We start from the raw sequence: 57671 nt of genomic DNA on the forward strand, positions 1-57671 counted from the left end.
GGACCGCTCGCCTCGAACCCCCTGCGGCCGAGGCAAGCGAACCCGCCCGCCTTCGGCCCCACGGGTACCGGTCTCACCTACGCCCTCCCGGGGTACCAGTGGGCGGGACCACTCACCTACGCTCTCTGGGTCCCGGCGAACCGGCTGCTCGCCCTCAACCCCACGGGTATCGGTGGGCGCGAACGCTCACGTCTCATGCCCGAGGGGCACACCAGGTGGCCGCCGACCTTCAACCCCTCGGGTGTACCGGCGGGTTCGCTGGCCTTCCACCTCACGGGTACCGGTGGGCGGGTTCGCTCCTCCTCAGTCCCCGGGTCACGGCGAATCGGGCTGCTCGCCTTCAACGCCTCGCTGGCCTTCGGGGGGTCGGCCGCGTGGTCGGGGTGTCAGAAGAGGACGGACATGACCTCGCCGACCTGGCGGAAGCCGACCCGGTGGTAGGCGGCGCGCGCGGGGGTGTTGAAGTCGTTGACGTAGAGCGTCACGCGGGGGGCGATCTCGGCGAGCGCGTACTCGACCACCGCCGCCATCCCGGCCGTGGAGTGGCCGCGGCCGCGCAGGTCGGGGTGCACCCACACGCCCTGCACCTGGCAGGCGTGCGGTGTGACGGCGCCGATCTCGGCCTTGAACACGACCCGCCCGTCCTCGATGCGCGCGAACGCGCGTCCGGTGCGGACCAGTTCCTCGACCCGCGCCCGGTAGAGCGCGCCGCCGTCACCGGAGTCGGGCGGCACACCGACCTCCTCGGTGAACATCGCGACGCACGCGGGGACGAGGATGTTGAGCTCGGAGGGGCGTACTCGGCGTACCAGCGGGTCCGCGGCGACGAGCGGCGGGCCGTCGATCTCCAGGACGGGCTGGCTGGCGCGGATCACCCTGGCGGGCCCCCACGCCGGGGTGATGCGCCGCCAGAACTCGGCGACGGCGTCGACCGGGCCGACGATCGAGGAGCAGCGGCGACCGCGCCAGCGGGCGTGGTCGGCGAACCCGCGGATCGCTTCCGGGCCGGCGTTGACCGGGACGAGGTTGGCACCGGAGTAGCACAGGGCGGTCAGGCGTCCCCGGTCGACGTGGCCCCACACCTCGGTGCCGGTGGGACCGGCCGAGATCCCGGTCGCCATCAGCCGTGACGTGACGAAGACGTTTCCCACGGGATCGGTGTCCAGGAGCGCGTGGACGGCTTCGCGGTCCCGCTCTCCCAGGACCCGTACCGGCGAGGTCCGCAGCATCGCATCTCCCCCATCGTTCCGCCGACGTCGCGGCGGCCGCCGGTCACGGCCGCACGCGCCTGTTCGCGCCGATTCCAGCCTATTCGACCATGTCGGCCGAGTCCGAGGCGCGGTCGAGTCCGAAGGGCCCGACCCGCTGCAGGCCGGGCGCGGGGTCGCTCTGGGCCTCGCGGGGCCGCGGCTCGGGCCCGGCTTCGCAGACCAGGTCGGCGCCCGGCCCCGCCGCGGGCAGCTCGCCCCGGAGCAGGTAGGCGGAGACCGCCTCGTCCACACAGGGGTTGCCGGTCAGCGCGACGCCGTGCGTGCGGCCGCCGTCCTCGATGACCAGGGCGGATCCGGGCAGGCGCCGGTGCAGGGAGTGGGCGCCCTCGACCGGGGTCGCGCCGTCGCCGGTGGCGTGCACGACCAGCGCGTCGCCGGTGTAGGCGGGGTGCTCGTCGGGGCCGTCGCCGATCCCGAACCAGTCGTCGGCGGGCGCCGACCACGTGGCGCAGGGAGCGTTGTACCAGGTGTTGTGCCAGGCCATGAAGGGCGCGTCCTCGTGGACGTCCTCGGTGTCCGAGCGCCAGGTGTCCCAGTCCTTCGGCCAGTGGGAGTCGGTGCACTGGACGGCGAGGTAGCCGGCGTAGCCGTTGTCGCTGTCGGCGTCGTCGCCGTAGGTCTCGTGCAGGCCGGTCAGCGCAGTGGGATCGTCGTCGTTGACCTGCGCCGACAGGGCCGAGGCGACGGTCGGCCACGTGCGCCCGCTGTAGGCGACGACGATCACCACCCCCTCCAGCTCGGTGGGCCCCACCGTGCCCCCGGCCGGTTCGGTGCCCAGACGCTCCCGCAGACGGTAGTAGGCGTCGGCGACCTCCTCCGGTGTGCCGCCGAGGCCGTAGGCGTCCTCGTGGCGGGCGACCCAGGAGAAGAAGGTGCCGGCGGCGCGGTCCAGGGCACGGCTCTGCACGTGGTTGCTCTCGTACCAGGGGTTGTCGGGGTCGACCACGCTGTCCAGGACCAGGGCGCGCACGCGTTCTGGGTAGAGCGCGGAGTACACCGTGCCCAGGTAGGTGCCGTAGGAGTAGCCGAGGTAGTCGATGCGCTCCTCGCCCAGGGCGGCGCGGATGGCGTCCATGTCGTGGGCGGTGTCCTCGGTGCGCATGTGCCGCAGGACGGGGCCGCCGTGGTCGGCGCACGCCTGGGCGTGCGCCTCGGCCCGGTCCAGCAGGGCGGCCTCCTCCTCGGCACCGGCGGGGACGGTGTCGGGGCGCACCGGGGTGAAGTAGTCGGGGTCGCAGGCGGCCGCGGGGGTGGAGGCGCCGACGCCGCGGGGGTCGAAGGAGACGACGTCGTAGACCTCGCGCAGTTCCTCGGACATCCGCCGGTGGGTGTGGGCGGCCCACATGCGTCCGGCACTGCCGGGGCCGCCGGGGTTGACCAGCAGGGTGTGTTCGGCGGTTCCGGTGGCGGGGACGCGGGACAGCGCGAGGTCGACGGTCGCGTCCCGCCCGCTTCCGGCGTCGTCCCCTCGGGCCATCGGGACGGTGAGGGTCGCGCACTCCAGCGTCTCGTCGCCCACGGGTGCGATGTCCTGGCACGGGCTCCACTCCAGGGCCCTGAGGTCGACCCTGGTCGCCGGTGCCGTCTCGGCGGCCTGGACGGGCAGCGCCGCCACCAGGGAGGCCAGGACCGCTCCGGTGGAGGCGGTGGCCCAGGTTCGTGCTCGCACTCGTCGACTCCCTCACACCCGACCTGTTTCCCTCTGCATAGTTATCACTACGAAGTGTGACGATCAGCGGCGACACGAGGGCCTTCCTCCCACTGCCCGGTAGCATGTGCCCTGGTCAGATCGGAATGGGACGGAAGGTCGGTATGCGTCTGGATCGCGTCGATGAGCGGATCATCGCGATACTCGGCGCCGACGCGCGCATGAGCTTCGCCGAGATCGGCGGCTCGGTCGGCCTGAGCCCGTCCGCGGTCAAACGGCGTGTCGACCGGTTGGTGGAGTCCGGCGCGGTGCGCGGCTTCACCGTGGTGGTGGAGCCGCAGGCGATCGGGTGGACCACGGAGGCGTTCATCGAGCTGTACTGCCGGGCGCGCACCTCGCCCGGCGAGATCCGCACCGGGCTGGCCTCCTACGCGGAGATCACCTCGGCGTGCACGGTCACCGGTGAGGCCGACGCCATCGTCCAGGTGCGGGCCCGCGACACGCACCACCTGGAGGAGGTCATCGAGCGCATCGGCGCCGAGCCCTTCGTGGTGCGCACCAAGAGCACGCTGGTCCTGTCCCGGCTGGTCGACCAGCCGATCCTCGCCGGAACCGCCGACCTGCCCTGAGCCCGGCTCGGTGCCGCGTCCGCCTCAGCGGCGGCGCGGCGCGGAGCCGAGCGCCCGCGAGATCCCCCGCGCGGCGGCCTGGACGACCGGCGCCAGCGCGGCGGGTCTGGCCTCGTCCAGCCGCACCACCAGCGACACCGCGGCCACCACGGCGCCGCTCCCGTCGCGGACCGGCGCCGCGACCGACAGCGCGTCGGTGGTCACCTGGCCCTCGCTCACCGCGTACCCGAGTCGGCGGATCTCGGCCAGGCGGGCCCGCAGCCGGACGGGGTCGGTCACGGTCAGCGGGGTGTGGGCGCGCAGCGGCCCGCGCAGTACCGCGTCCTGCGCGTCGGCGGGCGCGTGCGCGAGCAGCACCAGCCCCACACCGGTGGAGTGCAGGTCGAAGCGACCGCCGACCCTGGTCAGGACGGGGATGGCGTGACGCCCGGCGATGCGCTCCACGAACACCAGCTCCCCGCCCTCGCGGACCGCGAGCTGCACGTTCTCCCGCGTGACCTCGTACAGGTCCTCCAGGAACGGCATGGCCGCCTCGCGCAGGCCCAGGCCGCGCGGGGCCAGGGACGCCACCTCCCAGAGCCGCAGACCGATCCGGTAGCGTCCGTCGGCGCCGCGCTCCAGGGCGCCCCACTCCACGAGTTCGGCGGCCCGCCGGTGGGCCGTGGGCAGGGACAGCCCGGACCGGCGGGCCAGCTCGGTGAGGGTCAGCTCGGGGTTCGTAGGGGTGAAGGCGCCCAGCAGCGCGAGCACCTTGGCGGTGACCGTCCGGTGGTCGGGGCGCGCCCCGTCCGCGGTGTCCGCCACGCGCACCTCCCCTCCGCCTCCCGTGGCCCGCGCGCCCGGGCCTCCGCGGCTCAGAGTTCGAGGACGAGCCGGGGCGTGCGCGCGCGGGACACGCAGATCATCATCATCTCCCCCGACGCCCGCTCCTCGTCGGTGAGCAGCGAGTCCCGGTGGTCGGGCACCCCGTCGAGCACGGGCGTCTCGCAGGTCCCGCAGGTGCCCTCGCGGCACGAGGAGAGCACCTGGACACCGGAGTCCTCGACGGCCTCCAGCACGGACCGGTCCTCGGGGACGTGGACGGTCACGCCCGTCTCGGCGAGCTCCACGTCGAACGCGCCGCCGCCTGAGGCGGCCTCCCGCGGAGCGAACCGCTCGACCCGGAGCGTACCCCGCGGCCATCCGGCGGCCCGCTCCTCCACCGCCGCGATCAGGGGTTCGGGTCCGCAACAGTAGACCAGGGCGTCATCGCCGGGGTCGGCGGGCAGGGCGTCCAGGTCCAGCAGTCCGACCTCGTCCTGGGGCGCGAGCGCCACCCGGTCCCCGTGGTCGCGGGCCAGGTCCGCGCCGAAGGCCATGGCGGTCCGGGTGCGCCCGCCGTAGAGCAGCCGCCAGTCGGCTCCGGCGGCGTGCGCCGCGCGGACCATGGGGAGCAGCGGGGTGATGCCGATGCCGCCGGCCACGAACACGTAGCGCCGTGCCGGGAGGAACGGGAAGGTGTTGCGCGGTCCGCGCAGTCGGACGGTGCTCCCCTCGTCCAGCCGTTCGTGCACGAACCGCGAGCCGCCGCGGCCGTCGGGGACGTCCAGCACGGCCACGCGCAGGACGTCGCGCTCGGCCGGGTCGCCGCACAGCGAGTACTGGCGGACCAGGTCGGGGCCCAGCACGAGGTCGACGTGCGCCCCCGGCTCCCAGGGGTCGAACGCGCCCCCGCCGACCCGGGTGAAGGTCAGCCGCAGCACGCCGTCGGCGACGGTTTCCCTGCGCTCCAGCCGCGCGTCGAACTCCAGCTCGACGCGCGGCCCGGTGGTCACGGTCATCTTCTGCCCCTCCTCGTCCACGGCGGTCCCGTGACTGTTCAGTGGCCGGCCGGAACCGGTGTGCGCGGGTGTCGCGCGTGTTCGGCGGGACCCGTCCCCGCCCCGCCGGCGGGACCGGGCCTGTGCCCCTCGGGGTGGTCCAGCACCCACTCCCAGAGCACGACCGGGTCCTCGAAGAGCCGCTCCGCGCCGCAGTGGCACACCGCCCGCAGCTGGTCGGTGCCCAGCACCCAGTGGATGCGGACGATGCCGTCCCCCTGGAGCATCGGCCGGTTGCCCGCGGGGGTCACGACCGCCCCCGTCCGGCCGCCGCGGTCGGCGTCGCGGACTCCTGCCCGCGCCCCTCGGCCGCCATGGCCTTGAGCATGCGGCGCGCGGCCAGACCGCCGGTGTCGATGTTGACCGACAGCTCCTGGTAGCCGTCGGCCTCCTGCTCGACCACCTTCTCCAGGAGGTCGAGGGCGACCACGTCCTGGAGGACGACGGTGCGGTTGTTCTCCCTCAGGAAGGCCGACACCTGGTCGTCCCCGAGGGCGAAGTCGCGGGCGACCGCCCAGAAGTCGTGGGTGCTGTGCTCGGTCTCGGGCGTGATGGCGTACACGACCTCGACGTGGAAGGCGTCGGGGTCGGTGCCGTCCTCGTTCGGGAGCACCCCCACCGGGGCGATGCGGCTGTGCAGGAGGTACAGGCACGGCGGCCGGTACTCGATGTCCTGCCAGCGGGTGATGCGCCCGCGGATCCCGGTGGACTCGGCGTAGAAGGGCGGGCAGGCGGCGTCGGCCATGTGGCGGCTGACGTAGACCACGCGCTCGGCCTCGTCGACCTCGGTGGTGATGGGGGTCTCGGCCACCTCGGGGGTGCCGATGTAGCCGCCGTGCAGGTAGGTCTCGTGGGAGAGGTCGAGGAGGTTGTCGACCAGCAGGTCGTAGCGCGCGGCGAGCGGCTCCATGCCGCACACGACGGTGTAGGCCTCGTCGTCGAGCCAGGGGGCGCGTGGGATCGGGGTCGCCTCGGCCCGGTCCGGGTCGCCGATCCACACCCACACGAAGGAGTCCTGCTCGACGACCTTGTAGGCGGGGACACGGGCGGTGCGCGGGATCCGCTTCTGGCCCGGTACGGACACGCACGTGCCGAGGGTGTCGTAGGTGAAGCCGTGGTAGCCGCAGATGACGCGGTCACCCTCCAACCGGCTCTCGGAGAGCGGGTAGCGGCGGTGGACGCAGCGGTCGGCGAGGGCGACGACCTCACCGGCCTCCGTGCGGTAGAACACGATCGGCTCACCGAGGATCGTGCGCGCGAACAGCGCGCGACCGATCTCGGTCCCGTACGCGGCGACGTACCACTGGTTGCGAACGAACTCCGTCATGTGCGCGGCCTCCTGCGTCGGTGGGCGGCCACCCGGAGCGCGGGGACGGCGCACCGCCGCGAACGGCGGTGTCGGGTCGCCGGAACCACATGTTCCGCACTCCGTGGCCTCGGTCACCATGCTGTGTGACGCGCGACCGGCCGCGCAGTACGGCTTTCACTCAGTGAAAGTGTTCCGGAACGGCGTCGGCCCCGGCCGCGCGTGGCGCGGCCGGGGCCGAGGAGGTGCAGGTCCGGGTTCCGGCCTCCGGCGGGGCTCAGTCCTCGGGCAGGGCGAGCGGGGCGATCTCGTCGAAGACGTCGCCCGGCCCCGGGTTGGCCGGGTCGGTCCCGCCGCCGAAGTGGTCGACCACGCCCCACACCGCGTTGAGGGCCGTCTGCACGGCGCCCTCGGCCCACCCGGCGGTCCAGGACACGTCGTCCCCGGCCAGGAACAGGCCGCGGTGGCGCTCGTCCAGGGCGTCCTGCTTGAAGTGCGTGAACAGGCGGCGCTGGTACCGGTAGTGACCGGGCAGGTTGGCCTTGAACGCGCCCATGAAGTAGGGCTCGTCCTCCCACGACACCGTCACCGGGTCACCGGTGATGTGCGACCGGATGTCCACGTTCGGGTAGATCTTGCCGAGGGAGGAGAGCATGACCTCCAGGCGCTCGTTGGCCGACAGCGGCAGCCACTTCAGCGAGTCGTCGCACCAGGTGTAGGACATGCAGATGGCGGCCGGGCCGTCGGGGTCCTCGCCCTCCAGCAGGTAGGTGCCCCGGGTCATGCGGTCGGTGAGCGTCATGCTCATGGCGTCGCGGCCGGTCTCGGGGTCCTGGTCCCGCCAGAACGCGCGGTCCACCGGCACGAACAGCTTCGAGGACTCCATGTAGTGGGTGCGCTCGATCGCGGTCCAGTGGTCGATGGGCAGCAGGTCCTCGTCGCAGTCGATCTTGGACAGCAGCATCCAGCTCTGCGCGGTGAACACCGCCGCCGCGTAGGTGCGGGTCGAGCCCGAGGCGTCCGTGACGGTGATGTTGCCCGACGGGGAGCCCTTGGCCGCGGTCCGGCGCAGGGCCGTCACGGCCGGACGCGGGCCGCCCTCGTGCAGCGAGGCCAGGGTCGTGCCCTGCGCCCAGTGCACGAGCTTGTCGGGGGCGTCCTCCCACAGGCGCAGCGGCAGCTGCTGGACCCCGCCGACGATGCTCATGTGGTCGTCGTCGGCGCCGGTGTAGGTGACGCGCAGGATCTCCAGGATGGAGTTGGGGAAGTCGGTGTCCCAGCCGCCGGTACCGAAGCCGACCTGGCCGAAGATCTCCCGGTGCCGGAAGGAGGCGAAGGCCGGGGAGTCGCACAGGAAGCCGTAGAAGGTCTGGTTGTCGAGCTCGGCGACCAGCTCGTTCCAGATCTCCTTCTGCGTGGCGACGTCGCGCTCGCGGATGGCCCGCTGCATCCGGGTGTGCTGGGCGCCCTCCTCCAGGGTGCGCTCCCAGGCGCGGGCCACCTCGCGGTAGACCTCGGGCAGGTCGTCCAGGGTGGTGGCGTAGTGGGCACGGCCCTTGAGGTCGACGACGGTGCTCGGGGTGACCGGGGAGAGCGGGTTGGGGAAGGCCACCGTGTCCAGCCCGACCCGGTCGACGTAGTGCCAGAAGGAGGTGGACGACGGCGGGAAGCGCATGGCGCCCATCTCGGCGACGACGTCGTCGGGGCAGTGGTCGAGCTTCTCGGTCCGCAGCCGGCCGCCGATCCGGTCGGCCTCGTACACGACCGGCTTCAGGCCCATCTTCATCAGCTCGTAGGCCGTGATGATGCCCGACAGCCCGCCGCCGATGACCGCGACCTCGGTCCCGTGGCTCGCGGCGGGGACCTGGCCGAGCCCCGCGGGGTGGCGCAGGTAGTCGTCGTAGGCGAACGGGAAGTCCGGTCCGCACATGTTCAGCGGTGTGTCCTGCGCGGGCGTGGAACCGGCGGCCGTGGGCACGGCAGACGTCATCAGGCCCCTCCTTCACGTGGGTGTCGGCGAGCGGTTGGCTCGGTTGGCCGGCCGGGGGCCGGGCGGATCAGGGTTGGTGCGGGTGGTGCGGGTGGGGTGGTCGGTCCGGGCGGCGGCTCGGCAGGTGCCGCGGTGCGGATGCGACGGGCACGGCGGGCGCGGTGAGCGCGCGGCTCAGCCGGTGGTGTAGAGCTCGGGACGCCGGTCGGCCAGATAGGACTGGTCGCGCCGGGCCCTGGTGAGCGCGGCCGGATCGACGTCGCCGACCAGCAGCTCCTCGTCGGGTCCCGCCCGCAGCGTGTCGGTGCCGTCCGGCGCGATCAGGGCGCTCAGCCCCGCGTACCGCAGGTCGCCCTCGGTGTCGCAGCGGTTCACGTAGGCCAGGTGGATCTGGTTCTCCAGGGCGCGGACGGGCACGACGCGCGTGGGCACGTCGGTGAAGGGGCGCATGAGGGCCGTGGGCACGACCAGCAGCTCGGTTCCGGCCAGGGCATGGGCCCGCACGGGCTCGGGGAACTCGACGTCGTAGCAGACCAGCAGGCCCACGCGCAGTCCGCCGAGCTCCACCTGGACGACTGGCTCGGACCCGGCGGTGAACGCGGCGCGGTCCAGGTCGCCGAACAGGTGGGCCTTGCGGTAGGCGGCGCGGGGCGTGCCGTCGGCTCCGACGAGCTGGACGGTGTTGTAGACGGTGCCGTCGGCGCGCTCGGGGAAGCCGTGGACGATGGCGACCCCGACGTCGGCGGCGATGGCGGCGACCGCGGAGCACAGGGGCCCGTCGACGGGTTCGGCCAGGCGCGCGGTGTCCGCGCCGATGTTGTAGCCGGTCATCGACATCTCCGGGCCGACGAGCAGGTCGGCTCCGGCGGCGGCCGCGGTCGCGGCCCGCTCGGCCAGACGGGCGAGGGCGGCGGCGGTGTCACCGCTGGGTGCGGTCCCCTGGTCCAGGGCCACGCGCAGGGTCCGGTCGCTCACCGTGTCACCTCCGGTCGTCGGTCGCTGCTCGGCCGCATCCACTCTAGGGGCGGATGTCCGCTTTTTCAGTGCACCGAATCATGGATTCGTTGCGTATTCTCTGCGGATCGCCCATTTTTCTTGCGCCGATACCTGCTTTCGCGCGGGATATGTGTCCCAGGCCACGACGGGTGGCGCGAGGGAGGGGCCGAGAGCACGGCCCCGACCCCTCCGCGTCGTTCACCGCGGGTGCGGTGCGGACCTCAGGAGCGGACCTCGACGGTGTCCTCGCGTTCCAGGGCCGAGCGGCGCATGCCGTAGGAGAAGTAGATGACCAGGCCGACCGCGAGCCAGGCGACGAAGGCGACCCACACGCTCAGCGCCATGCTGGACATCAGGTAGGCGCAGGACAGCACGCCCAGGACCGGCGTGACCGGGGCACCCGGCATGCGGAAGGCGCGCTTGAGGTCGGGCCGCGACCGGCGCAGCACGAGCACGGCGACGTTCACCAGGGCGAACGCGAACAGGGTGCCGATCGCGGTGGCGTCGGCGAGCGGGCCCAGCGGAATGAGCGCCGCCAGGAGCGCGATGAGCACCGACGTGATGATCGTGTTGGCCCGCGGGGTGCCCTTGGCGTCCAGGGTGGAGAACGCCTTGGGGATGAGCCCGTCGCGCGACATCGCGTAGAGGATGCGCGTCTGGCTGTAGAGGACCACCAGGACGACGCTGGCCAGGGCGAGCACGGCGCCTGCCGCGAAGATGACCGCCCAGACCGTGGTGCCGGTGACCGCGGTGAGGATCCCGGCGAGCGAGGTCTCACCGTCGGCGAAGTCGGCCCAGTTGAGCGCGCCGACGGCGGTGAACGCCACCAGGCAGTACAGCGCGGTGACCAGGATCATCGAGAACATGATCGCGCGCGGCAGGTCGCGCTGGGGGTTCTTGGCCTCCTCGCTCGCCGTGGAGGCCGAGTCGAAGCCGATGTAGGAGAAGAACAGGGTGGCGCCGGCGGCACTGACACCCGCCATGCCCATCGGCATGAACGGCGCGAAGTTGCCGTCCTGGACGGCGGTGACCGCGATGGCCACGAACATGACCAGGATGGCGATCTTGATCGCGACCATGACCGCGTTCACGCGGCTGCTCTCGCGCACTCCGACGAGCAGGGCGAACATCGACAGCAGGACCACGACGGCGGCGGGGACGTTGACCAGCCCGCCTTCGAGGGGCCCGGCGAGCATCGCCGCGGGCATCGACAGACCGGTGGTGAGGTGCAGGAGCTCGTTGATGTACTGGCCCCAGCCCACGCCGACGGCGGCGACGGAGACGCCGTAGGTGAGCATCAGGCACCAGCCGCACACCCAGGCCATGAACTCGCCCATGGTGGCGTAGGAGTAGGAGTAGGCCGATCCGGAGGCGGGGATCATCCCGGCCATCTCGGCGTAGGCCAGGGCGGAGAAGAGCGCGGTCACTCCGGCGAGCACGAAGGCCAGCACGACGGCGGGGCCCGCGACCGGCACCGCCTCGCCCAGGACGACGAAGATGCCGGTGCCGAGGGTGGCGCCGATCCCGATCATGGCGAGCTGCCAGAAGCCCATGTGGCGCCGCAGTCCGGCGCCCTCGGCGCCCTCGGTCTCCGCCACCAGCTTCTCGACCGGCTTGCGTCTGGTCAGTCGTTCCCTCAGCGCGGGCGCACCGCCCGGGCGCGTGGGCGCGTTCGCGCCCACTGGGGTCTGCTGGTCGACCACGTGTCACTCCTCGACGTTCCTGCGTGCGGGCACACCGAAGACCAGGCAGGACACAGTGGTCCCCTGGCCGGGTGTAAAGGGGGTGGGCGTCCGTTCCGTGCCTGTTCCGGCTGGAAAGTGCCCCAGGCAACATTAGCCGTGTAACCCGCGTAACATGACCCACATTCATTGCGTTTGTCCGGCCGAACATCCCGATTCCGTGCGGCACGGCGCAACAAAACGCACGATGGCGTGATGCATGTCACCGAAAATCACGCAGGGTGTCCAGACCCGCGTGACCTGCGGTTTCACCAACGTTCGCGTAACGTCCCACCGCTCATGGACAGTCCCGCCCAACGAGCGGGGTGAGCGGCCCCACAGGAGGCCGGGCGCCGAGGCCGCCGAGCGGGCACGAGTCGGCCGGGCGATCGCCGGTGCGCGAGGCAGCGGCTTCCGGCGGCGTCATCACGGCCGACGCGGCGCCGTGGGCACGAGAAGACCCGCCCCGCCTCACGGTGGAGGGGGACGGGTCGGGGACGGGCGGCCGGAGCGGCGCCCGACGCGCGCGGAGTGTCAGCCCGCGACGGCCACGGTGGGCTCACCGGGCTCGACGCCGGCCTCGCCCATCTGCTCGGCGATGCGCATGGCCTCCTCGATGAGGGTCTCCACGATCTTGGACTCGGGGACGGTCTTGATGACCTCGCCCTTGACGAAGATCTGGCCCTTGCCGTTGCCGGAGGCCACTCCGAGGTCGGCCTCGCGGGCCTCGCCCGGACCGTTCACCACGCAGCCCATGACGGCCACGCGCAGCGGGACCTCCATGCCCTCCAGACCCGCGGTGACCTCCTCGGCGAGCGTGTAGACGTCCACCTGCGCCCGGCCGCAGCTGGGGCAGGAGACGATCTCCAGACCGCGCTCGCGCAGGCCCAGGGACTCCAGGATCTGGGCGCCCACCTTGACCTCCTCCGCCGGCGGGGCCGACAGGGAGACGCGGATGGTGTCGCCGATGCCCTCGGACAGCAGCGCGCCGAAGGCCACGGCCGACTTGATCGTGCCCTGGAAGGCCGGGCCCGCCTCGGTGACGCCCAGGTGCAGCGGGTAGTCGCAGGCCTCGGCGAGCTGCCGGTAGGCGTTGACCATCACGACGGGGTCGTTGTGCTTGACCGAGATCTTGATGTCGCGGAAGTCGTGCTCCTCGAACAGCGAGCACTCCCACAGCGCCGACTCCACCATCGCCTCGGGCGTGGCCCTGCCGTACTTGGCGAGCAGGCGCTTGTCGAGCGAGCCGGCGTTGACGCCGATCCGGATCGGGGTCCCGGAGTCCTTGGCGGCCCGGGCGATCTCGGCGACCTTGTCGTCGAACTTCTTGATGTTGCCCGGGTTCACGCGCACCGCCGCGCACCCGGCGTCGATCGCCGCGAACACGTACTTGGGCTGGAAGTGGATGTCGGCGATCACCGGGATCTGCGACTTCTTGGCGATGATCGGCAGCGCGTCGGCGTCGTCGTTGGTGGGCACGGCCACCCGGACGATCTGGCAGCCGGAAGCGGTCAGCTCGGCGATCTGCTGGAGCGTCGCGTTGATGTCGGAGGTCCGGGTGGTGGTCATCGACTGCACCGAGACCGGGGCGTCCCCGCCGACGGGGACGTTTCCCACCATGATCTGCCGGGAGCGCCGACGGGTCGCCAAGGGGCGCGGCGGAGTGGTGGGAATGCCGAGATCGATGGACACGCTTGATTCACCTCGTCTACCGCCCGGAGGGAGGGGCGGCACTTGAAATCTTCCGATAGAGGGCGCCTGGCGCAGCGCGCGGTGTCGCGTCCGGATGTGCGCACGACCGACCGGTGCAACCGGCGGCCCGGGCCGCACCGCCGTTCCCGGATCGCGACCTCAAGGTTACCTGCACCGACGGGGCCGACCGGCAGGTCCTCCGAAGTCGCCCCGCCGGTTTCACCGCCGTTAACCGAACAGTCTGACCGGGTTGACCACGTCGGCGATCAACAGCACCACGCTGAAGACGAGGAAGCAGGCGACCACGACGTAGGCGACCGGTGTCAGCATCGCCACGTCGACCGGCTCCGGGTCGGGCCGCTTGGTCAGTCTCGCCCAGCCGCGCTTGATCCACTCCCAGATCGCGCCCGCCATGTGTCCGCCGTCCAGCGGCAGGATCGGCAGCATGTTGAAGGCGAAGAGGAAGAGGTTGACCCCGGCCAGGATCTGGATCATCAGCGCCGCGGTGTCGGCGACCGGCAGGCCCTGCGACATGATCTCGCCGCCGATGCGGGAGATGCCGACGATGCCCACCGGGGAGTCCTGGGTGCGCTGCTCGCCCAGGAAGGCGGCGGCGAACACCTCCGGGACCCGGCTGGGCAGGTCGATGAGGGCCTCGCCGACGGCGACGAGCATGCCGCCCATCTCCGCCGCGGACTCGCCCAGGGTGAGCGGCGCGCGCTCGTTGAGGAAGATGATGCCGAGGAAGCCCACCGTCTCGGTGCGGTAGACGGCGAAGCCCTCGTCGTCGTAGACGGGGTCGCCGTCGGCGTCGATCTCGTAGAGGATCTCGCCCTCGGCGTCGCGGGCGGGCAGCTCGTTCTCGATGATGTCGACGTCCAGGGCACGCCGCTCGCCGTCGCGCTCGACGACGACCTCGGTGCTGCCCAGCGACTGCCGGATCTGCTGGTTGGCGGAGTTCCAGTCGGGCGTGGGCTCCCCGTCCACCGACACGATGACGTCGCCCGGCTCCAGGCCGGCCTCGGCCGCCGGGGTGGGCGGCAGGCCCTCGCAGTCGGTGGCCGAGCTGCCCACGGGCGCCACGCACTCGTTGACCGCGCCGATGGTGGTGGTGCTCTGCGGGACGCCGATGCCCATGAACAGCACGCCGAGCAGGATCGCGGCCAGCACGACGTTCATCGCCGGGCCGGCGAACATGACGATCAGCCGCTTCCACGGCGCCCGCTGGTAGAACTGGCGGTCCTGGTCCTCGGGCCCCAGTTCGATGTAGGAGGCCTCACGGGCGTCCTCGGCCATCGCCCGCCAGCGGGAGAGCTTGCGGTCCCCGTCCTCGGCGGTCCGGCGGGCCGGGGGCAGCATGCCGACCATGCGCACGAAGCCGCCCAGGGGGACGAGCTTGATGCCGTACTCGGTCTCCCCGCGCCGTACGGACCACAGGGTCTTGCCGAAACCGACCATGTACTCGGTGCACTTGATGCCGAACATCTTGGCCGTGGAGAGGTGGCCGAGTTCGTGCCAGGCGATCGAGAACAGCAGACCCAGTACGAACAGGATGATCCCGATCACGGTCATCGACAGGACCATGCATCTCTCCTCAAGCCGGTGTGGGTCCTAACCCCCGAGCAGCTCGTGCGCGCGGGCCCGGGCCCAGCTGTCAGCGGCGTAGACGTCGTCCAGGGTCAGCTCCGAGGGCGACGGCCCCCGTTGCCCCGCCCGCTGGTGGTCCGAGACTACCCGTGCCACGGTGTCCATGATGGCCGGGAACGCGAGGTTTCCCTTCAGGAAGGCGTCGACCGCCTCCTCGTTGGCGGCGTTGTAGACCGCGGGGGCGGTCCCGCCCTCGGCGCCGACCTCGCACGCCAGCCGGACCGCGGGGAAGGCCTCGTGGTCCAGCGGCTCGAAGGTCCAGCTCTGGGCCGCGGTGAAGTCCAGGCCGGGAGCGGCCCCGGGGACCCGGTCGGGAGCGCCCAGGCCGTAGGCGATGGGGATCATCATGCTGGGCGGGCTGGCCTTGGCGATGGTGGACCCGTCCACGTACTCCACCATCGAGTGCACGATGGACTGCGGGTGCACGACGACGTCGATGCGGTCCAGGGGCATGTCGAACAGCAGGTGGGCCTCGATGACCTCCAGCCCCTTGTTGACCAGGGTCGCGGAGTTGACGGTGATGACCGGGCCCATGCTCCACGTGGGGTGCCGCAGAGCGTCCTCGGGAGTGACGTCGGCCAGGTCCCGGCGGGTGCGGCCGCGGAAGGGCCCGCCGCTGGCGGTGACGACCAGGCGGCGCACCTCGTCGCGGCGGGCATGCACGTGGCCCTGGGCGAGGCTGCCCAGCTCGCCCTCGGGCAGGTAGGGGAAGCACTGGGCCAGGGCGAAGTGCTCGGAGTCGACCGGGACGATCTGGCCGGGAGCGGCCAGCTCGCGCACCAGCGGACCGCCGATGATGAGGGACTCCTTGTTGGCCAGCGCGAGCCGGCGGCCGGCCCGCAGGGCGGCGAGGGTGGACTCCAGGCCCAGCGCGCCGGTGATGCCGTTGAGGACGACGTCGCACGCGGATCCGGCGAGTTCGGCGACACCGTCCGCCCCGGCGAGGACGGTGGCGTCGCTGCCGTGCACCGACAGCGCGGCGGCGAGTTCGCCCGCGCGGTCGGGGTCGGCGACCGCGACGGTGGCCGCGCCGAGTTCGGCCGCCTGCTTGGCGAGCAGGTCCACCCTGCCGCCGCCCGCGGCGAGCCCGACGACCCGGAAGCGCCCGGGGTTGCTCTGGACGATGTCGACGGCCTGGGTCCCGATGGATCCGGTGGAGCCGAGGATCACTACTGTTCGCTGCTGTTCTTCTCGCACGTCCTCATTGTTCCGCACCCGGGCGGTTCCCGCCGACGGCCTGTGGACGAGCGCGGTCGGCCCCGGGGCGGCGGCCGGAAGCGGCTCCGGACCGTCGCGGAAGGGGTCTTTACAAGACGGCGGTGGTCACCTAACTTGACCCGTGAGTAGGTTACTGACGAGTTAAGCAACCGACCTCCCGACGGCGGGGCGCGACGCCCTCGGGACTCCCCCTCCCCCGTCCCCCACCCCCGAGGTCACGCCCCATGCCCTCCGCGCCCGCCCCCATCCCCGTGCCCGATCCCCGCCCGCCCGCCGCCGACGGGCCCGCGCGCACCCTCGCGCGCCTGCTCTCCGCCGTCCTGGCCGCCCTGCTGGCGGCCGTGCTCCTGCCCGCCGCACCCGCCGCCGCGTCGGTCGGCGCGACGGTCACCCACGAGACGATCCCCGGCCACGGCGGCATCGAGCTCCAGGCCAAGGTGTTCACCCCCACCGGTGTGGAGGGCCCGCACCCGCTGCTGGTCATGCCCTCCGCCTGGGGCACCCCCAACCTGATCTACGTCGGCGCCGCCCACCGCCTCGCCCACGAGTCGGGCTACCAGGTGATCGCCTACACCTCCCGGGGCTTCTACGACTCCGGCGGCGAGATCGAGGTGGCCGGCCCCGAGGACCGCGCCGACGCCAGCGCCGTCATCGACTGGGCGCTGGAGAACACCGACGCCGATCCCGAGCGGATCGGCATGGGCGGCATCTCCTACGGCGGCGGCATCAGCCTGCTGACCGCCGCCGAGGACGACCGCGTGCGCGCGGTGGCCGCGCTCAGCGGGTGGACCGACCTGGCCGCCTCCCTGTACCCGGACGCCACCGTCAACGAGCAGGCGGCCGAACTGCTGCTGCTGGCCGGCCACCTCACCGGCCGCCCTGGCGAGAGCCTGCGGGAGATGGAGCGGGAGTACCGCGACGGGAACATCCAGCCGGCGCTGGACATGGCCCCCGACCGCTCCGTGGCCACCAAGGTCGACGACATCAACGCCAACGGCACCGCCGTCATGCTCGCCAACGCGTGGAACGACGGCATCTTCCCGCCCGGCCAGATCACCGACTTCTACGAGGCGCTGGAGGGCCCGAAACGGCTGATGCTGGCCCCCGGCGACCACGCCACCCAGGAGGCGTTCGGCGCGGTCGGCCTGCCCAACGAGATCTGGGCCTCCCTGGGCGACTGGTTCGACCACCACCTCAAGGGCGAGGCCAACGCGGTCGCCACCGAGCACCCGGTCCACGTGCGGCCCAACAACGGGCGCGGCGAGTGGACCACCCACCCCGACTGGCCGTCGGTGACCGGCTCCACCGAGACCTACTACCTGGACCGGCCCAGCACCCACTGGTTCCGCTGGCAGAGCAGCGGGGACATGGAACCCGAGCCCGCGACCGACTGGGACTACCGCTTCCGCACCGGCATCGCCACGACCGCGCAGAGCGGCACGGTGCTGCTCTCCGGTGCCCTCCAGCAGTTCTTCGACGTGCCCACCGGGGTGTCACTGCCCCTGGTCGACCGCTACCGGTCGGCCGTGTGGACCAGCCCGCGCCTCCCGGACGGCGCGCGCGTGGCGGGCACGCCCGAGGCCGTGTTCACGCTGACGCCGACCGCGCCGGACCAGTCGGTGTTCGTGTACCTGTACGCCATCGACGGCCACGGCAACGGGTCGCTGGTGTCGCACACGCCCCACACGCTGCGCGACGCCGTGCCCGGCGAGCCCGTGACGGTGCGCGCCGACCTCCAGCCGGTGGTGTGGGACGTGCCCGCGGGGCACCGCCTGGCGGTCGTGGTGGACTCCAAGGACTACCGCTACGACAGTGAGAGCAGGATCGGCGACCGCGTCACGGTGACGTCTCCGGAGCAGGCCCCGTCGCAGGTCACGATCCCGCTCGCCTGACGCGGCCCGACCCGCCCCCGACCGGTGCCGGCCCCCGGACGGCGGTCGGGCGGCGCGACTCCCGCCGCGCCGTCCGGCCGCCTCGTTCCCAGGATCGACGGACACAAACCCAAAGTAGCCTTTGGGTCACTCAAAGTATGCAAGTATCGGGCGCATGAATGTGCCCACCACTCCCAAGATCCTGGCCTGCCTCGCCGCCGCCGCGGTCCTCGTCGGCGGAACGGCCGCCGCCGAGCGGCTTCCCTCACCCGCCTCCGCCCTCACCCGGACGGTGTCCTCCACCGCGGAGGCCCCCGACCGGGAGGCGCTCTCCCACGCGGACGGGGTGTCGCACCAGGCGGCCGCCGTCACCGAGGCCGAGCGCCGCGCGGTACTCGACTACTGGACCATCGACCGCATGGCGGCGGCGCAGCCGATCAGCATGGCCGCCGTCGACCTCGTGGAGGACGCCCTCCAGCTCTCGCAGCGGGCGGAGCGGGCCGAGGCCGAGCCGCAGGCGGCGCCGCATCCCGAGAGCACCGGTGAGCGCTGGACCGCCGGCGGCCTGGTGACCCGCACGACCGGCAAGGTCTTCCTCACCATGGACGGGCGCGACTTCACGTGCTCGGCGTCGGTCGTGGACTCCGACAACCGGAGCACCCTGGTCACCGCCGGTCACTGCGCCAAGGACGGCCGGGGCTCCTGGGCGAAGAACTGGGCGTTCGTGCCCGGGTACGCCGACGGCGCCTCGCCGCACGGCCGCTACACCGCCCGCGACCTGCTGGTCGCGCCGCAGTGGGAGCGCGAGGCCGACGACAGCTACGACTTCGCCATGGCGGTCCTCAACACCCGGGACGGCCGGTCCGTGCAGGGGGCCGTGGGCGCCCAGCGGATCGCGTTCGACACCTGGACCGAGGAGCGCGTCCGCGACGGCGTGCAGGTGTACACGTTCGGGTACCCGGCCGCCTCCCCGTTCGACGGCCGTGACCTGCACTACTGCTCGGGCCGGACCGTGCCCGACACGGGCGGGACGACCGCCAACGGCGTCGGCTGCACGATGACCCAGGGATCCAGCGGAGGCCCGTGGTTCTCCGGCTTCGACACGGGGACGGGCCGCGGCACGATCTCCTCGGTCGTGAGCTTCAAGTACGCGAACGACAGGAGCGTCCAGTACGGGCCGCGGCTCGGGTCCGCGGCCCGCCAGGTGTTCGAGCACGCCGAGCGCCTGTAAGCCCAACCCGCCGGCCCCGGTGGCCCCGCTCACCGGGGCCACCGGGGGTGAGGGGTGGGCGTCCAGCTCGCCCTGAGCCCCAGGGTGCCGGTTCGGGGCGCGCCGGTGTTCTCCAGGAGACCCCCGGGGAACGGCGGCCCCGGAGGACACCGGCCCGCGAACGCCCTACAGGTCGATGCCGGTGAGCACCAGGACCCGCTCGTAGGTCAGGTCGGTCATCGCCGAGCGCACGCCCTCCTTGCCCACGCCCGACTTGCGGACACCGCCGTAGGGCATCTGGTCCGCGCGGAAGGTCGGCACGTCGCCGATGATCACACCGCCGACCTCCAGCTCGCGGTGGGCGCGGAAGGCGGTCCGCAGGTCCCGGGTGAACACGCCCGCCTGGAGGCCGAAATCGCTGTCGTTGACGGTGGCGAAGGCCTCGTCGGTGTCGGCCGCCCGCTGGACGACCAGCACCGGCCCGAACACCTCCTCGCGCACGACCCTGGCGTCGGCGGGCACGTCGGTGAGGACGGTGGGCGCCACGGTGACACCGTCGCGCGTGCCGCCGGTGCGCAGCTTGGCTCCCGCGGCGACGGCCTCGTCGATCCACGCGGACACGCGGACGGCCGCGGCCTCGTCGACCAGGGGGCCCACGTCCGTGGCGGGGTCGGCGGGGTCGCCCACGCCCAGCGCCTCGACCGCGTCGACCAGGCGGGCGACGAACTCGTCGTGGACGGCGTCGGTGACCACGACCCGCTGGACGCCGATGCACACCTGGCCCGCCTGGTTGTTGCCGAACAGCGCCACGCGTCCGGCCGCCCAGTCCAGGTCGGCGTCGTCGAGCACGACGGCGGCGGCGTTGCCGCCCAGCTCCAGGGTGACGTGCTTGTGCGGGGCGAGCTTCTGCAGCTCCCACCCGAACTGGCCGCCGGTGAAGGAGATCACCGGGAGGCGCTCGTCGGTGAGCAGGGTGGCGGCGCGGTCGTTGGGCATCGGCAGGACCGACACCATGCCGGCGGGCAGCGCGGTCTCCGCGATGATCTCGCCGAGGAGCAGGGCGGTCATCGGCGTCGCCGGGGCGGGCTTGAGGATGATGGGCGCGCCGACGGCGATGGCCGGGGCGATCTTGTGCGCCACCAGGTTGAGCGGGAAGTTGAACGGTGAGATGCCCAGGACCGGGCCCTGCGGCACCCGGCGCACCAGGGCCATCCGCCCGGTACCGCCGGGGTCGGTGTCCAGGCGCTGGAGTTCGCCGCTGTCGCGGCGGGCCTCCTCGGCCGCCCAGCGGAACACCGAGACGGCGCGGCCGGCCTCGGCCCGCGCCCACTTGATCGGCTTGCCGCTCTCGGCGGTGATGGTCTGGGCGATCTCCTCGGCGCGCTCGGCCAGGCGCCGGGAGACGTGGTCGAGGGCGTCGGCCCGCACGTGCGCGGGCAGGGCCGCGGCCTCGGCGGAGACCGCGTGCGCGGCGGCGACGGCCTCCTCGATCTGGGCGACGGAGGGTACGGCGACCGTACCCGCGGTCCGACCCGTGTAGGGGTTGACGACGGTCATCTCGGTGTCGCCGGTCGCGGCGGTGCCGGCCAGCCAGAACGGGCGCGTAGACATGGCAGTGACGCTAGCCCCCGCCGACGGGGTCCGCCTTGTCCACGATTGCCAACACCGTGACGGGAATTGGCCACACTGGCGCAGGACCGCGGTGCGCGGGGGCGACCGGCCCCGGTCGGCACCGGTAGCGTGCCCGTGGTCGCCGCCGTGTGGCGACGGCGCCGAAGACGCGCACAGGTTGTTCGGGTCAACCGACTGGCGTGAGCGCTGTCCTTCATCCAGAGTGGTGGATGAGGGTTCGGCCAGCACAAACGAGCCGTGCCCCGGTTCGCCGACAACGCCCTGGAGTGCTCATTGCCGCTCGTGTACCGCACGCTCGCCTCGGTCCCGGAGGACGACGGTGACCTCGTCGCCGCGGCGTCTGCGGTCTTCTCGCGCTGGTTGAGCAAGCGCGGCAACTCGGGCGCACGCGTGGACTTCACCTGTTCGGGCCACTACGAACTGAGCAATCGCTCCCGCGCCCTCGTCGTCCGGCACGACAACCCCGAGGAGGGGCTGGCCTTCCTCCGGCTCACCACCGAGTCCGACAAGCCGGACGGGGTCTGGCGGACCACCGCCTCGGTGGTCGTCGACCCGGAGCTCTCCCCCGGCCAGCACCTGTGGATCGACATGGCGGTCGACCCCGCGCCCCGCGAGGAGTCCCCCGCGGACCAGCCGCGCCTGGACGTGATGCCGCCCGAGGCCGCGCGGATGCTCCTGCAGGAGGTCGCCGCGCGCGACGGCGCCCAACCGCTCCCGGCCGGCCCCCGGATCGTGCGCGGCCGCGACGACGCGCTGGTGGACACGCTGGTGTCGGCGATCCGCGCCCCCGACCGCCGCCTGGCCGTGGTGGCCACGGGCACGCCCCGCGACGTCACCGTCGCCGGTTGGCGCGAGGCCATGGCGGGCGCGCTGGCCAGGTCCACGGGCATGTGCGCCGGCTACGTGCTCGACGCCGCCGCCATCGAGCGCGTGGGCGCCCTGCTGCCCCGGGGCCTGGACATCCCCACGGGCGGAGTCCGCACGTTCTTACCCGCCGTGGACGTGGCGGACGAGAGCGACCACGCGCGCCATCCCCGGATGAGCCCCGCGACGCTCGACACGGCGCGGGAGGGCGACCGCATCCGCAACTGGGTGGGCGCGGCCCTCTCACGACGGGTCCGCGAGACCGCCCTGGCGGCGGGCCTGCCCGCTCCGCTGGCCGCGGTGGACGCGCTGCTGGCCGAGGAGACGACCGACCTGCGGCTCCGTGCGCTGAGCCGGAGGGACCGCGGGCCGGCCGCCGACCCGGGCCGGAACGGCGGCGGGGCCGGCCACGGCCGACCGGACGACCAGGGCCGCGTGCCCTCGGCCCGCCGCCCCTCCGGGGACACGGCCGGCGGCGGCCTCGCCGCGGTCCACGAGCGCGACGCGCAGGAGCAGCTGACCCAGCGGCTGCGCGAGGAGGTCAGGCGCCAGAACGCGCGGATCGCGGAGCTGTCCGAGGAGCGCCAGGCGCTGCTCGCCGAGACCGCCGACCTCGCCGAGGAGGTCGAGACGGCGCGCGAGCAGCTGCGCGCCGCCCGCTTCGAGGCGCGCTGGCTGCGCGAGCGCATCCGCGAGGAGGGCCTGTTCCGGCTGGCCGCCACCCCCGCGCCCCGCGACCCGCAGCAGCGCCCCCCGGTGACCGTGCGGCAGCTGCTGGACCGCATCACCGACGGCAGCGCCCTGCCGCACCTGTTCTTCACCATCGAGGACCACGACACGGTGCACGAGCTGGAGGACAGCCGCAAGGAGACCCTGTGGGTCACCCGCGCGTGGGAGGCGCTGCTGGCCCTGAACGACTACGCCCGCTACCAGTTCGACAACCCCGGCAGCGGGCTGGGCTTCCACTCCTACCTGCGCGAGACCCCGGACGGCTACCAGGTCATCCCGGTCAAGCGGCTGGCCTCCCAGGAGTCGGACTACGTGCGCAACCGGGGCAAGCTCAACGAGAAGCGGCTGTTCCGCGTCCCCACCGAGGTGGAGCCGAGCGGGCGCGTCCCCATGTACGCGCACATCAAGCTGGACATCGAGTACGGGATCTGCCCCCGGCTGTACTTCTACCCCCACCTGGGACCCGGCACGACCAACCGGGTCTACATCGGCTACCTGGGACGCCACCTGCCCGTCCAGCAGTCGAACTGACGCCCGCCCCGAGCCCGCCTCGGCGCCCCACCACCGCCCCGCGCCGCGTCGTGTCCGCTCCCGCACGGGCGGGTCTCCCGTCGACAACGCGCGCGAGCGCTTCGGTGGCGTCGATGGAGCTTCTCGCCACGGAGGTCCGTCCTCCGTCTGGTGCAGGCACACGATGAGGTCTCGCTCCGAACGTTCGGCGGGCGCTACGCCGAGCTGTACGGGATCCGGGCCCGCGCCTACCGCGCCGGGACGTGACCGCCCCTCCCGCCCCCTGCCTCCGGCTCCCGCGGGGCTCCGGGCGGCTCCGGGCGGCCCGGCACACGTCCGGGTCCGGCCGGGGCCGCACGCCGCCTACCCTGGGGGCCGTGACGATCACCAGGAACGCGCTCGCCGAGGCCGAGTGGCGCGAGCGCGCCCACCGGCACGAGGCACGCGTGGACGCGCTGGTCGCCGACCATCTGCGGCGGCGCCGGGAGGGCGTGCGCCACCCGGTGGAGGACTTCCTCTTCACCTACTACAACCTCAAGCCGTCCCAGCTGCGCAGGTGGCACCCCGGTGCGGGGACGGCGCTGCTGGGCCAGGGCGCCCGCGTCCGGCTGGACGAGAGGTTCTACACCGAGGCCGACGGCGCGGTGGTGCTGGACGCCGGGGCCTTCGTCGACGCGCGGCCGGTGCTGGGGTTCGTCGAGCGGCTGCTGGAGTCGGTGGCCTCGCGTCCGGCGCACCTGGGCTGCTTCGGGCTGCACGAATGGGCGATGGTGTACCGGACCACGGAGGTCCGCCACGGCCAGGTCCCGCTGCGGCTGGGGCACGCGGGCACGGACCGGGTGGTGGAGTCGCACCGCGTCCAGTGCTCGCACTTCGACGCGTACCGCTTCTTCACCGAGCCCGCCAGGCCGCTCAACACCCTGCGGCCCACCCGCGAGACCCAGTCCGACCTGGACCAGCCCGGGTGCCTGCACGCCAACATGGACCTGTACAAGTGGGCCTACAAACTCGCCCCGGCCGTACCGTCCGAGCTGGTGGTGGACTGCTTCGAGCTGTCGAAGGACATCCGGGTACTGGACATGCGGGCCTCGCCCTACGACCTGGCCGACTGGGGGTATCCGCCGGTCCGCATCGAGACGGCGGAGGGCAAGGCCGAGTACATGGCGGCCCAGAGCGCGTTCGCCGAGCGCGGCGCCGACCTGCGCGAGCGCCTGCTGCGGGTGTGCCGGGAACTGCGGGACGCGTGAGGGGGCGGCGCCGTCGGCGCCGCCCCCTCGGTACGGGTTCCGGGGATCAGCCCTCGGTGGGCTCACCCGGCTCCGCCGGGCTGTTCCGGCGCTTGCGCGTGAAGTAGACGGCCGCGCCACCGCCGGCGACCGCCACGGCTCCCGCGGCCACCAGGCCGGCCAGGGCCGTGCCCGTGACGGGGAGGCCGCCCGGACCATCGGGGGTTCCGCTCTCGTCGGCCGGCGTCGTGGGCTCGTCGCTTTCGGCCGGGTCCGTGGCGCCGTCCGTGGGCTCGGTGGGCTCCGTCGGCTCGTCGGTGGGCTCGGTTCCCGGGTCCGACGGCTCGGTGGTGGGCTCCTCGGTCGGCTCCTCGGAGGGCTGCTCCGTGGGCTCCTCGGTCGGCTCCCCGGTGGGCTGGGGCTCCTCGGTGGGCTCCGGCTCCTCGTCCTCGCACCGGACCTTGAAGACCTTCTGCTTGGCCTTGCCGTGCTGGCCCTCGAAGGTCCAGTTCAGGTGGTAGTGGCCGTTCTCCAGGTCCAGGAGTTCGGTGCTGCCCTCGCCCTCGCCGTCCAGGACGAGGGTGCCGTCGAGCACCGGCTCGGCGTCGTGCGGGTTGCCGCCGCCCTGGACGACGATCTCCCAGTCCACCTCCTGGGCGGCGTCGAATCCGAAGGCCACGATCTGGAAGTCGCAGACCTTGGGCACGTTCCGGTTGTCCTCCTCCGGCGTGCTCGGCGAGTGGATCTTCACCGTGCCGTTGTCGCCGGGAGGGGAGGCGGGCAGGGTGCCGGCGGACGCGAGGGCGGGCCCGGCCAGGACGGCCGTGGCGGTCAGGGCGGCGCCGGCCAGGAGCCGGGCGCCCAGGGCACGCGGAACGAAGATGGGGGTCACAGGGGACTCCTGCTGGTCGTGATGCCGGAGTGGGCGGGGGCACCCGGTCACCTGTGTACGGGACGAAGCAAAAACTACCTTCTTTCCCACGAGTAGCAGTAGCCACACATCAGGACAGATGCGAAATGGTGACCAACGGGGCCGTTCTCTCATGACCGCCCGTGACCAGCGGATTCACCAGGACTACCCCGCCGCCCGCGCCTCACGCCGTGTCGGGCCCCTCCCCTGCGCCGGTCCCCGGGCGGGTACCGGTGCCGTGCACGATGCGCTTGGCGTACTCCTCGTTCGGCCGGATCTGCCCGGACAGGATCTGCTCGGCGTAGTGGCAGGCCACCTTGTGCGTGCCCCTCACGGTGCGCAGCTCCGGGCGCTCGGTGTCGCAGCGCTCCTCCTGGCGCCAGGGGCACCGGGTGTGGAAGCGGCAGCCCGGGGGCGGCGCGGCCGGGGAGGGCAGGTCGCCCGCCAGCAGGATGCGCTCGCGGGCGTCCTCCACCTCCGGGTCCGGTACGGGCACGGCCGACATCAGCGAGCGCGTGTACGGGTGCATCGGCGTCTCGTACAGGTCGTCGCCGGAGGCCTCCTCCACGAGCGAGCCCAGGTACATCACGCCGACCACGTCGCTGACGTGGCGCACCACCGCCAGGTCGTGCGCGATGACCAGGTAGGTCAGGCCCAGTTCCTTCTGGAGCCCCTCCAGGAGGTTGAGCACCTGCGCCTGGATCGACACGTCCAGCGCCGACACCGGCTCGTCGCAGATGATGAGGTCGGGCCGCAGCACCAGGGCGCGGGCGATCCCGATGCGCTGGCGCTGGCCGCCGGAGAACTCGTGCGGGTAGCGGGACAGCGCCTTGGCGGAGAGTCCCACCCGCTCCAGCGCGTCCACGACGCGGGCCCGCTGGTCCTGGAGCGTGCGCGCGCGGCGCTCCCGCGGGCTCATGTCCTCTTCCTCACCCGGGCCGCCGATGCCGTGCGCCTGCAGCCCCTCCAGCAGGATGGACCCGATGTTCTGGCGCGGGTTGAGGCTGCCGAGCGGGTCCTGGAAGACCATCTGCAGGTGGCGGCGCTCCCGGCGGATCGTCTCCGTGTCCAGGTCCGCCAGGTTCCGGTCGCCGAACACCACCTGGCCCTCGGTGATGTCGACCAGCCGCAGCACGGCCCGGCCGAGGGTGGTCTTGCCGCAGCCAGACTCCCCCACGAGCCCGTAGGTCTGGCCGCGCTCGATGGTCAGGCTGACCCCGTCCACCGCGCGCACGTGGCCGATCGTGCGGTCGAAGACCACACCGCGCTTGATCGGGAAGTGGACCTTGAGGTCCCTGATCTCCAGCAGGCTCATCCGCGTGCCTCCTCGTCGCCGACCGCGGCCGGGCTCTCCTGTACGGCGCGGTCCGCCGCCTTCGCGTGTCCGACCGGGTTCACGCACCGGTGCGCGTGCTCCCCGGTCGCGTGCACGAGCTCGGGCGCCCCTCGCAGGCACTCCATCGTGTAGTGGTCGCACCGGGGCGCGAACGCGCACCCGTCCGCCCAGGCGATGTTGTCGTTGACCGACCCCCGCACGGGCGTGAGCGGCTCGCCGCGGGGCGCGTCCAGGCGCGGCACGGAGCCCAGCAGCCCGACGGTGTACGGATGCGTGGGCTCGGCGAAGAGCGGGCTCCGGGGCGCCGCCTCCACGGCCCGTCCCGCGTACAGCACGTTGATGTCGTCGCACAGGCCCGCCACCACGCCCAGGTCGTGCGTGATCATGAGCAGGGCCGTGCCCTCCTCCACGACCAGGTCCCTGAGCAGCTCCAGGATCTGGGCCTGGATGGTCACGTCCAGCGCGGTCGTGGGCTCGTCGGCGATCATCAGCTTCGGCCGGCAGGCCACCGCCATGGCGATCAGGGCGCGCTGGCGCATCCCGCCGGAGAGCTGGTGCGGGTACTCCCGGAGCCGCCGTGTGGGATCGGGGATCCCCACCCGGTGCAGCAGGTCGGCGGCCTCCTTGCGGGCGGCCGAGCCCCGCAGCCCGCGGTGGCGCCGGAGGATCTCGGTGACCTGGAGGCCGATGGGGATGACGGGGTTCAGGGAGCTGAGCGGGTCCTGGAAGATCATCGCCAGCTGTGCGCCCCGCAGGTCGCGCATCCGGCGCGGCGACAGGGCGAGCAGGTCGGTCTCGCCCTCGGGCAGCCGCATGCGCGCGGATCCGCCGACGGTGAGGCCGCGGGAGGGCAGCAGTCCCATCAGGGCCAGCGAGGTGACGCTCTTGCCGCAGCCGGACTCGCCGACCAGGCCGGTGACCCGCCCCTCCTCCAGGGTGAAGGAGACCCCGTCCACGGCCCGGACGTCGTCCGCGCCGCGGCGGTGGAACACCACGGACAGCTCGTCCACCGTCAGCAGCGGCGTGCTGGAACTCATGGTCATTTCCTCACCTTCGGGTCGAGGGCCTCGCGCATCGCCTCACCCAGCAGGGTGAAGCCCAGGGCGGTGACGATGATGGCCAGCGCCGGGTACACGGCCAGCGACGGCGCGCTGGACAGGAACCGCTGGGCGTCGGCGAGCATCGTGCCCCACTCGGGGAAGGCCGGGTCCGGGTTGCCCAGGCCCAGGTAGGACAGGGCCGCGGCGTCGATGATGGCGGTCGCCAGGGTGAGGGTGCTCTGGACGATGACCGGGCCCATGGAGTTGGGCAGGATGTGCGCCAGGGCGATGCGGCGCTTGCGCACGCCCAGCGCCTGGGCGGCCAGCACGTAGTCGCGGGAGCCCTGGGAGATCATGGCGCCGCGCAGCAGGCGGGCGAAGATGGGAATCTGGGCGACGCCGACCGCGATCATGACCGTGGTCAGGCTGGGTCCGATGAGCGCGGCGACGGTGACGGCCAGCAGCAGCGTGGGCAGCGCCAGCATCATGTCGATGACGCGCATGACCACGTTGTCGAACCGGCGGCCCCAGGCGCCGCCGAGGCTGGCCGCGGCTCCCGCCGAACCGCCCAGCAGGGCGCCGACGCAGAAGCCGACGAGGGTGGCGACCACGCCGACCAGCAGGGTCTGCCTGGCTCCGATCACCATCCGGGAGAACTGGTCGCGGCCGAGGTTGTCCAGCCCCAGCAGGTTCTCCGCGCGCGGACCGACGAACACGTTGCGGTTGGGGAAGACCTCCGCGCCCCACGTCTGCGCGGTCGGGCTGTAGGGGGCGATGAGCGGCGAGAAGAGCGCCACGAGGACGAACACGGTGACGATGACGGCACCGGAGATGGCCATGGGGCTGCGGCGCATGCGCAGGAAGGCCTCGCGCCACACGCCGGCCCCGTGGCCGTCGTCGCCGCGTTCTCCCATGAGTTCGGCGAGCCGGTCGACCTTGGCGGCCTTGCGCCCCAGCAGGGGCGCGGCCCCGCCCCTGGTCCCGGTGCCGGCGGGGTTCTGGGAACTCGGTGGCGTCGTCATCACTGGGCCCGCACTCTCGGGTCGAGGAGGCTGTAGGAGATGTCCACGAGGAGGTTGATGAACACGTAGACGGTGGCGATGATCAGGATGAACCCGGTGAGCACGGGGTAGTCGCGCTCCTGGGTGGCCGAGTAGATGAACGATCCGATCCCCGGGAAGGCGAACACGCTCTCGGTGAGGACCGCCCCGGCGAAGAGGCTTCCGGTGAGCAGTCCGATGGCGGTGACCACCGGCAGCATCGCGTTGCGCATGACGTGCCTGGTGCGCACGGTGTTGCGGTGCAGGCCCTTGGCGTCGGCGGTGCGCACGTAGTCCTCCTCCAGCACCTCCAGCACGCTGGCCCGCGTCATGCGGACGATGACCGCGAGCGGGATGGAGGCCAGTGCCAGGCCCGGCAGCACCAGGTGGGCGAGCGCGTCGGCGACCACGTCCCACTCGCCGGTGCGCAGCCCGTCCAGGACGGCGAAGCCGCTGAGGTTGGTGCGGTCCAGCCCCGGGGAGAGGCGGAAGGCCGACGGGAACAGTCCGAGCCGTTCGGCGAAGACGACCTTGAGGATGAACGCCAGGAAGAACACCGGTGTGCAGATGCCGACCAGTGATCCGCCCACCGCCGCGAAGTCCAGCACGGTCCCGCGCCGGCGGGCGGCCAGGTAGCCCAGCGGCAGCCCGACCGCGACGGCGATGACCATGGCCGACACGGCGAGTTCGAACGTGGCGGGGAAGCGGGTCAGGAACTCCTCCAGGACCGGCCGACCGCTGGCGATGGAGGTGCCCAGGTCGCCCTGGGCGATGCGCCGCAGGAAGGACAGGTACTGGACCGTGAGCGGCTCGTCGAGCCCGAGCGAGCGCCGGAGCGAGGCCCGCTGCTCATCGGTCGCGTCGTCGGGGAGGAGGGCGTACTCCGGACCGCCGGGAAGCCGTTGCAGCCAGACGAACAGCAGGATCGAGAGTCCGACCAGGGTCGGGATCAGCTGGAGAACTCGCCTGACGATGAATCGCAGCACCTTCGCCGCCTTTCGTCAGTGGTGAGAACGATGGGACGCGAACGCCTCCGCCGGGATGGGGCGGGCGTCGTCGGGGAGGGTGGTGGGTCGGCCCGTCGTCCGCGGGGATGGCCCGCGGGCGCCGGGCGGCACGCGGATCCGCGTGCAGGGAGGGGCCCGGCCGTCGTGTGGACCGGCCGGGCCCTGTCGGGGGCTGGTGCCCTACTTCCAGGAGGCTTCGGAGAAGTTCTCCTGGGTGAGCGGACTGACCGCGGGTGGGTTGACGTTCTCGGCGAAGGCGATGGACGGCGGGGAGCTGGAGATGGGCAGCCCCGGGAGGATGTCCATGATCTGGTTGTTCAGCTCCTGGTAGGCGGCGACGCGCTCCGCGTCGTCGGGGTTGCCGCTCGCCTCGGCCATGGCCTCGAACAGGTCCTCGTCGCGGAAGCCGAACTCGCTGTTGTAGCCGGAGAACCAGGTGCCGATGAAGTTGTAGGCGTCGTTGTAGTCACCGGTCCAGCCGAGCAGGTACAGCGGGCACTCGCCGGAGTTGGTGCGCGGGATGTAGTCGGCCCACTCGTAGGTGACCGGCTCCACGGTCACGCCGACCGCCTCCAGGTCCGCGGAGATGACGTCGAAGATGTCACGCGGCGCGGGCATGTAGGGGCGGGTGACGTCGGACGGGTAGCAGAACTCCAGCGTCAGGTCCTCCTGGCCGGCGTCGGCGAGCATCTCCTCGGCCAGGTCGGGGTCGTAGTCGTAGGTCTGCACGTCCGGCGACCAGCCGTCGAGGGTGTCGGGGTGGAACTGCGTGGCCACCTCGCCGCCCGCGGGCAGGATCGTGTCGACGATGCGCTGGCGGTCGACGGCGTGCGCGAGGGCCTGGCGCACCTCCAGGTCCGCGAGCGCCTCGTTGGCCTCCTGCTGGTAGGCCATGTAGAGGACGTTGAACACGTCGCGTGTGGGCACCTGGAAGCCGGCGGCCTCCAGCGGTTCCACGTCGGCGGGCGCCACGAGGTCGTACCCGTGGATGTCGCCGGCCTCCAGGGCCTGGCGGCGGGCCGTCTCGTCGGGGATGGCGCGCAGGAGCATGGTCTCGAAGCCCGCGGGCTCGCCCCAGTAGTCCTCGAAGCGCTGGAGGGTGACCTCGTCCTGGTCCTGGTCCCACTCCTCGACGGTGAAGGGCCCGGTCCCGGCCACGGTCCCGGCGACCTGGCTGTACTCGGGGAGCGTGTAGTTGCCCTCCTCGCCGGTGATCTCCTGGTCGGCGATGGCCTCCAGGGTGGACGGGCTCATGAGTCCGAACGCCGCGAGGCTGAATCCGCCGGGGAAGATCGAGGAGTATTCCGTGATGGTGATGACGGGGGTCAGCTCGTCCTGGGCCTCGCAGGAAACGTACCGCGAGTCGGGGATGTCCTCGTCCTCGTTCTCCGCGAAGCCGCCGAACACCGACTGCCAGTAGTAGGAGTTGTTGGAACTCTGGTAACCGCCCGTGAGGTTGTGCCAGCGGTCGAAATTCGCGCAGACGGCTTCGGCGTTCAGGGCGTCGCCGTCGTGGAACTGCACGTTCTCACGAAGGTGGAACGTCCATTCGGTTCCGTCCTCGGACTGTTCCCAGTCCTCGGCGAGCCCGCCGACGATCTCGCTGCCGCCCGACTCGTGGCGCAGCAGGGTCTCGAAGACCTGGCGGCTGTATCGGTAGGTCTCACCATCGCTGGTGAGGAAGGGGTCCAGGGTGCTGATGCTGCCCGCGGCCGCGAACACGAAGGGCTCTGAGGAGTCGGCACCGTCACCCCCTTCGCGCGTACTCTCCGCGCACGCTGTCGCGACCAGCGCGAGTGAGGTAGCCGCCGCCAGGAGGGCGAGCGGCTTTCGGGAAGACTTCCTGAGCATGGTCCACCTCAATGCGGGCCGGGGGTGTGGCCCTCGTCGATTGAGTGGACCCTAGACCGAACGCGGTCCCGGTGTGAAGATAGACGACTGGGTATTAATACAACCGTTTCAGTTCTGTGCCGGGATCCATAGATGGCGTTTCCCGGCATCGTGTACAACTGCGCGGCCTTATCACGACCAACGGCCGCGCGATACCCCTGTCACTTTCCGCGCACGCGCAGAAACCCGTTTTTCATCGGCTCATCGGATGAATGACGGCGGGCGATTTCGTCCCCATTCGTCACACCAACCCCGCCCCACCCCTGCGCACCGGGGCCGGAAGCGCCCTATGATCTGGCAATGACCACTCCCCTTGACGACGCGGACCTGACCGCGTTCCTGGAAGGCCAGGAGACCTCCTGGCTGGCCGAACAGCTCATGCTGGTGGCCGACGAGGACCCCATCACCCGCATCCGCCTGACCGCCGCGGCGGGTTCCGAGAGCGTCGTCGAGGAGGCCCGGGCCGCGACCCTGGCCGCCGTCGTCGACCACGTACCGGCCGCCGAGGACGAGGAGGAGGACGACGGCGACGCCCTCCACCGCGTCCTGGACCTGCTCGACGACCTGGTCGACTACGGGTTCGAGGACGAGACCTCCGACATCGCCGACGAGGCGCGCGAACTGTACGTCACGCGCCACGGGGAGGACGACAGCGAGCACCTGGCCCGGCTGCACGTCATCGCCGACGGCGCCGAGGAGGACGAGGAGCACGAGCAGGCCGTCTGAGGGCGTGTCCGGCGGACACGTGCCGGACACACGCGAGGGCGTGTGCGGCGGACACCCCGCCGGACACGCGCGAGGGTCGGGCGGACCGGGCGGCGACCCGGCCCGCGCGGCCCTCGTCGCGTTCCGCTACGAGTCGCGCGCTCCGCACCAGCGGCGCACCTCGGTGCTCCACAGGGCGATGTTGGCCGTGATGGCGAGCATCGCGGAGAGGAAGCCGGCCAGCATGAGGGGCGTGTCCGCGAACTGGGCGGCCAGGCGCAGCGCGTGGGCGGCCCCGAGCAACGCGATCCCGGCGAGGACGCGGGCCGTCCACCACGGCGCGGGCACGGCCCGGCGCACGGGGATCGCCGTCCCGGCCAGGGCCGCGCCCACGATGGCCGCGCCGACGACCAGGGTCCACATGGGCGTCTGGAAGCGGTCCGGCACACCGGCGTCCAGCACGGCCCACACCAGGTAGGCCTGGAGCGCGCCCACCGGAAGCGCGGCGAGGAGCACACCGGCGGTCTGCCGCACGTCCGCGGGCGGTCGCTGACCGGCGCGGCGCGAGGTGAAGAGCCGCCGGACGTCGACCCGGGGCAGCGAGGTGACCACCCGCCGGGCGTCGACGCGGGGCAGCGAGGTGAGGCGGGCCGGGATCCGGATCGGGACGCGTCGGCCGCCGTCGGCGGACCGGGGCTCGTCCGTCCGGTCGGCGTCGCCGCGGGCGTCAGCGGTCCCGGAGGGGTCGGCCTCCTCGGGGGTGTCGGCTGTCTCGGAGGTGTCAGCCGCCCCGGACGTGTCGGCTTTCCCAGGCTCGTCAGCCGTCCCGGACGTGTCAGCCGTTTCAGCTGCCTCAGCCGACCCAGCCGCCTCGGGCTTCCCGGACTCGTCGGCCTTCTCCGCCCTGTCGGACGTCTCGGACGCCCCAGGCTCGTCGGCCTTCTCCGCCCTGTCGGACGTCTCGGACGCCCCAGGCTCGTCGGCCTTCTCCGCCCTGTCGGACGTCTCGGACGCCCCGGGCTCGTCGGCCTTCTCCGCTCCGTCGGCTGTCTCGGGGGTGTCAGCCGCCCCGGACGTCTCAGCCGTCTCAGAAGTGTCGGCCGTCCCGGCCGTGTCAGGCTTCTCGGACGTGTCGGCACTCGCAGACTTGTCGGTCGACTCGGACTTCTCGTCGTCGGCACCGTCAGCCGACCCAGCCGTCTCGGCTGTCTCGGAAGCGTCAGCCGCCCCGGACATGTCAGCCGTCTCGGACGTGTCGGCTTTCCCAGGCTCGTCAGCCGACTCGGAGGTGTCAGCCGCCCCGGACGTCTCAGCCGTCTCAGGCTGTTCGGACTCGTCCATTGTCTCGGCCGCCTCGGGGGTGTCCCCCTTCTCGGGCTTCTCGTCGTCGGCGCCGTCAGCCGTCTCGGCTGCCTCGGTCGACTCAGCGGTCTCGGGCTTCTCGCCCTCCTCTTTCCTGTCGGCCGTCCCGGACGTGTCGGCCTGCGGTGCGCTGTCGGCGTTCTCGGTGTTCTCGGGCTTCTCGGACGTGTCGGTCTGTACCTCCGCGGGGGCCGTGGCGGGGGACGAAACGGTATCTTGCATGCCGACCAGGGTCGCGTGTCGACCGCGCTCACACAAGTCGCCCACCACGGCACATGCGTAACAAAAACGTTCCACCGCCCGGCCGTCGTCATCGCCGGTGATCAGGTGAAGGTCGACCCCAGCCGCTGCTCGACGTACCCCAGGGACCGCTCGACCAAGGTGTCCACGTCCAGCCGCACGTCGAACACCGCGCCCTCCTCGTCGGGCTCCAACGGCTCCAGGGTGTCCAGTTGCGAGCGCAGCAGCGCGGGCGGCATGAAGTGGTCGGCGCGGGCGGCGATGCGGTCGATGATCACCTCCTCGGGTCCGTCCATGTGCAGGAAGTGCACACCGGGAGCGCCGCCGCGCAGGACGTCGCGGTAGTCGCGCCGGAGCGCGGAGCAGGCCATGACCGAGTGCTCCCCGCGGGCGTCGTGCGCGGCGATCCACCCGGCCAGCTCGCGCAGCCACGGCCAGCGGTCCTCGTCGGTCAGCGGCACGCCCTCCGACATCTTGTCGATGTTGGCCGGGGGGTGGAACGCGTCCGCCTCGGCGAAGGGCAGGCCGAGCCGCGCGGCCACGTTCTGGGCCACGGTCGTCTTTCCGCTGCCCGCGACGCCCATGAAGACAAAGTGCATGGTCTCTCCGTGTCGTGGGCCCGCACGTGTGTCGGCGGCGGGCACCACTAATAGTGATATCAATCTTTCGGGCTAGGCTTCAGGCTGACCGCTGGCCGGAATCGGTCGAGGACGGAGCCGACAGGAGCACGGGAACGATGGCGACAGACCACCGCACGCTGCACAACCGGGTGCTGGCGGTGCTCGGGCCCGCCATCGCCGGGGACGAGTACGCCGCGGGCCACACGTTCACCCTCCAGGGGCTGGAGCAGGACTTCGGTGTCTCCCGGACGGTGGCGCGCGAGGCCGTCCGTGTCCTGGAGTCGATGCGGCTCGTGGTCAGCCGCCCCCGCACCGGTATCCGGGTGCGGCCCCGCCGTGAGTGGAACATCTTCGACCCCCAGCTGATCCGCTGGCGGCTGGCCGGCGAGGGCCGGATGGTCCAGCTGCGCTCCCTCAACGAGCTGCGTGCCGCCGTGGAACCGGCGGCGGCCGCCCTCTCCGCCCGCCACGGCGATGCCGAGGAGCGGGCCCGGCTGGCCGTGGTGGCCGAGCAGATGGCCGCGACGGGCCGCGCGGGCGACCTGGAGACCTTCCTCGAACTGGACATCGCCTTCCACCGCAGCATTCTCGAACTGTCCGGGAACGAGATGTTCGCCGGACTGGCCCAGGTGGTCGCCGAGGTGCTGGTCGGCCGGACCTCCTACCACCTGATGCCGCTCACGCCGCGCCCCGAGGCGCTGCGCCTGCACCTGGCGGTGGCACAGGCCATCCGGGACGGGCTCCCGGACGTCGCGGAGGCCGCGATGCGCTCCATCGTCACGGAGGTCTCCACCGCACTGGAGGACGACACGCCATCCGAGCCGGACGACGCGCCGTCCTCCTGAGCGGGGATCCGGCCCCTAGACGACCAGGCTGAGGCCGAAGGCCAGGCCGAAGCCGACGAAACCGATGAGCGTCTCCATGACGGTCCAGGTCTTCAGCGTGGTCTTGACGTCCATGTTGAGGAAGCGGCCGACCAGCCAGAAGCCCGAGTCGTTGACGTGCGAGAACGCGGTGGCGCCACAGGCGATGGCCACGACGACCAGCGCCAGGTCGATCGAGGACAGCCCGGTGTCGGCGTGCACGGCCGGGGCGATAAGGCCGGCGGCGGTGGTCAGGGCGACGGTCGCCGACCCCTGGGCCACGCGCAGGGCCAGGGCGATGACGAAGGCCGCGACGATCACGGGCAGGCCGGTGGACTCCAGGGTCCCGGCGAGCGCCTCGCCGATACCGCTGGTGCGCAGGACGCCGCCGAACATGCCGCCCGCGCCGGTGATGAGGATGATGGCGCACACGGGGCCGAGCGCGCCCCCGACGATCTCCTCCACGCGGGCCCGGCTGAAGCGCCCGTTGCTCAGCACGACCATGGCCGCGAGCAGCGTGACCAGCAGCGCGATGGGCGTCTGGCCCAGCAGCATGAGGACCTGGACCCACAGGGCGTCCTCGGCGATGTTGCCGGTGGCGACGAGGGTGGCGGTGCCGGTGTTGCCGAAGATCAGCAGCATCGGCAGCAGCAGGAGGCCGAGAACGGTGGCCAGGTGCGGCGGGTTCTCGTGCTTGACCGTGCCGTCGGACAGGATGTCGTCGGGCACGGGGAGCTCGAACCGCTTGCCCGCCCACAGGCCGAACAGGTAGCTGGACACGTACCAGGTCGGGATGGCCAGGACCAGGCCGACCAGCAGGGTCAGGCCCATGTCGGCGCCGACCTCCACGGCGGCCGTGACCGGCCCGGGGTGCGGCGGCACGAACGCGTGCATGACCGCGAACGCACCGGCCGTGGGCAGGGCGTACGTGATCACGGACCCGCCCACGCGGCGGGCGACGCTGAAGACGATCGGCAGCATGACGATGAGGCCGACGTCGAAGAAGATCGGGAAGCCGAAGAGCAGCGAGGCCACGCCGAGGGCCAGCGGCGCCCGCTTCTCACCGAAGAGCCTGATCAGGGCGCCCGCCAGGACGGCGGCACCACCGGTGATCTCCAGCAGGCGGCCGATCATGACGCCCAGGCCGACCAGGAGGGCGACGTTGGCGAGGGTGCCGCCGAACCCGTCCAGGAGGGTGGGCACCACCCCGGAGACCGGGATGCCGGCGGCGAGTGCGGTCAGCACGCTGACCAGGACGAGCGCGACGAACGCGTGCAGTCGGAAACGGATGATCAACAGCAGCAGGAGCGCGATGGCGCCCGCCGCGATCCCGAGGAGGGGACCCGTGCCGTAGACGGGCTCGAAGTTCTCCACGACGGAGCCTTCCAGTGGACGGTGGTGCGGTGGCCGCCGCGTTAACGGCTCTGACCCACGCTGAAACGGACGTCGGCAATGGTAATACCATTTGTGAGCTTCTGTGAACCCGGGCGTTCGCATCTGTTACTCCGCTGAGACCCGCGTCACCCACCAGCCCCGCCCCACAGGCGTTCCCACACGTCGGGCCCCGGGGAGGAACCTCCCCGGGGCCCGGTCACGACGGTTCTCTCCGTCGGCTCTCTGTCGGCCTCAGCCCGCCAGGGCCGCGGCCACCGCCTGGCCGACCTCCTCGGACGTGAGGTGGGGCGCGGCGTCGTGGGCCTTGGGCCCGTTGTCCACGGGCACGTCGTCGATCCCGCCGAACAGCGGTTCGAGCTCCTTGGGACCGGCGAAACAAAGGACGACCACATCCTCGTCGTTGAGGTCCACGTCCGCGACCCAGCGCCTGATCTTCTCGCGAATGTCGTTCGCGCTCTCGTATCCGCCCATGCCCTCCGAAACGGGCTCGTGGTCGAATGCGGGGAACAGGTCCCGGACGGCGCGAACCTCCGCGCCGACCCGGCCCAACTGCTGCTCCTCAGGGAGGTTCCGGCACCTGGAGACGCCGGTGGCGAGGAAGAAGCGACGACCGGCCCCACTCGGCAAGGGGGCCAAGCTCTCCGGTTTTCGCCGTGGGGGTAATTGTCTTTGCGCGTCGCCCGAAAAGGAACGGATAGCCGACACTCATCTCATTATGCCTACACGCTTCCCAGCTCTCGGGAATCATGTTCTCCCCGCGCATTCCCTCGGTGGCCGCCCACACGCACCACTTGACAGCATGTTGTCGTTTTGACAGGATGTTGTCATGAGCACAGAGAGCGCCATCACCGTCCACCTCGCCGTCTACGACGACCTCGCCGACTGGGAGATCGGGCACGCGGTGTCCCAGATCCGTACCGGGGACTGGCAGCGCCAGCCCGGACGCTACGACGTCGTCACGGTCGGCCTCAGCGGCGCGCCGATCACCACGATGGGCGGCCTCACGGTCCTGCCCGACATCACGCTCGCCGACCTCAAGCCCACCGCGAGCGCCATGCTGATCCTGCCGGGCGCCACCGGCTGGGACACCGACCCCGAGTCGCTGGCGCCCTTCGCCTCCGCCGCCGGGATCTTCCTCGACGCGGGCGTTCCGGTCGCCGCCATCTGCGGCGCCACCGCCGGGCTGGCGCGCGAGGGCCTGCTCGACCACCGGGACCACACCAGCGCGGTCCCGGAGTACCTCCAGGCCACCGGCTACTCCGGCGCGGGCCGCTACCGCCACGACCTCGCCGTGACCGACGGCGACCTCATCACCGCCAACCCGACGGCGCCGGTCGAGTTCGCCCGCGAGATCTTCCTGCGCCTGGACCTGCACCAGCCCCGGATCGTCGACGCCTGGCACCGGTTGTTCGCCCAGCACGACGCCTCGGCGTACATGGTGCTCCAGGAGGAGGTGTGAGCAGGGCACCCGCCACGTCCGACCACGCCGCCCTGCTCAGCGGGACCGCGATGACCGTCTTCCGGCTCAACGGCCAGATCCTGGCCGTGGCCGAGGAGCTGGCCCGCGCGGGCGGGCTGACGGCCGCGCGGTGGCAGGTCCTGGGCGCGGTCCTGTCCGAGCCGCTGCCGGTCTCCGCCATCGCCCGACGGTTCGGCACCTCCCGGCAGAGCGTCCAGCGCATCGCCGACGTGCTGGTCGAGCAGGGGCTGTGCGAGTACCGGCCCAACCCGGCGCACAGCCGGGCCAAGCTGCTCAGACCCACCGACGCGGGGCTGGCCGCGGTGCGCAGGATCGGGCCCGACCACGCCCGGTTCGCCGAGGCGCTGGTGGCCGAGATGGGGACGGAGGAGGCCGAGGAGGCTCTGACGGCACTGCGCTCGCTCTCCCGGGCCCTGGACCGGGTCGCCGGGGACTGACCCGCGCCGGTTATGTTCGGTGGGCAGCCCACGCGAAGGAGCCCGCCATGATCGACCTGCGCTCGGACACCGTCACCCGCCCCACCCCGGCCATGCGCCGGGCGATGGCCGAGGCCGAGGTCGGCGACGACGTGCTCGGCGAGGACCCCACGGTCCGCGAGCTGGAGGAGGAGACCGCCGCGCTGCTCGGCACGGAGGCGGCCCTGTACGTTCCCTCGGGACACATGGCCAACCAGCTCGGGCTGTACGTGTCCACACGCAGCGGCGACGAGGTGTGGGCGCACGAGCACCACCACCTCATCGGGGACGAGCAGGGCGCCTCGGCGGTGCTGTCGCGGGTCCAGCCCCGCACCTTCTCCGAGGGCGTGGCGCCCTCCGACGCGCGGCTGGAGTCCTGGTTCGCCGGTGCCCGCGAGGGCAACGTGCACCGGGCCGATCCCTCCCTGCTGTGGCTGGAGAACACCTTCACCGGCCGGGTGGTCCCGCTGGCGGAGCAGCACCGGGTGACCGCGTTCGCGCACCGCAACGGCATGCGCGCCCACCTGGACGGCGCCCGGCTGTGGAACGCCGCCGCGGCCCTGGACGCCGCCCCGGCCGAGGTCGCCGACGGCTTCGACACGGTCTCGGTGTGCTTCTCGAAGGGACTGGGCGCGCCCGTGGGCTCCGCGCTGGCCGGTGACGCCGACGCGGTGCTGCGCGCCCGCCGGGGCCGCAAGCTGCTCGGGGCGGGGATGCGCCAGGCCGGGATCATCGCGGCCGGGGCGCTGTACGCGCTGCGCCACCACCGCGAGCGGGTCGTGGCCGACCACGAGCGCGCGGAGCTGCTGGCGGCCCGGATCGACGAGCTGCCCGGGCTGTCGGCCACGGCCGCCACCAACATGGTCCTGGTGGACACACCCGAGGGCCGGGCGGCCGAGTACATCGACGCCTTCAACGATCACGGGGTGGCCGCGCTGGGCCGCGGATCGCGCATCCGTCTCGTGCTGCACCTGGACATCACCGACGGCGACGTCGCCGAGGCCGCGCAGGCGATCTCCAAGGCCGCCGCCCACCTGTGATCGCGCCACCCGCCCAGGTCAGGCCGCAGGACCCGCGGCTACACTGTGCCGGTCCCGCACCCGTGTCCGTCGCCCGGGGGTGGTGCGCGTCACGACGCGTAGTAGCATTCGGCGTATGACATTGTCGTACTAGAGAGTGGTAGCACCGCAATGCCGGGAAGAATCCAGTCCATCGAACGCGCGGCCGCCATCCTGCGCCTGCTGGCGAGCGGCGCCAGAGGGCTGAGCCTCGCGGAGATCTCCCGGTCGCTCGAACTCCCCAAGGGCACCGCCCTGGGCATCCTGCGCACGCTCCAGCACGTGGGCTTCGTCGAACAGGATCCCGAGTCCGGCCACTACCGGCTCGGCGGCGGCATGCTGAGCCTGGGCACGCGCTACCTGGACGGCAACGAGCTGCGCACACGGGCTCTGAACTGGGCGGACACCCTCGCCTCACGGAGCGGGGAGAGCGTGCGGATCGGCACCCTGCACAAGCGGCAGGTCCTGATCGTGCACCACGTGTTCCGGCCCGACTCCTCCGCCCAGACCCTGGACGTGGGGACGCTCCTGCCGCTGCACGCGACCGCCATCGGCAAGGCCCTCATGGCCTTCGACCCGCTGGCCGTGCCCGACGAGGACCCCGCGACCGCCGACGACGGCGACGCCCTCACCCTGACCTCCTTCACCCGCCACACCGTCACCTCCCCCGCCACCCTGGAACAGCAGCTGGTCGAGGTACGCGACAGCGGCTGGGCCTGGGAGGTCGAGGAGCTGGTGGAGGGCGAGGTGTCGATCGCCGCGCCCATCCGCGACCGGCGCGGGGTGACCGTGGGCGCGATCGGGGTACGCGGCGCCGTGGAGCGCCTGGCCAGCTCCGAGGGCAAGCCCGACATGGAACAGGTGTCCTACGTGCGCGACGCCGCGCGCGCCATCTCCCGCGAGCTGGGCGTCACGCCCTACTGAACCCGCCCCTGCCTGCCCTCTGACCAGGGGGTTCGCTCGGCGTGCGCCAGTAACGACGAGGAAGGCCCCGTCTGCCAGGCGCCCGGGCCGAAGCGAGGAACGAGCGAAGGCCAAGGCAAGCACAAGTGAGGGCGCCGACGGGTCCTGGAGTGGCTGGAGGTGGGTCCGCGAGGAACGAGCGGGCACACCGGAAGACGCGAAGGCCCCGTCTGCCAGGCGCCCGAACCCGGTTCACAGCGGTTCACCGGAATTATCACGCACCCCTCGCCGGAGTGGTGCGCTTCCTCGCCCTGCCCGGCTCTGGAAGCGTGATGGACGGTCGCACAGTGACCCACGCGACACGATTGCGTCACGCGGCCTTGACATGGGAAGGAAAGACGGATGAAACTAGCGCCTAATCGTGCGTCAATGTCGTACATCGTGCGGAGTTGAGAAGGGTTCACACGTCAGCGGCCCACCGGAGCCGGTCTCGCGTACACGAGACCGCACCCGGACACCGCGACACCCTCCCCGTCCGCCACCCACCCAGAGCCGTTCACCTGAAGGCGAGCACCCGATGAGTCAGCAGTACGTCGCCGCGATCGACCAGGGAACCACGTCGAGCCGCTGCATCCTCTTCGACCGTGACGGGCGCATCGTCTCGGTCGACCAACGCGAGCACCGCCAGATCTTCCCCCAGCCGGGCTGGGTGGAGCACGACGCCATGGAGATCTGGGCCAACGTCGAGGTCGTGGTCAAGAACGCCCTCCAGAAGAGCGACATCACGCCGGACCAGGTGGCCGCCATCGGCATCACCAACCAGCGCGAGACCACCGTCGTGTGGGACCGCGAGACCGGCGAGCCCGTCCACAACGCCATCGTCTGGCAGGACACCCGCACCGGCGACCTCGCCCGCGAGCTCGGCGGCGAGCAGGGCCAGGACCGCTTCCGCGAGACCTGCGGCCTGCCGCTGGCGACCTACTTCTCCGGTCCCAAGCTCCGCTGGCTCCTGGACAACGTCGAGGGCCTGCGCGAGCGCGCCGAGCGCGGCGAGGTGCTCTTCGGCACCATGGACACCTGGATCATCTGGAAGCTGACCGGCCGCCACGTCACCGACGTGACCAACGCCAGCCGCACCATGCTGATGAACCTGCACACCCTGGAGTGGGACACGGGCGTCCTGGAGGCCATGGACATCCCCGCGGCCGTCCTGCCCGAGATCCGCTCCTCCTCCGAGGTCTACGGCCAGGCCCGCGGCTACCTCGCGGGCACCCCCGTCGCCTCGTCGCTGGGCGACCAGCACGCCGCCCTGTTCGGCCAGACCTGCTTCGACCCAGGCGACGTCAAGGGAACCTACGGCACCGGCACCTTCCTGGTGATGAACACCGGCACCGAGCCCGTGACCTCCGAGAACGGCCTGCTCACCACCCTGGGCTACAAGCTGGGCGACGAGCCCGCCGTGTACGCCCTGGAGGGCTCCATCGCGGTCACCGGCTCGCTCGTGCAGTGGCTGCGCGACAACCTCGGCCTGATCGCGAGCGCGCCGGAGATCGAGACGCTGGCCCGCACGGTGGAGGACAACGGCGGCTGCTACATCGTCCCGGCCTTCTCCGGCCTGTTCGCGCCGCACTGGGACAGCGACGCGCGCGGCGTCATCGCCGGTCTGACGGGCTACGTCAACAAGGGCCACATCGCGCGCGCCGTCCTGGAGGCCTCGGCCTGGCAGACCCGCGAGGTCGTCGACGCGATGAACGCCGACTCCCAGATCGACCTGACCTCCCTGAAGGTGGACGGCGGCATGACCGCCGACAACCTCCTCATGCAGATCCTGTCCGACGTCCTCGACGCCGAGGTCGTGCGCCCGATGGTCGCCGAGACCACCTGCCTGGGCGCCGCCTACGCCGCCGGTCTGGCCGTGGGCTACTGGCCCGACGTGGAGACCCTGCGCGCCAACTGGCACAAGGCCGCCGAGTGGACGCCGAAGATGGACGCCGACGTCCGCGCCCGCGAGTACCACAACTGGAAGAAGGCCGTCCGCCGGACCCTGGACTGGGTCGAGCGCGACGAAGAGAAGTAACCGGGGAGTCTTCCCCTCCACATCAACCGCGGCCCAGGGGTGCTGGGCGTGTTCCGTGGATGCTGCCCGCGCAGGCGGGCGAGTATCCGCGGGACACGCCCAAGGTGCCACCTGGAACCCCTGGGCGCGGTCCCGGGGCACGACGCGTGCCCCCTTCCATCCCCATCATGTGACGGGTGGGTCCGGTTATGCCCGTGTCCGGCAGTCCCTCGCCGGCACGGCCGGTCCTCCCGTGACCCGGCTGCCCCAGAAGGGGCGGAGGTCCCCATGGTCTACCTGGCAGAGTTCGTCGGTACGGCGATCCTGATCCTGCTCGGCGGCGGTGTCGTCGCCGGCGTCGTCCTGGCCAAGTCCAAGGCGGAGAACGCCGGCTGGATCGTCATCACGTTCGGCTGGGGTATGGCGGTCGCGATGGCCGTCTACGTCGTCGGCACCACCAGCGGCGCCCACATCAACCCCGCCGTCACCATCAGCCTCGCCAGTATCGGCGAGTTCGACTGGGCCCTGGTGCCCGGCTACATCGCGGCCCAGGTCGCCGGCGCCTTCACCGGCGCGGTCCTGGTCTACCTGGCCTACTTCGCGCACTGGAAGCACACCGACGACGCCGACGCCAAGCTCGCCGTCTTCAGCACCGCGCCCGCCGTGCGCAATCCCGTCGCCAACGTCGCCACCGAGGTCATCGGCACCGCCATGCTGGTCCTGGGCATCCTGGGCATCAACGCGAACTCCGAGTACGTCTCCAACGGCGACGTGGACCTGTCCAGCCTGTTCGCCACCGGTCTCGCCCCGCTGCTGGTCGGTCTGCTGGTGCTGGGCATCGGCCTCTCCCTCGGCGGCCCGACCGGGTACGCGATCAACCCGGCCCGCGACCTGGGCCCGCGCATCGCGCACGCGCTGCTGCCCATCCCGGGCAAGGGCTCCTCGGACTGGGGCTACGCCTGGATCCCGGTCGTCGCCCCGATCGTCGGCGGTGTCATCGGCGCCTGGATCTGGCGGCTCACCGGTTTCGGCGCCTGATCCCGGCAGCGGTCCCACGCGAGGGGCCCACGGGGTTGCGCGCGAGGCCGCCAGACACGGCGAGGGGCGTCCGGCACTGTGCCGGGCGCCCCTCGCCGTGTCCGACCGCGGAGCGGGCGCACGCACCCCCCGAACCAAGTTCGACAATGCCGCACAACGTGAGCAGACAGTAGCCACTCAGGCAACGACAACCACATGGGGTAACGAAAACCTCGAACTCGGATTCGATCTTCGGAACTTCCACCACCAGAGATGCGGCCGATCTTCACTGTCGTTCGGCATTGTCGTATTATGCAGTGGACATGCCCCTGAAACGTGGAGCCCCTTCAGGTGACCGCGCGGATCCCCGCCATCCCTCCCGATCGGTTGGAGCACCAGCCATGACAGTCAGAGCCCACCAGAACGACATCACCTCCTCGCGCGCGCACACGCGCGAGGAGCTCACGCGAGGCACCTTCGACCTCCTCGTGATCGGCGGCGGCATCCTCGGCACCTCCGTCGCCTGGACCGCCACCCAGGCCGGCCTGCGCGTGGCCATGGTCGACTCCGGGGACTTCGCCGGGGCGACGTCGAGCGCCTCCTCCAAGCTGGTCCACGGCGGCCTGCGCTACCTCCAGACGGGCAACGTGCGCCTGGTCGCGGAGAACCACAAGGAGCGCCGCTCCCTCGCCTCCGACGTGGCGCCCCACCTGGTCAACCCGATGCCGTTCCTGGTCCCCATCTACAAGGACGGCCCCCACGGCGCCGCCAAGATGGGCGCGGGGGTGTTCCTGTACTCGGCGCTGTCGGCGTTCGGCGACGGCATGGGCCGCCTGCTCTCCCCCGCCCAGGCCCACCGCCTGGCCCCGGGCCTGCGCACCGACGGACTGAAGTCGGTGGCGGCCTACAGCGACCACCAGATGAACGACAGCCGCATGGCCGTGATGAGCGTACGTGCCGCGGTGGACGCCGGCGCGGTCGTCCTCAACCACGCCGAGGTCGTGGGGCTGCGCAGCACGCGCGGCCGGATCACCGGCGCCGACCTGCGCGACCGCGTCGGCGGGCAGGAGTTCGGGATCGACGCGCGCCTGGTCCTCAACGCGACCGGCCCCTGGGTCGACCGCCTGCGCCGCCTGGAGGACCCGGACGCCGCGCCCAGCGTCCGCCTGTCCAAGGGCGCCCACCTGGTCCTCAAGACGCCGGAGCCGTGGCGCGCCGCGCTGACGATCCCCGTCGACAAGTACCGCGTCTCCTTCGCCATCCCGTGGGAGGGCCGCCTGCTCCTGGGCACCACGGACGAGGAGTTCACCGGCGACCCCGCCGACGTCGGCGTCGTGCAGTCCGACATCGACCAGATCCTGGGCGAGGCCGCGCTGGGCATCGACGCGCCCTACCTCGACCCGGCCCACATCAGCTACTCGTTCGCGGGCCTGCGCGTGCTGCCCGGCGGCCCCGGAGCCAGCAGCACCGCCAAGCGGGAGACCGTGGTCACCCAGGGCCGCGGCGGCATGCTGTCCGTCGCGGGCGGCAAGTGGACCACCTACCGCCACATCGGCCGAACCGTCCTGGAGGAGCTGCGCCGGGTCTCGGCCGTGCCGCTGGCCGAGGACATGGCCGACCCGCTGCGCACCGTCCCGCTGCCCGGCCTGGCCAGTCCCGACGCGGTGGCCCAGCGCATCATCATCGACCGCGACCCGGGCGCGCGGATGGACCCGCTGGTCGCGCGGCACCTGGCCTCGCACTACGGGAACCTGGCCCTGGACATCGCGGCCCTGGTCCGCGAACAGCCGGAACTGGGCGAGCGCGTGCACCCCGACGGGCCCGACATCTGGGCCCAGGTGGTGTTCGCCCGCGACCACGAGTGGGCGGTGACCGCCGACGACGTCCTGCGCCGCCGCACCACAGTGACCGTGCGCGGCCTGGACACGCCCGAGGTGCGCCGGCGCACCGAGGAACTGCTCCAGGGCTGAGCGCCCCGCGGGCGCGGACCCCGTCCGCGCCCGCCCGGGCGAGCGGAAGGGTCCGCACACACGAGAGCGCCCCCGGAAGGAAGAACCTTCCGGGGGCGCCCTACGACGTGTCTACGTCTTAGATCGCGACGACGTTCTCGGCCTGCGGGCCGCGGGTGCCGGCGACGACGTCGAACTCCACGCGCTGGTTCTCCTCCAGGTTACGGAAGCCCGTGCCCTGGATCGCGCTGTAGTGAACGAAGGCGTCGGGGCCACCGTCGTCGGGGGAGATGAAGCCGAAGCCCTTCTCGCCGTTGAACCACTTCACAGTTCCCTGAGCCATGTTTTCTCCTTCAGCTCGGTGTACACGGACGCATACTCACACGCCCGATAATTGCCGCGAGCCGATCCATGAGAAACCGCCCGCCGGTCACAAACTCCGCGGGCAAGACACCAACTGCGAAATTCAACGACTAACAATCACTACTGAACTTATCACAGACGAGCGCGTTGGCGAGGGCTCTGAGTGTGGCAACACGCACCACGTCCTGAGGAATACGGTCGGTCCGCGCGGGAAACCCCTGTGACGCCTGGGATCGACACCCGCTCGCCACCCTCCGCTCACGCGGAAGCCGCCCGCGTGTCGTCCACGGGCGGCGGAACGGGCGGCGCGGAGAGGGTCCAGTCCTCCGTCGGGGGGCGAACCAGGAGGTCGTGGACCCTCCCTCTCCGGGCCGGGCACGGTGCGGCGCGACGGGCCTCAGCCCTGGTCGATCCCGACGAAGTGGCCTTCCTCGGCTTCGAGCAGGGGGGCGGAGTCGTCGTCCTCCGCGACCGTCGGCAGCGTCACGTCCTCCGGCGGATTGGCCGCCAGCTCCGCGTCGACCTCCGCCCACGTGCGGTGCAGCTGCGGCACGCAGGACAGCAGGTGGCGGCTGTAGGGGTGCAGCGGGTTGTCGAACACCCGCAGCGTGGGACCCATCTCCGCGATGGCGCCCTTGCGCAGGATCACCGACGTGTCGCTGACGTAGTTGCCCAGCGACAGGTCGTGGGTGACGAACAGGATGCCGAGTCCGCGCTCCTTGAGATCGCCGAGCAGGTTGAGCACGTCGATCCGGGTGGAGGCGTCCAGCATGCTGATGATCTCGTCGGCGACCAGCAGCTTGATGTCCAGCAGCAGCGCCCGAGCGATCAGCAGGCGCTGGAGCTGGCCGCCGCTGAGCTGGTGCGGGTACTTGTTGAGGACGTTCTCCGGGTCCAGGCGCACGGTGCCCACCGCCGCCAGGACCTTGTCCCTCCAGTCCGCGTCCGAGACACCGGGGAAGTAGGAGCTGCGGATCATCTCGAAGACCCGGTCGGCCTTGAAGATGGGGTTGAAGCAGCTGAACGGGTCCTGGAAGACCCCCTGCACCTTCCGGTAGTACTCCTTGCGGGCGGCGAACCCCTTGATCGTGGTGATGTCGGTGCCTTCGACGGTGATCCGGCCCGACGTCGGCCTGAACAGGCCGAGGACCATCTTGCCGATGGTGCTCTTGCCGCTGCCGCTCTCACCGATGAGCGAGACGACCTCCCCCGGCTTCACCGTCAGGCTGACGTCGCGCACGGCGCGCAGCCGCCCGCCGCCGAACGCTCCCACGCGGTACACCTTGTGCACGCGGTCGAGTTCCAGCATGGTCTGCCTCACCCCGTCTTCCAGCAAGCGGCCCAGTGGCCGGGTTCGATCTCGAGCAGCGGCGGCTGTTCGTTGCACTTGGAGAAGGCCATCGGGCAGCGGTCCTTGAACCGGCAGCCCGTCGGCGGGTGGAGCAGTCCGGGCGGCGTGCCGGGAATGCCCTCCAGGCGGGTCTCCTCCGCCGTCGAGCCGACCTCGGGCAGCGCCGAGATCAGCATCTGGGTGTAGGGGTGCTGCGGGTTGTTGATGATCGTGCTCGTGGAGGCCTTCTCCGCGATGCGGCCCGCGTACATCACCATGATCGTGTCGGCCATCTGGTACACGAGCGAGATGTCGTGGGTCACGAACACCATGCTCTTGACGTAGCCGCGGTCGCGGAACTCCACCATCGACTCGGCCACGGAGCGCTGGGTGGACACGTCCAGGGCCGAGGTGGCCTCGTCGGCGATCAGCAGCGACGGGTTGAGCAGGGTGGACATCACCATGACCACGCGCTGCTTCATCCCGCCCGACAGCTCGATCGGGAACCGGTTGAGCACGTCGGTGTCCAGGCCGACCAGCTCCAGCCGGCGCTCCAGCTCTTCGGCGATGTCGGCCGGACGGAGCCCGCGCGCGCGGAGCAGCTCGTTGATCATCCGCCCGATCTTGCGCGTCGGGTTGAGCGCGCTCATCGCGTACTGCGGGATCAGGGAGATCTCGTGGTAGCGGAAGGGCACCATCGCGTCGTCGTCGGCGATGGGCAGGTCCTTGCCGTCGAGCTCGATGGAGCCGCCGACGTGGCGCATCCGCGAGTCCAGCCGGATCAGGCTCTTGCCCAGGGTGGACTTGCCGCAGCCCGACTCCCCGGCCAGGCCCATGATCTCGCCGTCGGCGAGGTCGAAGGTGACTCCGTCGAGGGCGTGGACGTCCCCGCGCAGGGTCTGGTAGTAGACCTTCAGGTCCTTGACGCGCAGGGTCATCACAGCTCCCGCAGCTTGGGGTTGAACACTTCGTCCAGACCCACGTTGAGGATGTACAGAGAACCGACGAGCGTGGTGATGCCGAGGCCGGGCGGGATGAACCACCACCACATCTGCAGCTGCAGCGCGCTCCAGGCCACCGCGCTCTCCAGCATCAGTCCGAGCGAGACGCCGTTGGTGGGGCCGAGGCCGATGAAGTCCAGGCCGGCGGCGATGAGGATCGCGCTGCCGAAGAGCAGGATGAAGGTCATCACCAGGTAGGAGCTCATGTTCGGAGCGACCTCGGTGGTGATGATCCGCCACGTGCGGCGTCCGCTCAGCCGGGCGAGGTCGACGAAGTCGCGGGTCGCCAGGGAGAGCGTCTGGGAGCGCACGGCGCGCGCGGCCCACGGCCACGACGTCAGTCCGATGAACAGGCCCTGGACGAACACTCCGCGCGCGTCGAGGTAGGCCACGGCCACGATCAGGACGACCATGGCGGGCAGCACCAGGACCACGTTGGTGATCATGTTGAGGACCTCGTCGATGATCCCGCCCTTGTACCCGGCCACGAAGCCGATGGCGGTGCCGATGACGAACGCGACGCCGCCGCCGAACACGCCGATCAGGAACGTGGAGCGCAGGCCGTAGACGAACTGGGCCCAGATGTCCTGGCCGAAGCTCGTCGTGCCCAGCCAGTACTCGCCGTTGGGCGGCTCGCTCTGCGGCCCGACGTAGGCGTTGGGGTCGTCACCGACGAAGAAGGGGCCGATGAGCCCGATGAACAGGAGGGTGAGGACGATGCCCGACCCGATGAGGAGCTTGGGGTTGCGCCGTGCGAAGTGCAGGGTCTCGGAGAACCTGCGCTCCGCGGCCGGTTCGGGGGCAGGCGCCTTGTCGGCGCCCGTGGCGCCCGCGACGTCGGTCATGCCGCTCCTCCCGTCATCTGGACCCTGGTACGCGGGTCGACCAGAACGTAGACGATGTCGATGATGAAGTTGGCGATCAGGACTCCCACGACCACGAACAGGAAGATGCCCTGGAGCAGGAAGAAGTCGCGGTTGGTGAGGGAGTCGAGGATCAGGGAACCCAGACCCGGGTAGTTGAAGACGATCTCGGTGAGCAGGGCTCCGGCGATGATCGTGCCCAGCTGGACGGCCAGACCGGTGATCTGCGGCAGCATCGCGTTGCGGAACGCGTAGCGGCGGATGAGCTTGCGCGGGGCGCCCAGGGCCTGGAGGTAGTTGGAGTAGTCCGCCTCCAACTCGTAGATGATCATGTTGCGCATGCCGATCGCCCAGCCGCCGAGGGCCACGACGAACATGGACAGGAACGGCAGGAACCAGTGCATGACCAGGTCCCAGACGAACTCCCCCGAGAACGCGGGGCGCAGTGAGTAGCTGTAGCCGCCGGAGACGGGGAACCAGCCGAGCACGACGCCCATGGCCCAGGCGAACAGCAGTGCCAGCCACATGTACGGCGTCGCGGTGAGGACGTAGCCGACCGGCAGGATGGTGTTGTCCAGGATCTTGCTGCGGGCGGCGAAGGCGCCGAAGCGGTTGCCGACGATCCAGCTGAGGATGATCGCGGGCAGCAGGACCGCGAGGGTGTAGGGGACCGAGCGCAGGATGATGTCGATCACCGGCTCGGGGTACAGCATGATGCTGATCCCCAGGTCACCGCGGAACAGCCCGGCCCAGAAGCTCAGGTACTGCTGCCACAGCGGGGTGTCGAGTCCGAAGACCTCGTTGTAGTAGGAGTTCATGCGTTCGAGGGCCTCGGGGTCACTGATCGAGGCTCGGGAGAGCATGCTCCGGACCGGGTCCCCCGGCATGAACCGGGGGATCATCCAGTTGATCGTGACCGCGACGACGAACGTCAGCAGGTAGACGGCCAGCTTGCGGCCGATGTAGCGCCACACACTTTCCTCCAGGGTGATGGCGGCGGACGGTCGAGGGCCCCGTTGCCCTGGGACCGGGATCGGTGGGGCTCGGGGCACGGTGGGTTCCTCGGCGCGGCCGGCCTGCTCGCGAGCAGGCCGCGGCGGCGGCTCCTCGTGCGGAATCCCGCGCGCCCCTCGCGGGGCGGGCGCCGGGCTTGGGGGCGGCGCCCGCCCCGCCGGGACACGGCCCCGGCCGGACCGGACCGGTGACGTCCGCACTGGCTCGTCACGGGGATCGCGGTCCGGCCGGGGCTGGGAGCGGCCGGGGCGGGAGGTGGGAGCTCCTGACGCCCCGGCCTCGGAGTGGCTACTCGCCGGCCGGTTCGAGCTCGGCGAGCATCTGCACGGCGCTGAGCTCCAGCCAGCCGTTCCAGAGCGCGGCCGGGTAGTCCGGCGTGTCGTCGGCCTCGGAGGGCCAGTTCGTCCAGTTGTTGGTGCTGTGCTGCGCCCAGAGGCCGTTGTACCAGAGCGGGATGGCCGGCAGCTCGGTCAGCTGGACCTCCTGGATCTGCGAGCTGAGCTCGACCTGGCCCTCGATGTCGTCGACCGGCAGGGCGGCGAACTCCTCGACCAGTTCCCAGACCTCCTCGTTCTCGTACCGACCGAAGTTGACGGTGGTCTGCTGCTCCTGGACGGGCTGCTGGAACAGGTAGTCGTAGTAGGTCCAGGGCGTGTTGCTCTGCTGGCGCTCGTTGTTGATGAGCATGTCGAAGTCACCGGAGTTGCGGCTGTCCACGAGCAGGTCGAACTCGGGGAAGTCGGCGGTGACGTTGATGCCGACGGCCTGGGCGTGCTCGGCGATCAGGCGGGCCGACTCCATCCAGTCGGTCCAGCCGGAGGGCACCTGCAGGGTCAGCTCGATGGGCTCGCCGTCGGGCGTCTCGACGAAGCCGTCCCCGTCCTCGTCGAGGTAGCCGTTGGCCTCCAGGATCGCGACGGCCTCGTCCTGGTCGAAGGTGAAGCCCTCCTCGGAGACCAGCTCGTGGTCGATGAACTCGTCCCAGGCGGGGAGCAGGCCGGTGGGGCTGGCGCCCTCGACCAGGTTGGAGTACGGGCCCTCGATGATCGCCTGCATGTCGATCGAGTGGGCCAGCGCCTGGCGGAAGTTCACGTCGTTCATCGGCTCGCGGTCGTGGTTGACGACCAGCCAGGCGGTGTTGGCGCTCTGCATGTACGGAGGACCGTCGTAGAAGCTGGTGAGCGTCTCGTCGCCCTCCAGCACCTGGTCGATGCCCGGGAGGAAGTTGTTCGACAGGTCGACTTCACCCTGGGTCAGCATGTTCATCGTCACCTCGTTGGAGGCGTTGACGATGTCGACGATGTAGCGGGCGTCCATGTCCATGTCGAGGGCCTCGATCGCCCACCAGTCGTCGTTGCGCTCCCAGACCATGCGGTCGTCGGCGTGCGACTCGTAGACGTAGGGACCGGTGGCGACCGGGTTCTCGTTCGGGTTCTCGATGACGTCGGTCTCCGACATCTCGGACCAGATGTGGGAGGGGACGATGGGGTTGGTGTACGCCCAGTTCATCCACTCCTGCGGGCGCGACTCCGAGAAGGTGACCGCCACGGTCAGGTCGTCGGTGGCCTCGACGGACTCGACGTAGTCCCACAGGTTGCTGTAGGGCGAGCCCTCCATCTGCCCGAGTTCGAGCGTGGTCACCACGTCCTCGGCGACCAGGGGCTCACCGTCGGTCCAGGTGATGCCCTCGCGGAGGGTGATCTCGTGGACGTTGTCGGCGGTCCACTCGTCGCTCTCGGCGAGCCAGTGGACGTACTCGCCCTCGGCCGAGTCGAAGAGGAACAGCGGCTCGTAGGCCAGACCGATGGTGCCGACCGCGTACTGGCCCTTCATCATGGGGTTCCAGCTCGTGGGTGGACCCCAGGCCGTGCCCGTGGTGTACAGCGTCTCCTCTCGGGGGTAGGACCCCGAGCCGGTGTCTTCTTCTCCGCCGCCACTCGAGCAGGCAGTGGCCGCGATGGCCAGTGCCGCGAGTGCCGCCGGAAGCCGCAGCGATCTCATCTCGACTCCTCCTTCGACCCGGACGGCCCGTGGGGGGATCCCCTAGAGCTGGGAGCGCTCCCAGACGATGCCGGGATGGGCCGTTTGCTGAACCGGGTAAGTGACGTTAACAACAACATGCGCGGACGAATGCCGTCAATCCCCGACACTTCGCTGTTATGGCCTTGTAACAGCGGCGACGGGTGGTGGTCATGCTCTCCGGGGGCCCGTGCTGGCCCTCGGGTGCAGCTCTCCGCGGGGTGCCTCGCGTGGTCCCAGGGGTTCGGCGGCCACCGCCAGGGCCAGCATCCGGGCCACCTCGCCGCCACAGAAGGGCACGTCCCGGGAGACCGCGGTCAGCGACGGGCGGACCAGCTGGCACAGCACCGAGTCCTCCCAGGCCACGATGGACAGCCGCGAGGGCACGTCCACCCCCATCTCCCGGGCCACGCCCAGGCCGGCCACCGCCATCAGATCGTTGTCGTAGACGAGTGCGGTAGGACGATCGGACCTGGCCAGGAGCTTGCGCGTGGTGCGCGTCCCGGCCTCGCCGGTGTAGTCGGCCTCGATCGAGAACGCCTGGTGCAGCCCGGCCTCGGCCGCCGCGTGCCCGAAGGCCTCCGAGCGCACCCGCGAGTGCACGAGGCCGCCCGGGCCGCAGACGTGTGCGATACGCTCGTGTCCGAGAGCCGCCAGATAGTGCACCACCTCGCGCATCGAGGCGGCGTCGTCGCTGTACAGGCACGGAAGCGTTCCGGCGCCGTCGGGCCCGCCGAGCACCACCGCGGGCAGCGCCAGGTCCTCCACCAGGGCGACCCGCGCGTCGTCGACGCGCAGGTCCACCAGGATGACCCCGTCCACCCGGCGTTCGGCCGCCCACCGGCGGTAGACCGCCAACTCGGCATCGGCGTCCTCGGTGACCTGCAACAACAGGTCCATACCGGTGACGGCCAGCTCGGCCTCGATACCCGAGACCAGCTGCATGAAGAACGGTTCGACGCCCAGCGAGTGGGCCGGACGGTCGACCACCAGGCCCAGGGCGCCGACCCGGCCGCCCGGCGAGAGGGCCCGCGCGGTGCTGCTGGGCGCCCATCCGAGATCGTGCGCGATCGCCAGGATCCGGGCGCGGGTCGCCTTGGAGACCCCCGGCCGATCGTTGAGCGCGTACGACACCGCCCCCTTGGACACCCCCGCCGCCTTGGCGATGTCCATGATGGTCGGACGCCGCATTAATGCCCCCACTTCGCCTCCTTTGCTGAACCGGTTAAGCAGACGGCATGGGATTGTAACGCACACGATGCGCGCCGCCTCGGGCGCGAGTGGGGGCCGCGACCGGTCAGCGGCCGCCCTGGCATCCGGGGCACCAGTACAGCGTGCGTCCGGCCAGCTCACGCGCGGCCACGGGCGACGCGCACACCCGGCAGGGCTCGCCGGTCCGGTAGCACACGTAGAGCGTGTCGGGCCGGGGCACCGGACGGGCGCCCGGATCGGGCCGGTGCTCGGGCCGGGTGGTGATGATGTAGCCGTCGCGCACACCGTCGCGCAGCAGTCCGGCCAGGTCGGTCCACAGCCGTTCCCACTGGTCACGGGTCAGGTCCCGTCCCGGGGTGAGCGGGTCCAGCCCAGCGCGGAAGAGCGACTCCGCGCGGTAGATGTTGCCGATGCCCGCGACCACGTCCTGCCGCATCAGCAGCGCCGCGATGGTCGTCCGCGACCGGCTGACCATCCGCCAGGCGCGCTCGGGATCGGCGTCCGCGCGCAGCGGGTCGGGCCCCAGGCGGTCCTGCACGGCCGCCTTCTCGTCCCCCGTGATCACCTCGCAGACCGAGGCGCCCCGCAGGTCGGCCCAGCCCGCGGCGTTGACGAACCGGACCCGCACCGCGCCGACCGGTGCCGGGGGCACCACGAAGCCCTCCGCGTCGCGTTCCAGGTCCAGGCGCCCGGCCCCCTCGGCCCTGGGCGCGCCCAGGTGGCGCTCGCCGTCGGCGTCGCCGAAGGTCCACGCCCCGTACAGCCCGAGGTGCACCCGCACCCACTCCCCCGAGTCGAACCCCAGGAACAGGTGCTTGCCGTGCGCCTCGCTCTCGGCGAGCACCCGGCCGTCCACGCGCGCGGCCCCTGCGGCGAAGCGCCCCTGCGGGCTCGACGCACGCACGGTGCCGCCGCCGAAGGCCTTGTCGAAGTGCGCCGCCAAGCGGTGCAGCGTGTGCCCCTCAGGCAACTCCGGCCCCTTTCCGACCCGGTCCGGGCCGGCCCCCGGAAGGGGACGGTCCTCGCACTCCGAACCTTCGCACCGGTCAGACTAGCCGTGCCCGGACAGCGCGGCTAACGCGCCGACAGGATCTCCCTGACCAGGGTCTCCGGGTCGGCCAGGCAGCGCCAGGCGGGGACGACCACGACGGGGTCCCCGGTGGTGCGGTTGAGGGCCTCGCCCCGCGCGACCAGGTGGCGCAGGCCCCGGCCGTGGGACTCGCGGTCGAGCAGCAGCAGGAGCCGCCGGGCGCCGAAGTGCACGACCAGGTCCACGGTCCACCCCTGGATCGTCTGCCGGGTGAGCACGCTGGTCCCGGCCCCGCGCAGCCGATCGACGAGGGTGGCGCGCGCCGGGTCGGATCCGATGGCGCCGGTGTCGGCCGCGGAGGCCAGCAGGTCGCCGAGCGGGCCGTCCTCGCCCGACCAGTACGTGCGGTCGCCGACCACGACCAGCCGCCGGGTGCGGGTGAACACGGTGGACCACAGGTGGCTCATCCGACGGACCCGGCGTTCGGCGATGGCGGGCGAGCCCTTGGCCAGCATGGGCGACAGGACGGTCAGGTCCACAGTGTCGCCGTCGCGGCCCAGCAGGTCGGCGCCGCCCACCCGGACGTCGTGCCGGAGCACCCGCTTGGCCAGCAGCCGCCGGATCAGCGCCACCTGCGGCTGGGTGGGCGCCACGACCGCCATGGTCGTCCCGGGCGGCACCTCGGCGTCCAGTTCGTCCACCACGACCAGCACCCGGTAGGCCTCGTCCCGGTTGATGTAGGAGGCGCCCGGCGCGGCCTCGCAGGTCCCGGCCACATCGCGCCAGTCGACGACGCCCCGCCCGGTCATGTCGGGAGCGGTGCGTACCGCGACGCGGCCGCCGTAGCAGCGCTGGGAGGCGATCTCGGCCAGCTCGGGCGACGCTCCGTGGTGCTCGTCCAGCCACAGCAGCGGCGGGGCCGCCTTGTAGGCCGCCCGCAGCGCCGAACCGGACCCGTGCCGCAGGCCCCGGGCCTCCAACTGGTCGGCGGTGGTCCCGGCCGCCGCCAGGGCGCGCCGCTCCTCGTCCGGCTCCAGCGTGCTCGTCGGGCCGGGATGGGCGGGGTCGCCGATCACGACCGCGCGCGTGGCCCGGTACAGGACCGGCAGGAGTTCGGCGACGCGGGTGCGCTCGGCGCCCGCCACGATCACGAGGTCGAACAGTCCGGCCGTCGGCGGCAGGGCGCGGGCCTGGTCGGTGCGGCACACCCAGGCGGGCAGGGTGTCGAGCAGGGCGGGCAGGCCCGGCCATCCGCTGCCGTGGTGCCAGTTCAGCGTCTCCAGGCGGTTCTCGACGGCGGCCCGGCCCCGGCGCAGCCGGGGCTCGGTCACCGCGCGCAGACAGGCCGCCCCGGCCCGCTGGTGGCGCTCCCCGGCGTCGGCGAGTTCCGCGGTGAGGCGGCCCAGCGGCGGGCAGCCGGTGCGGCGGTCGACGGCCTCGCGCCACTCGCTCTCCATCCGGGCGACCGCGCACAGCCGGACCAGGCTGTCGGGGTCGGTGGGCACGCCCAGTTCGCGGCGGATGGCGGTGCGGTGCTGCAGTCCGGTCAGCCCGCCGGACCTGGCCCGTTCGGCGCGGTGGAGCCAGTACTCGGGACCGCCGTGCTCGGGGGTGAAGAGCCGGTCGGGGTCCCAGCCCTGGGAGATGCTGTGGACGCGCTCGACCGCCAGCCGCGCCAGGGCGTGGCCGCCGGAGGCCAGGGTGTCCATGGTCCGCCACACCTCCTGGACCCGGTTCCAGGCCTCGGACAGCTCGCGCCAGTGCCGGGCGGCGTCCTCGGCGCCGGGCGGGGTGCGGGCTCCCTCGGCGGGCGGGCCCGCGTGCTCGGCCAGGATCCGGTCGAGCAGCCGGATCTCGGCGGCGCGCTGACCTGGGCCGCCGATCCGGACGACGGGGTGCGCGGGCGCGGACTCGGCCGCGCGCAGGACGTCCCGGACGTCGTCCTCGGCGGCGGCGCAGACCAGCACGCGCAGGCCGTGGCCGACGGCCGTGCGCACCAGGGCGTCCAGCAGGTCGGTCAGGCCGCTGCCGGGCGGGGCCGCGGCCACCGTGAGCCGGTCGCGCATGGCCGACCGCACGACCTCGTACTGGGACTGGGTGAGCGCCGTCGCGGAGATGGGGGGCGTGTCCCCGTCGCCGCCCGCCGCGCCGGTGTCCCGGGCCCCGCCGCCGAGCAGGGACGCCAGTGCGGTCCCTGCGACCTCGTCGGGGTTGAGCCCGTCGCGGTCGGCGGGGTCGAGGTCGGCCAGAATCCCCTCCACGCCGCCCGGTTCGGGGTCGTCGGTGTCGAACTGGCCGCCCGGCCCCGCCCGGAAGACCACGGCGACGTTGTGCGCGCCGGGGTCCATGACCCGGGGCAGCCCCCGGGTGCCGAGCGGGTCGATGTCGTCCACCCGCTCGATCTCCAGCCGGCTGAGCAGGGTCCGCACCTTGGCGGCGAGTTCGGCGACGGCCGCGGGCCGCCGGGCGGTGTCGGGGGCGCCGGTGCGCAGCCGGGTCCGCAGCTCGAACAGGTCCTCGGGATCGGTGATGCCGAGCCGTTCCAGCAGCGCGCAGTTGACGTCGGGCGGCCCCACCGGCCGGACCAGCGGCCCCTGTGCGCCGGTCGGGTCGTAGGCCCCCGTGGCCGCCTCCAGGTCGTCGACCACCCGCACGTCCACGGTGAGCAGCGGCAGGGCCGCCCGGTCCGCGCCCTCGCCGACGACCACCAGCGGGTAGCCGTAGCGCAGCGCCTGCCCCCGGCGCAGCGACAGGCGCAGGACCCGTGCCGACTCCGGATGCAGCGGCAGGGTCTCGCGCGCCCCGCTGAACAGCAGTTCGGGCCCGGTCGGCAGGCACGCGCAGGTGTCGGAGTCCACGTGCTCGGCCCGCACCCCGTGGGTGTGCACGGCCTCCCGGCTCAGGCAGGCGCGCAGGTAGGAGAGCAGGGACCGGACCTCGGAGCGGTCGATCGGCGGCTTCCACCGCAGCGACGCCTGGCCCACGCCCGAACGGGCGACCTGGGTGACGGGTCGGATGCCGACCGCCCCGACCACCGTGCCTCCGGGGCCCGGGCCTCCCGTCTCGTGCTCGTCGTCCCGTAGTGACCTCACAACACACAACCCCCGGCCTTGCGCGCGAACCGCGTGACCGCGCGACTACACCCCGCTAGCAACGTCCATTGTCGCGGACGGGCCGGTGCGAGATCCCTGGAATGCCGGAATACGTCCCGACTTTCACCCTGCGTGACATCGGTCAGCCGCGCACGCGCAGCGCGATCCAGAGTTCGGCCCGGTAGTCGGGGTCGTCCAGGTCGCCCGGCAGCAGGTCGCGGATGCGCCGCATCCGGTAACGCAGGGTGTGGCGGTGGACCCCCAGGGCGTCGGCCGCGGTGTCCCAGCGGCCCGAGGCGGCGAGGTAGGCGCGCAGGGAGGCGAGCAGTTCGGCGGAGGTGCGCTGCCCGGTCAGCGGCGCGAGGAGGTCGTCGGCCATCCGCGCGCCCGCCGGGGTGTCCA

Annotated in this window: 47 protein-coding genes (1 of these 47 only partly in view); 14 read left to right on the top strand and 33 right to left on the bottom strand. The window is 71.9% G+C overall.

The genetic code is table 11. The annotated features are described in order from the left end of the window. Positions 1–386: 386 nt before the first annotated feature. Together ADL05_RS03785 and ADL05_RS03790 are read right to left on the bottom strand one after the other, a co-directional pair. The gene (locus ADL05_RS03785) at positions 387–1229 is read right to left on the bottom strand and encodes a GNAT family N-acetyltransferase (RefSeq protein WP_053615443.1); all 843 of its coding nucleotides are present in this window, start codon (positions 1227–1229) and stop codon (positions 387–389) included. A gap of 79 nt (positions 1230–1308) precedes the next feature. Beyond that, a complete protein-coding gene (locus ADL05_RS03790; RefSeq protein ID WP_053615444.1) occupies positions 1309–2940 on the bottom strand; it encodes an alpha/beta hydrolase in 1632 nt (543 codons plus the stop codon). 143 nt (positions 2941–3083) lie between these two features. Here ADL05_RS03790 and ADL05_RS03795 point away from each other — a divergent pair, with 143 nt between their 5' ends. Continuing rightward, positions 3084–3548, top strand: coding sequence for an Lrp/AsnC family transcriptional regulator (locus tag ADL05_RS03795; protein WP_053615445.1), 465 nt, complete (start codon positions 3084–3086; stop codon positions 3546–3548). Positions 3549–3572: 24 nt separating this feature from the next. Here ADL05_RS03795 and ADL05_RS03800 read toward each other — a convergent pair whose 3' ends face one another. The 10 genes from ADL05_RS03800 to dxr form a co-directional block, all read right to left on the bottom strand. Then, on the bottom strand, positions 3573–4352 hold the full coding sequence (locus ADL05_RS03800; protein ID WP_082376101.1) for an IclR family transcriptional regulator: 780 nt from the start codon (positions 4350–4352) through the stop codon (positions 3573–3575). Positions 4353–4402: 50 nt separating this feature from the next. Continuing rightward, positions 4403–5368: a PDR/VanB family oxidoreductase gene (locus ADL05_RS03805; RefSeq protein WP_053615447.1), complete on the bottom strand. Its 966-nt coding sequence runs from the start codon at positions 5366–5368 to the stop codon at positions 4403–4405. 38 nt (positions 5369–5406) lie between these two features. Beyond that, positions 5407–5658, bottom strand: a complete 252-nt coding sequence (locus ADL05_RS30985; RefSeq protein WP_197285679.1) for a hypothetical protein — start codon at positions 5656–5658, stop codon at positions 5407–5409. Then, positions 5655–6734, bottom strand: a complete 1080-nt coding sequence (locus ADL05_RS03815; RefSeq protein ID WP_053615448.1) for an aromatic ring-hydroxylating dioxygenase subunit alpha — start codon at positions 6732–6734, stop codon at positions 5655–5657. Before ADL05_RS03815 ends, ADL05_RS30985 begins: the two co-directional genes overlap by 4 nt. A gap of 256 nt (positions 6735–6990) precedes the next feature. Further along, positions 6991–8703: an NAD(P)/FAD-dependent oxidoreductase gene (locus tag ADL05_RS03820; protein WP_053615449.1), complete on the bottom strand. Its 1713-nt coding sequence runs from the start codon at positions 8701–8703 to the stop codon at positions 6991–6993. Positions 8704–8877: 174 nt separating this feature from the next. Continuing rightward, positions 8878–9678 carry a carbon-nitrogen hydrolase family protein gene (locus ADL05_RS03825; protein WP_053615450.1) on the bottom strand — a complete coding sequence of 267 codons (801 nt, stop codon included), beginning with the start codon at positions 9676–9678 and terminating at the stop codon, positions 8878–8880. Between the two features lie 242 nt (positions 9679–9920). Beyond that, the gene (locus ADL05_RS03830; RefSeq protein ID WP_053615451.1) at positions 9921–11402 is read right to left on the bottom strand and encodes an amino acid permease; all 1482 of its coding nucleotides are present in this window, start codon (positions 11400–11402) and stop codon (positions 9921–9923) included. Between the two features lie 552 nt (positions 11403–11954). Next, positions 11955–13112, bottom strand: a complete 1158-nt coding sequence (gene ispG / locus ADL05_RS03835; RefSeq protein WP_053615452.1) for a flavodoxin-dependent (E)-4-hydroxy-3-methylbut-2-enyl-diphosphate synthase — start codon at positions 13110–13112, stop codon at positions 11955–11957. 228 nt (positions 13113–13340) lie between these two features. After that, a complete protein-coding gene (locus ADL05_RS03840) occupies positions 13341–14696 on the bottom strand; it encodes an RIP metalloprotease (protein ID WP_053615453.1) in 1356 nt (451 codons plus the stop codon). 27 nt (positions 14697–14723) lie between these two features. Then, the gene (dxr, locus tag ADL05_RS03845; RefSeq protein WP_053615454.1) at positions 14724–15929 is read right to left on the bottom strand and encodes a 1-deoxy-D-xylulose-5-phosphate reductoisomerase; all 1206 of its coding nucleotides are present in this window, start codon (positions 15927–15929) and stop codon (positions 14724–14726) included. A 272-nt stretch (positions 15930–16201) separates the two neighbouring features. Here dxr and ADL05_RS03850 point away from each other — a divergent pair, with 272 nt between their 5' ends. Further along, entirely contained in the window at positions 16202–17869 is a 1668-nt protein-coding gene (locus ADL05_RS03850) for a CocE/NonD family hydrolase (RefSeq protein WP_082376082.1), read from the top strand. A 154-nt stretch (positions 17870–18023) separates the two neighbouring features. Next, a complete protein-coding gene (locus tag ADL05_RS03855) occupies positions 18024–19079 on the top strand; it encodes a serine protease (RefSeq protein ID WP_053615455.1) in 1056 nt (351 codons plus the stop codon). Between the two features lie 165 nt (positions 19080–19244). Here the strand turns inward: ADL05_RS03855 and ADL05_RS03860 are convergent, their stop codons facing one another. After that, the gene (locus ADL05_RS03860) at positions 19245–20669 is read right to left on the bottom strand and encodes an aldehyde dehydrogenase family protein (RefSeq protein WP_053615456.1); all 1425 of its coding nucleotides are present in this window, start codon (positions 20667–20669) and stop codon (positions 19245–19247) included. 294 nt (positions 20670–20963) lie between these two features. On the opposite strand from ADL05_RS03860, the gene ADL05_RS03865 reads away from it, so the two are divergent. Together ADL05_RS03865 and ADL05_RS03870 are read left to right on the top strand one after the other, a co-directional pair. Then, positions 20964–22814, top strand: a complete 1851-nt coding sequence (locus tag ADL05_RS03865) for a hypothetical protein (RefSeq protein ID WP_053615610.1) — start codon at positions 20964–20966, stop codon at positions 22812–22814. A 347-nt stretch (positions 22815–23161) separates the two neighbouring features. Beyond that, positions 23162–24040 carry a hypothetical protein gene (locus ADL05_RS03870; protein ID WP_053615611.1) on the top strand — a complete coding sequence of 293 codons (879 nt, stop codon included), beginning with the start codon at positions 23162–23164 and terminating at the stop codon, positions 24038–24040. 46 nt (positions 24041–24086) lie between these two features. On the opposite strand, the gene ADL05_RS03875 is transcribed toward ADL05_RS03870, so the two are convergent. From ADL05_RS03875 to ADL05_RS03900, 6 genes are all read right to left on the bottom strand, one after another. Continuing rightward, a complete protein-coding gene (locus ADL05_RS03875; RefSeq protein ID WP_053615457.1) occupies positions 24087–24911 on the bottom strand; it encodes an LPXTG cell wall anchor domain-containing protein in 825 nt (274 codons plus the stop codon). Positions 24912–25113: 202 nt separating this feature from the next. Continuing rightward, positions 25114–26244, bottom strand: coding sequence for an ABC transporter ATP-binding protein (locus ADL05_RS03880; protein WP_053615458.1), 1131 nt, complete (start codon positions 26242–26244; stop codon positions 25114–25116). Beyond that, positions 26241–27308: an ABC transporter ATP-binding protein gene (locus tag ADL05_RS03885; protein ID WP_053615459.1), complete on the bottom strand. Its 1068-nt coding sequence runs from the start codon at positions 27306–27308 to the stop codon at positions 26241–26243. The genes ADL05_RS03880 and ADL05_RS03885 overlap by 4 nt, the downstream gene beginning before the upstream one ends. Further along, on the bottom strand, positions 27305–28327 hold the full coding sequence (locus tag ADL05_RS03890) for an ABC transporter permease (protein ID WP_053615460.1): 1023 nt from the start codon (positions 28325–28327) through the stop codon (positions 27305–27307). The genes ADL05_RS03885 and ADL05_RS03890 overlap by 4 nt, the downstream gene beginning before the upstream one ends. Next, complete coding sequence (locus ADL05_RS03895) at positions 28327–29331, bottom strand: ABC transporter permease (RefSeq protein ID WP_053615461.1); 1005 nt, start codon at positions 29329–29331, stop codon at positions 28327–28329. The genes ADL05_RS03890 and ADL05_RS03895 overlap by 1 nt, the downstream gene beginning before the upstream one ends. A gap of 201 nt (positions 29332–29532) precedes the next feature. After that, entirely contained in the window at positions 29533–31203 is a 1671-nt protein-coding gene (locus ADL05_RS03900; RefSeq protein WP_053615462.1) for an ABC transporter substrate-binding protein, read from the bottom strand. 339 nt (positions 31204–31542) lie between these two features. On the opposite strand from ADL05_RS03900, the gene ADL05_RS03905 reads away from it, so the two are divergent. Further along, positions 31543–31968 carry a hypothetical protein gene (locus ADL05_RS03905; protein WP_053615463.1) on the top strand — a complete coding sequence of 142 codons (426 nt, stop codon included), beginning with the start codon at positions 31543–31545 and terminating at the stop codon, positions 31966–31968. 126 nt (positions 31969–32094) lie between these two features. Here ADL05_RS03905 and ADL05_RS03910 read toward each other — a convergent pair whose 3' ends face one another. Together ADL05_RS03910 and ADL05_RS03915 are read right to left on the bottom strand one after the other, a co-directional pair. After that, on the bottom strand, positions 32095–33531 hold the full coding sequence (locus ADL05_RS03910) for a hypothetical protein (protein WP_156365709.1): 1437 nt from the start codon (positions 33529–33531) through the stop codon (positions 32095–32097). Between the two features lie 101 nt (positions 33532–33632). Then, complete coding sequence (locus tag ADL05_RS03915) at positions 33633–34148, bottom strand: gluconokinase (RefSeq protein ID WP_053615465.1); 516 nt, start codon at positions 34146–34148, stop codon at positions 33633–33635. Between the two features lie 137 nt (positions 34149–34285). Between ADL05_RS03915 and ADL05_RS03920 the strand changes: the two genes are divergently transcribed. Further along, on the top strand, positions 34286–35014 hold the full coding sequence (locus tag ADL05_RS03920; protein ID WP_053615466.1) for a FadR/GntR family transcriptional regulator: 729 nt from the start codon (positions 34286–34288) through the stop codon (positions 35012–35014). A 15-nt stretch (positions 35015–35029) separates the two neighbouring features. Here the strand turns inward: ADL05_RS03920 and ADL05_RS03925 are convergent, their stop codons facing one another. Then, positions 35030–36406, bottom strand: a complete 1377-nt coding sequence (locus tag ADL05_RS03925; protein WP_053615467.1) for a GntP family permease — start codon at positions 36404–36406, stop codon at positions 35030–35032. A 252-nt stretch (positions 36407–36658) separates the two neighbouring features. Further along, positions 36659–37054 (bottom strand): hypothetical protein, encoded by a 396-nt coding sequence (locus ADL05_RS03930; RefSeq protein WP_156365710.1) that lies wholly within the window; start codon positions 37052–37054, stop codon positions 36659–36661. A gap of 199 nt (positions 37055–37253) precedes the next feature. On the opposite strand from ADL05_RS03930, the gene ADL05_RS03935 reads away from it, so the two are divergent. The 7 genes from ADL05_RS03935 to ADL05_RS03965 all read left to right on the top strand — a co-directional run bounded on the left by ADL05_RS03935 (position 37254) and on the right by ADL05_RS03965 (position 45366). Beyond that, complete coding sequence (locus ADL05_RS03935) at positions 37254–37886, top strand: DJ-1/PfpI family protein (RefSeq protein ID WP_053615469.1); 633 nt, start codon at positions 37254–37256, stop codon at positions 37884–37886. 50 nt (positions 37887–37936) lie between these two features. After that, positions 37937–38344, top strand: a complete 408-nt coding sequence (locus ADL05_RS03940; protein ID WP_053615612.1) for a MarR family winged helix-turn-helix transcriptional regulator — start codon at positions 37937–37939, stop codon at positions 38342–38344. 47 nt (positions 38345–38391) lie between these two features. Further along, entirely contained in the window at positions 38392–39402 is a 1011-nt protein-coding gene (locus tag ADL05_RS03945) for a low specificity L-threonine aldolase (RefSeq protein WP_053615470.1), read from the top strand. Between the two features lie 150 nt (positions 39403–39552). Next, positions 39553–40344: an IclR family transcriptional regulator gene (locus ADL05_RS03950; RefSeq protein ID WP_053615471.1), complete on the top strand. Its 792-nt coding sequence runs from the start codon at positions 39553–39555 to the stop codon at positions 40342–40344. Positions 40345–40900: 556 nt separating this feature from the next. Further along, entirely contained in the window at positions 40901–42400 is a 1500-nt protein-coding gene (gene glpK, locus ADL05_RS03955; RefSeq protein ID WP_053615472.1) for a glycerol kinase GlpK, read from the top strand. 267 nt (positions 42401–42667) lie between these two features. Beyond that, positions 42668–43417, top strand: a complete 750-nt coding sequence (locus ADL05_RS03960; RefSeq protein ID WP_053615473.1) for an MIP/aquaporin family protein — start codon at positions 42668–42670, stop codon at positions 43415–43417. Between the two features lie 380 nt (positions 43418–43797). Then, on the top strand, positions 43798–45366 hold the full coding sequence (locus ADL05_RS03965) for a glycerol-3-phosphate dehydrogenase/oxidase (protein ID WP_053615474.1): 1569 nt from the start codon (positions 43798–43800) through the stop codon (positions 45364–45366). Positions 45367–45484: 118 nt separating this feature from the next. Here the strand turns inward: ADL05_RS03965 and ADL05_RS03970 are convergent, their stop codons facing one another. The 10 genes from ADL05_RS03970 to ADL05_RS04015 all read right to left on the bottom strand — a co-directional run. Continuing rightward, positions 45485–45688 carry a cold-shock protein gene (locus ADL05_RS03970; RefSeq protein ID WP_053615475.1) on the bottom strand — a complete coding sequence of 68 codons (204 nt, stop codon included), beginning with the start codon at positions 45686–45688 and terminating at the stop codon, positions 45485–45487. 417 nt (positions 45689–46105) lie between these two features. Then, on the bottom strand, positions 46106–47017 hold the full coding sequence (locus tag ADL05_RS03975; RefSeq protein WP_053615613.1) for an ABC transporter ATP-binding protein: 912 nt from the start codon (positions 47015–47017) through the stop codon (positions 46106–46108). A gap of 8 nt (positions 47018–47025) precedes the next feature. After that, complete coding sequence (locus ADL05_RS03980) at positions 47026–47976, bottom strand: ABC transporter ATP-binding protein (RefSeq protein WP_053615476.1); 951 nt, start codon at positions 47974–47976, stop codon at positions 47026–47028. Further along, the gene (locus ADL05_RS03985) at positions 47976–48884 is read right to left on the bottom strand and encodes an ABC transporter permease (RefSeq protein WP_053615477.1); all 909 of its coding nucleotides are present in this window, start codon (positions 48882–48884) and stop codon (positions 47976–47978) included. Before ADL05_RS03985 ends, ADL05_RS03980 begins: the two co-directional genes overlap by 1 nt. After that, positions 48881–49876, bottom strand: a complete 996-nt coding sequence (locus ADL05_RS03990) for an ABC transporter permease (RefSeq protein WP_053615478.1) — start codon at positions 49874–49876, stop codon at positions 48881–48883. Before ADL05_RS03990 ends, ADL05_RS03985 begins: the two co-directional genes overlap by 4 nt. A gap of 328 nt (positions 49877–50204) precedes the next feature. After that, complete coding sequence (locus ADL05_RS03995) at positions 50205–51917, bottom strand: ABC transporter substrate-binding protein (RefSeq protein WP_053615479.1); 1713 nt, start codon at positions 51915–51917, stop codon at positions 50205–50207. A gap of 189 nt (positions 51918–52106) precedes the next feature. Then, positions 52107–53126: a LacI family DNA-binding transcriptional regulator gene (locus tag ADL05_RS04000; RefSeq protein ID WP_053615480.1), complete on the bottom strand. Its 1020-nt coding sequence runs from the start codon at positions 53124–53126 to the stop codon at positions 52107–52109. A 106-nt stretch (positions 53127–53232) separates the two neighbouring features. Then, entirely contained in the window at positions 53233–54117 is an 885-nt protein-coding gene (locus ADL05_RS04005) for an Fpg/Nei family DNA glycosylase (RefSeq protein WP_053615481.1), read from the bottom strand. A 104-nt stretch (positions 54118–54221) separates the two neighbouring features. Next, positions 54222–57269: a DEAD/DEAH box helicase gene (locus tag ADL05_RS04010; protein WP_053615482.1), complete on the bottom strand. Its 3048-nt coding sequence runs from the start codon at positions 57267–57269 to the stop codon at positions 54222–54224. Between the two features lie 142 nt (positions 57270–57411). After that, positions 57412–57671 carry the 3' portion of a PucR family transcriptional regulator gene (locus tag ADL05_RS04015; RefSeq protein ID WP_053615483.1) on the bottom strand. Its footprint extends 1177 nt past the window's final position, so 260 of the gene's 1437 nt are visible here — the last part of the coding sequence; the start codon falls outside the window, past its right edge — the gene reads right to left on this strand; it ends in the stop codon at positions 57412–57414.

Source organism: Nocardiopsis sp. NRRL B-16309 (assembly GCF_001279585.1).
Lineage (GTDB): Bacteria > Actinomycetota > Actinomycetes > Streptosporangiales > Streptosporangiaceae > Nocardiopsis.

Excerpts from the sequence above, each read along its gene's own strand:
- ADL05_RS03785 (WP_053615443.1), bottom strand. The coding sequence starts at position 1,229 with ATGCTGCGGACCTCGCCGGTACGGGTCCTGGGAGAGCGGGACCGCGAA.
- ADL05_RS03795 (WP_053615445.1), top strand. The coding sequence starts at position 3,084 with ATGCGTCTGGATCGCGTCGATGAGCGGATCATCGCGATACTCGGCGCC.
- ADL05_RS03805 (WP_053615447.1), bottom strand. The coding sequence starts at position 5,368 with ATGACCGTGACCACCGGGCCGCGCGTCGAGCTGGAGTTCGACGCGCGG.
- ADL05_RS03815 (WP_053615448.1), bottom strand. The coding sequence starts at position 6,734 with ATGACGGAGTTCGTTCGCAACCAGTGGTACGTCGCCGCGTACGGGACC.
- ADL05_RS03820 (WP_053615449.1), bottom strand. The coding sequence starts at position 8,703 with ATGACGTCTGCCGTGCCCACGGCCGCCGGTTCCACGCCCGCGCAGGAC.
- ADL05_RS03840 (WP_053615453.1), bottom strand. The coding sequence starts at position 14,696 with ATGGTCCTGTCGATGACCGTGATCGGGATCATCCTGTTCGTACTGGGT.
- ADL05_RS03850 (WP_082376082.1), top strand. The coding sequence starts at position 16,202 with ATGCCCTCCGCGCCCGCCCCCATCCCCGTGCCCGATCCCCGCCCGCCC.
- ADL05_RS03855 (WP_053615455.1), top strand. The coding sequence starts at position 18,024 with ATGAATGTGCCCACCACTCCCAAGATCCTGGCCTGCCTCGCCGCCGCC.
- ADL05_RS03860 (WP_053615456.1), bottom strand. The coding sequence starts at position 20,669 with ATGTCTACGCGCCCGTTCTGGCTGGCCGGCACCGCCGCGACCGGCGAC.
- ADL05_RS03880 (WP_053615458.1), bottom strand. The coding sequence starts at position 26,244 with ATGAGCCTGCTGGAGATCAGGGACCTCAAGGTCCACTTCCCGATCAAG.
- ADL05_RS03885 (WP_053615459.1), bottom strand. The coding sequence starts at position 27,308 with ATGACCATGAGTTCCAGCACGCCGCTGCTGACGGTGGACGAGCTGTCC.
- ADL05_RS03890 (WP_053615460.1), bottom strand. The coding sequence starts at position 28,327 with ATGACGACGCCACCGAGTTCCCAGAACCCCGCCGGCACCGGGACCAGG.
- ADL05_RS03900 (WP_053615462.1), bottom strand. The coding sequence starts at position 31,203 with ATGCTCAGGAAGTCTTCCCGAAAGCCGCTCGCCCTCCTGGCGGCGGCT.
- ADL05_RS03905 (WP_053615463.1), top strand. The coding sequence starts at position 31,543 with ATGACCACTCCCCTTGACGACGCGGACCTGACCGCGTTCCTGGAAGGC.
- ADL05_RS03910 (WP_156365709.1), bottom strand. The coding sequence starts at position 33,531 with ATGCAAGATACCGTTTCGTCCCCCGCCACGGCCCCCGCGGAGGTACAG.
- ADL05_RS03915 (WP_053615465.1), bottom strand. The coding sequence starts at position 34,148 with ATGCACTTTGTCTTCATGGGCGTCGCGGGCAGCGGAAAGACGACCGTG.
- ADL05_RS03920 (WP_053615466.1), top strand. The coding sequence starts at position 34,286 with ATGGCGACAGACCACCGCACGCTGCACAACCGGGTGCTGGCGGTGCTC.
- ADL05_RS03935 (WP_053615469.1), top strand. The coding sequence starts at position 37,254 with ATGAGCACAGAGAGCGCCATCACCGTCCACCTCGCCGTCTACGACGAC.
- ADL05_RS03940 (WP_053615612.1), top strand. The coding sequence starts at position 37,937 with ATGACCGTCTTCCGGCTCAACGGCCAGATCCTGGCCGTGGCCGAGGAG.
- ADL05_RS03945 (WP_053615470.1), top strand. The coding sequence starts at position 38,392 with ATGATCGACCTGCGCTCGGACACCGTCACCCGCCCCACCCCGGCCATG.
- ADL05_RS03950 (WP_053615471.1), top strand. The coding sequence starts at position 39,553 with ATGCCGGGAAGAATCCAGTCCATCGAACGCGCGGCCGCCATCCTGCGC.
- glpK (WP_053615472.1), top strand. The coding sequence starts at position 40,901 with ATGAGTCAGCAGTACGTCGCCGCGATCGACCAGGGAACCACGTCGAGC.
- ADL05_RS03960 (WP_053615473.1), top strand. The coding sequence starts at position 42,668 with ATGGTCTACCTGGCAGAGTTCGTCGGTACGGCGATCCTGATCCTGCTC.
- ADL05_RS03965 (WP_053615474.1), top strand. The coding sequence starts at position 43,798 with ATGACAGTCAGAGCCCACCAGAACGACATCACCTCCTCGCGCGCGCAC.
- ADL05_RS03970 (WP_053615475.1), bottom strand. The coding sequence starts at position 45,688 with ATGGCTCAGGGAACTGTGAAGTGGTTCAACGGCGAGAAGGGCTTCGGC.
- ADL05_RS03975 (WP_053615613.1), bottom strand. The coding sequence starts at position 47,017 with ATGCTGGAACTCGACCGCGTGCACAAGGTGTACCGCGTGGGAGCGTTC.
- ADL05_RS03980 (WP_053615476.1), bottom strand. The coding sequence starts at position 47,976 with ATGACCCTGCGCGTCAAGGACCTGAAGGTCTACTACCAGACCCTGCGC.
- ADL05_RS03985 (WP_053615477.1), bottom strand. The coding sequence starts at position 48,884 with ATGACCGACGTCGCGGGCGCCACGGGCGCCGACAAGGCGCCTGCCCCC.
- ADL05_RS03995 (WP_053615479.1), bottom strand. The coding sequence starts at position 51,917 with ATGAGATCGCTGCGGCTTCCGGCGGCACTCGCGGCACTGGCCATCGCG.
- ADL05_RS04000 (WP_053615480.1), bottom strand. The coding sequence starts at position 53,126 with ATGCGGCGTCCGACCATCATGGACATCGCCAAGGCGGCGGGGGTGTCC.